We start from the raw sequence: 55,000 nt of genomic DNA on the forward strand, positions 1-55,000 counted from the left end.
CCCCAAACGAGGGGCGCCGTGTTCAGGTAGGAAATGGCGGAAATACGCAGGCGATTTGCCAAGCTCTCCTCGCATGCAAGCTCCCGTCCACCGAATGGCCGCCCGGGAAGATGCGAAGCTTCGAATATAGCACATCCGACGGCGCTCAAGAGTTCAGCGGTCTTGACAATGTTGCAAATCCCCGCGTAGGCTCAGCCGCGAATGATGGAGCCTGACCGCTACCTCGGCTGGCTGGCGCTGGCGCTCGCGCCCGGCCTGGGCGCGCGCAACGCTCAAAAGCTTGTCGAGCGCTTCAAAACGGCGGAGGCGATCTTTACCGCCTCGCTCACCGAGCTCGAAGCCTGCGGGGTGCCGGCCCGAGTGGCGCAGGCCATCCACTCGCGCCAGTCCATGGCCGACGCCGAAGCTGAGTGGAACAAAGCCAAGCAACTCGGCTGCCGGTTGCTGGCGTGGGAGGACGCCGAATATCCTTCCCGGCTCAAACAAATCTATGACCCGCCGCTTTTGCTTTACCTGCGCGGCGATGCGAGCGTGCTCGAAACCTACAGCATCGCCGTAGTCGGGACGCGGCATCCCACGCCTTACGGCAACGGCGTCGCCGAGCAACTGGCGAGCGACCTCGCCGTGCACGGCTTGACGATTGTCAGCGGGCTGGCTCGCGGGATAGATACGGCCGCTCATCGCGGCGCGCTCCGTTGCCCGACGGGCCGAACCATTGCCGTGCTTGGCTCCGGCATTGACGTCATCTATCCGCGCGAGAACCGAAGAATGTTTGAGACGATTGAAAAGCGCGGCGCCATCATCACTGAATTTCCGATCGGAACCGGACCTTTGCCGGAGAATTTTCCGGTAAGGAATCGGATCATCAGCGGGCTTTCGCTCGGCGCGGTGGTGGTGGAGGCGGCGCAATATTCCGGCTCGCTCATTACGGCGCGGCTGGCGATGGATCAAAATCGCGAAGTGTATGGCGTCCCCGGAAATATCACCAATAAGACGAGCTTTGGGCCCAATCATTTGATCAAGCAGGGGGCGAAGCTGGTGACGACGTGGGAAGACGTCGTGGACGAGCTGCCGACGGAAATCCGCGCCGAACTGGTGCCGGTGGAAACAACTCCTGTGTCGGAATCGGCATCCCTCTGGGCGCAATCTTTGACAATGGCGGAGAAAACGCTGTATGGTCTCCTTTCAACGGACGAGTCGAGGCACGTGGACGAGTTGCTGGAAGCTTCCGGTTTGAATTCCTCGGAAGTGCTGGCGACGCTGTTGGAGCTTGAAATGAAGGGACTGATCCGGCAGATGCCGGGAAAGTATTTTGTCCGGGTGTTTCACGGCTAGCCCGCCTTCGTACTGGCGGGCGAGTGCAGCATGGCGAAACGGGCAACCAAAAAGGAAGTTACCAAAACGGTGGCCAGGGCGGGGCGATCCCTGGTGGTGGTTGAGTCACCGGCCAAAGCGAAGACCATCAACAAGTATTTGGGCCGCGGCTATGTGGTAAAGGCTTCGCTCGGCCACGTCAAGGATCTGCCCAAAGGCAAGCTCGGCGTGGACATCGAGAAGAATTTCCGCACCACTTACCAGATCATTCCCGGAAAAACAAAAGTCATCACTGAGCTGAGGCGGGCCGCGGAACATGCCCCGGCCATCTACCTGGCGGCTGACCCTGACCGCGAGGGCGAGGCGATTTGCGCCCACCTAGCCGAGGTTCTCTCCGACGGGCGGACACGAAGCGGCCGGGCTGTTCATCGGGTGCTGTTCAATGAGATTACGCAGCGGGCGATTCTGGCGGCTTTTGAGAAGCCGGGGAAGATCAACAACAACCTCGTGGAAGCGCAGCAGGCGCGGCGGGTGTTGGACCGCCTGGTCGGGTATCAGATCAGCCCGCTCCTCTGGGACAAGGTGCGCCGCGGGCTTTCCGCCGGACGCGTGCAAACGGTGGCCCTGCGGCTCGTTGTCGAGCGCGAGCGCGCCATCCGCGCCTTTGTCCCGAAGGAATACTGGACCATCCACGCCCTCCTTGAGGCCGGTAAGCCGCCTATCTTTGAAGCCAAGCTGATCAAGTTCCGCGGTGAGGACCTGGAGATCCCGAACGGCGAAGAAGCCGGCCGGATTGTGGCGGCGCTGGAGGAGGCCGTCTTTGCCGTCACTTCGGTCACCCGCCGCGAAAAGCGCCGCTATGCTCCCCCACCGTTCACGACGAGCAAACTCCAGCAGGAAGCCTGGAACAAGTTGCGCTTCACCGCCAAGCGCACCATGGCGCTGGCGCAGCGGCTCTACGAAGGGCGCGAAATGGGCGAAGAGGGCTCGGTCGGGTTGATTACCTACATGCGCACCGATTCAACCCGCGTGTCCGAAGAGGCCCTGGCGAGCGTCCGCGAATTCATCGCCTCCCAGTTTGGCAGCGGTTTTGTGCCGGAGAAGCCGAACGTCTTCAAAAGCAAGAAGGCTCTTCAGGATGCGCATGAGGCGATTCGGCCGAGCGGCGTCGAGCGCGCACCGGAGTCGGTCAAGGCCTTCCTCGAACGCGATGAGTACCTGCTCTACCGGCTGATCTGGCAGCGCTTTGTGGCCTCGCAGATGGTGCCGGCTCTCTACGACCAGACTTCGGTGGACGTTACCGCCGGCGAATATCTCTTCCGCGCGACCGGCTCGGTGCTCAAGTTCCCCGGCTTCCTGGCGGTCTATCAGGAGGGTCACGACGAGAAGGAGATTGACGAAGACGAAGAGGAAATGAAGCACCGGTTGCCGGTGGTGAGCGAAGGGGAGCGGCTTCGGGTCGAGCAGCTCAAGCCCGAGCAGCACTTTACCGAGCCGCCGCCGCGCTATTCCGAGGGCACGCTCGTCAAGGAGCTCGAGGAAAAGGGTATCGGCCGGCCTTCCACCTACGCCATGATCCTTTCCACCATCCAGGAGCGCGAGTACGTCAGGAAGGACGAGGGGCGCTTTGCCCCCACTCAGCTCGGTGAAATCGTCAATGACCTGCTGGTGAAAAGCTTCGAGGACATTTTTGACGTGGGCTACACCGCCCGCATGGAAGCGGAACTCGACGAGATCGAAGAGGGCAAGGTGCGCTGGCGGGAGGTGATCGGGGAATTCTACGAGCGCTTTGAAAAAGACCTGGAGCGCGCCGGCGATGAAATGGCGAACTACAAGGCCGGCATCCCGACCGACCATAAATGCGAAAAATGCGGGAAGCCCATGCTCGAGCGCTTGGGCCGGCATGGTTTCTTCCTCGCCTGCTCGGGCTACCCGGAGTGCACCCATACCCGCGACCTCGGTTCCGACCTGGCCGAAGAGGAACTGGAAAGCGAGGTCGGCGAGGAATACTGCGAGAACTGCGGCCGGCCCATGACCATCAAGCGCGGCCGCTTTGGCGCCTTCCTGGCTTGCACCGGCTATCCCGAGTGCAAAACCACCCGGCGGCTCCAGCGCGGAAAGGGCGCGAGACGCGAGTCGGTCTTCCTGGATGAGAAGTGCCCCAGCGATGGCGGGCAACTGGTGATGAAATACGGCCGTTATGGCGAGTTCATCGCCTGCGCGAATTATCCGAAATGCAAATTCACCAAGCCAAAATCGCTCGGCATTGCCTGCCCCAAGTGCGGCCAGGGGCAGCTCTGCGAAAAACGCGCCCGTAAAGGCCGCCGGCGCATTTTCTACGGCTGCGATCGGTATCCGGATTGCGACTACACGGTTGGGGACCGGCCGATCCCGGAGAGCTGTCCGGACTGCAAAGCTCCGTTTCTGCTGGAACGGAAGGTCAAAGGGGAAATTGCCCACTTTTGCGCCAAGAAGGAATGTACTTACCGCATCCTGATCGCACCGCCGCCTGCTACCGAGGCTGCCGTTCCCACGCCCGCCAAACTTTAGGACTGCTTTCTCCTCTGCCTCCTCTGCTTCCTACCACCAACCGGGTGTGAAACAGCTTCCAAGCAGACTCGGCATCTCTTCGCGTTTCTACCGCAGGACGCCTTCCCGCCGCAGTCGCGCCAGAAGCCAAATGCCAAGACACAACAAAAACGGCGCGGTGAACGCGCCCGGCCAGTAGCCGCCGAAATAGACGGCTGCCGAAAGGTGAGCGATCCCGTTCAGCGTCTCAATGACCCCCAGCAATCCGGCAAACCATAGCGCCCATCGCGCTCCCGCCCAAACCAGCGGGCTGGTCCCAAGAATCAGCGCGATGAAGAACATGTTCAGTGTGACGAAGGTATCCACGTCCATACTGAACTGCGGAAACCATGCTGCGTATTGGTGAAAAATTCCGGTGACCGTCCAGAAGCCGACGTCATAGAGCCGGTTGCGCGTCTCCTCCATGCTATGAGCGGCTTGCGCCAGCCCGAGCAACCAGTAAGGGAAAAAGACCCGCGTCGTAGCCGGAATCATCGTGAGCCTCCTTCCGGAACGCGTCTGATAATTCCGTGAATTGGCCTATAATGCTATCACGGGTAAGCCCTGAACCATCCGGTTCAGGGCGAGAGATCGGACAGACCCATGAGGGATGGTTCGCGGATCACGGTTGTAGGTGGCGGCCTGGCCGGGAGTGAAGCCGCCTGGCAGTTGGCTCGGGCGGGCCGAGAGGTCACGCTCTATGAAATGCGTCCGGGGCGAACCACGCCGGCGCATCGCAGCCAGCATCTCGCTGAACTCGTCTGCTCGAACTCTTTGAAATCCAATGAGCCGGGCAGCGCTTCCTGGCTGCTCAAGGAAGAGTTGCGGCGGGCGGGCTCGCTTTTGATGCAAATCGCCGATGGCTCGGCCGTTCCGGCGGGCGCCGCCCTGGCGGTGGATCGAGAAATCTTTGCCGCCCGCGTGACGAGGGCGATTGAAGAAAACCCGCGTATTGAGCTTCGGCGCGAACCACTCGAGCGCATCCCCGAGGAAGGCATCGTGATTCTTTCGACCGGGCCGCTCACCTCGGAAGCGCTGGCCAGCGATCTCGCTCGCCTCGCCGGCACCAACCATCTCTATTTCTACGACGCCATCAGCCCCATCGTGGACGCGAGCACAATTGATATGTCCAAGGTGTTCCGCGGCTCGCGCTATGGAAAAAGCGGCCCGGCCACGACGGACGCCGACGGCGATTATCTCAACTGCCCGATGACCCGCGAAGAATATGACCGTTTCCTCGATGCGATCCTGGCCGCGGAGGAAGTCGAGCGCCACGCGTTTGAAGACGCCGCTTACTTTGAAGCGTGCCTGCCGCTTGAGGAACTGGCCCGGAGGGGCCGGGAGACGTTGCGCTTTGGTCCCATGAAACCGGTCGGGCTGGCTGACCCGCGGTCAGGGCGACGGGCCTGCGCGGTCGTGCAACTGCGTCAGGAAAATCTTCGCGCCGATAGCTATAACGTGGTCGGATTCCAGAACCATCTGAAGTTCAGCGAGCAGAAGCGCATCTTGCGTATGATTCCCGGGCTCGAACAGGCCGAGTTCTTGCGCTTTGGCCAGATCCACCGCAATACTTACGTCAACGCTCCGGCCTTGCTCGCGGAAACGCTCCAGTTGCGCCCCCGGCCGAATATCTTTTTGGCGGGACAGCTTTGCGGCACCGAGGGCTACGTGGAAGCTTTTGCCACCGGGTGGATGGCGGGCGTGCACGCTGCACGGCTGGCCCTGAACCGTACTGGTTCAAGGCTGGCGCGGGGGTTGCCGTTGATCCCTCCGCCGCGGGAAACCGCCATGGGCTCGCTGGTGCACTACATTTCTCATTCTGACCCGGCTCATTATCAGCCGGCGAACATTGCTTTTGATCTGCTGCCACCGCTCGACGGCGGGCCGGGGGGCGACCGCAAGCGGCGCCACCACCGCCAGTGCGAACGCGCCCTGGCGGCATTCGCGCCATGGCTCGAGCAAATCGGGCTCGAGCCAGTCGGGACGCCCCGACGAGATAGCCAACTTGTCCCCGGGTCGGCTGCGGTTCACCGCGAGGGTTCGCCGCGGGAGGACATGACGAAACGGACCTGACGAATGGAACTAGCTAGCGCCATTGCCAGATTTCTCGACTACCTTCGCAAGAAGAATGCCTCGCCGCATACGCTGCGGAATTATGAGAGCGATTTGGAGCAGTTTCTAGGCTACCTGAAGGTGCCGGGTGAGGCTGGGAAGGGTCGGTCTCGGGCCGCCCGCCCCGATCGATTCGGGGCAAGCGTACCGGCTCTCGAGCAGTTCGACCACCACCTCATCCGCGAATACCTGGGCCATCTTTACGACCAGCACCTTCAGAAAACCTCGATCACCAGGAAGCTGTCGGCGCTCCGTTCGCTTTTCGAACATTGCGTCCGCGAAGGAGTGCTCAAAGAAAGTCCGGCGCGCCTGATCCGCTCGCCCAGGTTGCCCAAGCACATTCCGACCGTGCGCACGGCGGAAGAGATCAATCGCTTTCTCGATAGCATCGGGCAAGCCCCGATAGGATCAGAGCAAGTACCCGCGGCTGCCCAACTTGGCGGTGCATCGGCCCCGACCCGATCGCGGCGAGCGACAGCGACTCCAGACGTGCCTCTCCTCAAGCGTGACCGCGCCATCCTGGAGTTGCTTTATGCCTCAGGGCTGCGAGTGAGCGAGCTCGTCGGGCTCGACCTCAAGGACATTGACGAGCGCGAGCAGATGCTGCGAGTGCGCGGGAAAGGCCGCAAGGAGCGGCTGGTGCCTTACGGGTCCAAGGCCAAGGCAGCGCTCGAAGCCTACTGGCCCGTGCGCCAAAAACTCCTTGCCGAATGCCAACACCCCGGCGCTGCCGGCCTCCCGCCGGGAAGCCGGCAGCCCCGATTGGGTCGGGGCGAGCGGTTTACCCCGAGCGTCCGCCGCGAGAGGCCTTTGCATTCGGTGAACGCGGAAGCTGTTTTTTTGAATTACGCCGGCCACCGCCTGACGGCGCGCTCCGTAGGCCGGCTCGTCAAGAAGTACTCGCTCCTGGCCAACGTGACCTGGGACTTACATCCGCACGCGCTGCGCCACGCTTTTGCGACTCATCTCCTGGCGGATGGGGCCGACCTACGCGCCATCCAGGAGCTCCTCGGCCATCGTTCGCTTTCCACAACGCAGAAATACACCCAGGTTTCCATCGAACAATTGATGCAGGTTTATGACAAGACCCATCCCCGGGCATGAGGGCTACCATGCCAGTGAGTACGCTACGTCGATAATTGTCTCAGTTGGCAGTGGCTGGGCATTGCAAGTCATCGGTCGGTACCGCCAGCCCCGAACGGCCTCGAGTGTGGCACGGTCGAAGTCGGGCCCCGCTGAACGGACCACGGTCAAGTGGGACAATGCTCCATCGGTGCCGATCACGGCATAGACCGAAACTGTTCCCATCATTCGGTTCCGCTTGGCATTTTCCGGGTAACCAGGGAGCGTCTGCTTCTCGACAACTGCGGGCTCGGGGTTTTCGCACCGTGGCCACTCCTCTGCGCCGGCTAGCGGGGCGAAAGTCGAGGGATCAGGATTCGGGGCGGGAGCAATCTCGTCCACCCGGACTTCCACAAGGATTTTGTTTGCTCCCCTGGCCCGCATCGTTCGAGGGAAAGTTTTGCCCGCCCAGGGCAGGAATTGTGAGTATTCTCGCGCTCTGATTTCACTCTGCCCGTCCATCTGTCCACGCGGGTGCTCTTCGCGAACTAAGGCGCCTGTGGCGGCGTCGAGGCAAAGTTGCCGTTCAGCCGAAGCCTTTGGCTTCACTTCAATGCAGGTCATCTGGCCTCCGTTCCACCTGCGTTGCCGAGCTTTTCCCAGAATGTCCTCCGGGCCGATGTGGAGCCGTGACACAAAGTCGAGCATTCGGGTTAATTGGTGGATTCGCACCGGCTCATAACTTACGCTACGTTTTTGCCAGAATTTGCCTTCTCCTCCGACGCGTAGCCGGTTGTAACCCGGTAGGGCGATTTCCTCTCGCCAACGAGTCGGCGAATTCCAGGTGAGAAAGTATGTTCCATCAACTGGTTTGTCGCCTGGCCCCAAGACTCGAAAACGAGCACGCAAGTGAAAAGGTGGTGCACTTTGCGATCGAATGTCCGAGATTTCAGCGGCGCGGGCGAGAAGCTTGGCACGTTGCTCTCTAGGCTTTTCCTCAGCGGCGGAAAGAACAGCCAGACCGAGCACTACCAGTGCTAGGAAAAAACATGAGGATATGTGTCCGGATTTCATAGAGGTTGCATGCGTGTCATCGGGATTTTTGCCACCCGCCGCCGTTGACGGGTTAGTGACGTAGCCTCTATAATAAATGGTTTGTCAATCGCAGAGGAGGCTCGATGTACGCCGTCATTCGGACTGGTGGAAAGCAATACCGGGTAGCGCCGGGGGAGATCGTCAAGGTCGAGACGCTCCCGGGCGATGTCGGCGCGAAGGTCACCTTCGACGACGTACTGGCCGTGCGGCAGGACGACAGACTGCTCGGCAAGGCGGCGGCTGCCAAGGCGAAAGTGACCGGCACGATTGTCGAGCAAGGGCGGCACAAAAAGATCGTGGTCCTCAAATACAAGAGGACCAACCAGTACAAGATCCAGCGCGGGCATCGGCAGAATTACACCGCGGTCCAGGTCAGCGAGATCAAGGTCTAGAGGTTCAAATGGCTCACAAAAAAGGCGGCGGCAGTTCAGTTAACGGGCGAAATTCACCCGGGCAGCGGCTCGGCGTAAAGCGTTTTGCCGGCCAGTTTGTCACCGGCGGGTCCATCCTGGTGCGCCAGCGGGGCACGCGCTTTTTCCCGGGGCGAAACGTCGGCCGGGGCAAGGACGACACCCTGTTTGCCAAAATTTCCGGCATTGTGCGCTTTGAGGACAAAGGCGGCAGCGGGCGCTACATCAGCGTGACGGCGGAAGAGGTTTCAAAGCCCGCCGAGGCCCGCCAGCCGCAAGAGCCGGCTACCGTCAGCGCTGATTAGGCTTTGCACCAACTTCCCGGCGTCCCGAAACCTATCGGGACGCCTTTGTATTTCCAGCCAGCCCTGTCGTATGCTTCTTTTCGAGACAAGCGCCAGTGTTCGTTGATGAAGCCAAAATCTACGTAAAGGCGGGCGATGGCGGCAACGGCTGCCTTGCCTTCCGGCGGGAGAAGTTCGTCCCGCGCGGCGGGCCTTCGGGCGGAGATGGAGGCAACGGCGGCAGCATCGTCATGGTGAGTTCGGAGCACGAGAGCACGCTGTTGCGCTATCGTTTCAACCGCGAGTTTCGCGCCCAGCGGGGGAGGCATGGGGAAGGCTCGAACCGGCACGGCGCCAACGGCGCCGACCTCGAATTGCTGGTGCCGGTGGGCACTCTCGTTTTCGATGACGAGTCGAGCGAACTCTTGTTTGACTTCGCTGCGGCTGCACATTCGTTTATCCTTGTACATGGCGGCCGGGGGGGGCGCGGTAACGCCCGTTTTGCCTCTTCGACGCATCGGGCACCGAGAGAGCATGAGGATGGGCATCCGGGCGAGGAGCGCCGGTTGCGCCTCGAACTGAAACTGATGGCTGACGTCGGCCTGGTCGGCTTTCCGAATGTCGGCAAATCCACCTTGATTTCGCGCCTTTCGGCGGCGCGGCCGAAAATTGCCGATTATCCCTTCACGACGCTCGAGCCGTGCCTCGGAGTGGTGAACGGGAATCCTTTTCCGAGCTTTGTGATCGCGGACATCCCCGGATTGATCGAGGGCGCGCACCTCGGCCACGGGCTGGGCACACGCTTTTTGCGTCATATCGAGCGCACCCGGCTCCTGGCGCATCTCGTGGACCTTGCCGATCTCTCGAGTCGCGACCCGGTGGCCGATTTCAGCGTGGTGATGGGCGAGCTGGCTTCTTTCAGCCCGGAACTGGCGCGGCGGGAACAGATTGTGGTGGGTTCGCGGGTGGACGCGATGAGCGACCGCTCGCGCCTTGAAAAGCTAAGAGCTTTCTGCGAGGAGCAGAGTCACGTTTTCTTCGCCATCTCTTCTCAGACGGGTGAAGGAGTGGATGGGTTGCGCCGGGCGATGGCGCAAACCGTCGAGCGCATCAAGCGCGAATCGCGGGCGGCCGAGCCGGTGGAGCAACCTCCGGCTTAGGGAGCGCCGGACTTAAGCCCGTCAGTCCCTATGAGCGAGCGAGCGATTGGACTGTTTGGCGGCACGTTTGATCCGATCCACAGCGGGCACCTGGCGGCCGCGCGGGCAGCATGCCGCGAGTTTGGCCTGAGTGAGGTTCATTTTGTGCCCTCGGCCCGGCCGCCCCACAAGGCGGCGCGGGAGATGGCGCCCTTGGCCGATCGTTATGCCATGGTCGTGCTCGCCTGTGCCGGCTACCCCACCCTGATGGCTTCGCGGCTGGAGGCCGATATCAAGCGGCGGCGGCCTTACTATACGCTCGAGACGGTCGAGCGGGCTCGCCACCGGTTTGGCCAGCGGGTGAAATTGTATTTCCTTTTGGGCGCCGATTCGTTTGAGGAGCTTCCGACGTGGAAGGATTGGGAGAAATTACTCGAGGCGTGCGATTTCATTGTGGTCAACCGTCCCGGGTACAGCCTCAAGCGGCTGCGGCGGGTGGTTCCCCGAGGGTTACTCGGCCGGCGGAGCGGCTCCGGGGGCGCGGCCCGGACAGGATCGGGTCGAGCGCGCGGCTGGATCGCTCTCCGGCGGACAGCGATCTATCTGCTGCGGGGCGTCGAGGTGCCGGTCTCTTCGACCACCATTCGCCAGCGCGCTGCCCGGGGCCTTTCTTTGCGCGGGATGGTGCCGCGAGTGGTTGAGGAGTATATTCGTCAGCGGAAGTTATACCGATAGTGAATCGAGCCCGTGATACTCTTCCGCCAGTGCTCGGCTGGGCCATTGCCGCGGCCCAGGAGAAAAAAGCGGAAAAGGTGACCGTGCTCGATCTCCACGGAGTTGCTTCCTTCACCGATTATTTCTTGATCTGCAGCGGCACCAGCAACCGCCAGGTGCAGGCCATCAGCGATGCCGTGGAGCAGCGACTTGGCCAGGGGGGATGGAATCCGGCGCAAATTGAGGGCCGGGCGCTGGCCGAGTGGGTTTTGATGGACTATCGCGACTTCATCGTGCACATCTTCACCGAGCGCGCCCGGCTCTTCTACGACCTTGAGCGGCTCTGGCGTGCCTCCAAGCGCACCGAGATCGCGGAGTAGGTCCGGGATGAAGATTCGGCTGCTCATGCTGGGGAAGACGCGGGCGCCGGAACTGCGCGCGCTGTTGGATTTTTATGTTCGTCGGATTCTGCCCCTCTGTCCGATTGAGGTGACCGAGGTCCGGCCAGCCGTGGCCGCCCGGAACGGCATCACGAAAGAGTCTCGGAGCCACATCGTCCTGCTCGATGCCGCCGGCCGCGAATGGGACAGCCAGGAGTTTGCCCGATGGCTCAAGGGACTGCGCGAGCGTGGCACCCAGGAAATTGTCTTCGCGTGCGGCGATGCCGCCGGCTTTCCGGAATCGTGGCGCCGGCAGAGCGACAGCAAGATTTCCCTTTCCCGCATGACGATGGCCCATGAGCTGGCGCGGGTCGTGCTGCTCGAACAGATCTACCGCGCCGTCACGAGCTTGCGCGGGCATCCCTATGCCAAGTGAGACGCGCCCATTACCCGCCGAGCCCCAGGCACCTGCCTGGGGGATACTGGGAATGTTAGATGGATGAAAAGAAAAAAGGATTGATCATCGTTTATACCGGCCCGGGGAAAGGCAAGACGACTGCCTCGCTCGGCGCGGCCTTTCGCGCCGTGGGACAGGGTCTGAAAGTGCTCATGGTGCAGTTCATCAAAGGCTCGTGGCATTATGGCGAGCTGGATTCCGCGAAGATGCTGGGCGAGGACAAGATCAAGCTTCTGCCGATGGGCCGGGGATTCGTCAAGGTCGGCGCGGGGAAGCCTGACCCGGAAGATGTGCGGCTGGTGGAACAGGCGTGGGAGTTTTCGAGCGAGAAAATGCGTTCTTCGGAGTATGATTTGGTGATTCTGGACGAGATCAACTACGCGATCAGCTACAAGATGCTGGATCCTGACCGCGTGGTGGAAGCGCTCCGGCAGAAGCCGGAGATGGTGCACGTGATTCTGACCGGCCGGAACGCGCATCCCAAAATCGTCGAGATGGCCGATCTGGTCACCGAGATGCGCGAGGTAAAGCACCCGTACCAGAAAGGCATCGAGGCGCAGCGCGGCATAGACTACTGAGATTCGTGGCCCGCGAACCGTGGCCCGTGTCCCGCAAAAACCAAACGGAACATGGGAGCGCACGGGTCGCGGATCACCGATCACGAACCATGGCTTGGTTCAAGCGAGAGAAAAAGGGCCTCGAGCAGCCGGCGGCGGCCGAAGACCGCCGGATTCGCACCGAGGGAATGTGGCAGAAGTGCGACGGCTGCAAGCAGATTGTCTGGAAAAAGGATCTCGAAGCCAACCTGAACGTCTGCCCGAAGTGCCACTATCATTTCCGGATCAATGCCACGCGACGGCTGGAAGTGCTCCTCGATGACGGCCAATGGACGGAGCACGACCGCGGGCTGGTCTCGACCGACCCGCTCCAATTTGTGGATACCCGCCGGTATGTTGAGCGGCTGGCTACGGCGGAGAAACAGACTGGACTCAAGGATGCCGTGATCATCGCCGAAGGGAAATTGGCCGGACGGCCCATTGTGCTCTGTTCGATGGAATACCAGTTTATTGGCGGCTCGATGGGCTGCGTGGTCGGCGAAAAGATCACCAGAGCCATCGAGCGTTCAACGGATCAAAAGCTGCCGCTCGTGATCGTCTCGTGTTCCGGCGGGGCGCGGATGATGGAGGGCGCGGTCAGCCTGATGCAAATGCTCAAGATCAGCGCCGCCCTGGCGCGGCTCGACCAGGCGCGCGTCCCTTATATCTCCGTGCTTGCCGACCCTACCACCGGCGGCGTCACCGCCAGCTATGCCATGCTGGGCGATCTGAACATCGCCGAGCCGGGCGCGCTGATCGGCTTTGCCGGGCCGCGCGTCATCGAGCAGACCATCCGCCAGAAATTGCCGGAAGGCTTCCAGCGCGCCGAGTTCCTGCTCCAGCACGGCTTTCTCGACGCCATCGTCCACCGCAAGGATCTGAAGGGCTACATCGCGAACGCGCTCAATTTCTTTTTGGAATAGATCACCGCATCGTGTTTTCGCGAGTCCCGGGTCCCGGTGGATCTCCTGAAATGTCGGCATGAACTACGAGGACGCTGTCCGCTATCTGCTCTCGCTTGGCCGCGAAATGCGCGGGGTCAAGTTCGACCTCGAGAATATTGCGGCGCTCGCCGAAGCGCTCGGCCGGCCGCATCGGGCTTATCCCTCGGCCCACATCGCCGGGACGAACGGCAAAGGTTCGGTGGCGGCCATGCTCGATTCCATCCTGCGCCAGGTGGGTTTGCGCGTCGGGCTTTACACTTCGCCCCATCTCGTTCGCATCAATGAGCGGATCCGTGTAGCGGGTGAGGAAATTCCGGATGAGGAGTTTGCTCTGGCTTTCGAACGCGTCCGCGAAACAATCGAGCGGCTCATGGCCACCGGCGCGCTCAGGGCACATCCCACCTACTTCGAATTCCTCACCGCGATGGCCTTTGACGTTTTCGCCCGCGAGCGCGTGGGCTTCGCCGTCTTCGAGGTCGGCATGGGCGGGCGGCTGGATGCGACGAACATTGTTTCCCCTGTCGTCTGCGTCATCACTCAAATTGATTTTGACCACGAAGCCTATCTGGGCCACTCGATTGAGCAGATTGCCGGTGAGAAAGCGGGCATTGTGAAGGCGGGCGTGCCGGTGGTTTGCGCGACCGGCCGCGAGGAAGCGACCCGGGTGATCGAGGCGCGGGCCGCTCGTGTGGGCGCCCCGGTGATCGATGTCGAGCGCGAATACCAGGTGAGCAAGGCTTCGGCGGAGCATGGGCGGTATCGCTTTGAGGTTCGTGCGCGAGATGGTTTCGCGGCACGTTGGTCGCTTGGTCTTGCCGGCCGCTTCCAGGTTCAGAATGCGCTTCTGGCGGCAGCGGCGGCGCGGCTACTTGCCCAACAAGGCGTGCCCGTCACGGATGCACACATCGCTCAGGGGCTGGCTTGCGTTCGCTGGCCCGGGCGGTTGGAGCGCCTGGAGTGGCCTCGAGCCGGCGAGCCCGAGTCGGGCGAGGGCGAGAAGGCCGATTCGTCCGCCGCGGCGGACTCAGGGCAGGCTCGGCCGCCGGTCTATTTGGACGGGGCGCACAATCCCGCCGGGGCGCGTGAGGTGGCGGCGTTCTGGCGCGAGCAACTGGGCCGAAAAAAGATTCATCTCGTCTATGGCGCCATGCAGGACAAGGCGGTGGAGGAGATCATGGAACTCCTTTTGCCGCTCGCCGCGACGGTTACGCTGACTGCGCCCAGCCAGCCCCGCGCCGCCAGCGCTGAGGCGCTGGCTGCCATGGCCCGCCATTTCAATGGCCGCGTCTTTGTCGAGCCTCAGCCGCTCAAGGCGCTCGACCGCGCCCGGGCGCTGGCGTCTCCGGAGGATGTCGTTTTTGTTACCGGTTCGTTGTATCTTGTCGGGGACATCCGCCGCCACTGGATGGAGGCTGGCGGGCTCGCCCAGACGGAAGCCCGCCGCGGTGGGGCGCGGCGGAGAACCGGGAACACATGAAGAAATTTCTGGACGGGTTGAGCTACCTCCGCTCGCTCGTCGTCACCATCCCCCTCATCTACCTCTATACGATCGTGATGGGGACGATCTCGCTCCTGGTGTCGCCGTTTGACCGCCGGGGAAACTTGCAGCATGCCTGCGCCCGCCTCTGGGCGCGGCTCATCATGACGACCAGCCTGGTGCGGGTTCGGGTGAGCGGGCTCGAGCACGTGGACACGCAGGCAACTTACGTCTATTGCGCCAACCATCAGAGCTACCTCGATACCACGCTGCTGTTCGGGTATCTACCGGTTAAATTCCGCATCATGGCCAAGGCATCGCTCTTCCGTATACCCTTTCTCGGTTGGCACCTGAAGCGCGCCGGGCATATGCCGATTGCGCGTGACAATGTCCGCCGCGCCGCCCGCAGTTTGCTCGAGGCGGCGGAGCATATCCGTGCCGGAACGCCAGTGGTGGTCTTCCCTGAGGGCGGCCGGAGCATCCCGGGGCCGCTCCAAGAGTTCCGAGCCGGTACGTTTCTCCTGGCCATCCGTGCCGGGGTGCCGGCGGTGCCGGTGGCCATCGTCGGCACGCGGGCAGCGCTCGCACCCCACTCCTGGCATATCCATCCGGCTCGCGTCGAGATGATCATCCACCCGCCCATCCCCACTGAGGGCATGAGGACGAAGGATAGTGAACGACTGGCACAGCAAGTGCGCGAGGTGATAGCCGCGACCCTGGCTGCGCGGCGAGGCCGCTCGAGCCACTGAATCAGCCAAGTTGGAGGCGCCATTGCGTGTGCCTTCGACGAACCCTCCTCCTGAATTTGCCAACGCCGCATCCGGTTTGGAGAGCGGCGGCGAGCTGCCACATCAAGAAAAAGCGGGAGAAAGCTCCCGCACTCGATGGCACGCGGGTTGCCGCACCTTGAAGGCGATGTTAGGATGGCAAACTCGATGTCTGGGAAAGCACAGCAAATACCGCGTATTGGCGTGCCGTATCGCAGCGTAAAGGAAGAGGCGGAGAACAGGCGCGACGCCTACGATAATTACCTACGCGCGCTAAGAGAGGCGGGCGGAGAACCTGTCGAAATCTCGCTCGTACTTTCAAGACCGCGCCTGGGGGAGCTGGCTCGCACGCTCGATGGTATCGTGCTGCCCGGCAGCCCTGCTGACGTTGATCCCAAGCGCTACGGCGCTCCGCGCCACCCGCGCTCAGGCGATCCCGACCCGCAGCGCGAGCAGACCGATTTCACGCTGCTCGACGCCGCCTTTGCCGCGAACAAGCCCGTGCTGGCGATCTGCTACGGCGTACAGCTTCTGAACGTCTATCTCGGCGGGAGCCTCGTGCAAGACATCCCGAGCGAGCTCGCCTCGGAGATCACGCACGACTGGCGTGGCCGCGCATCCGGCGCGCCGGAACCGTTTCATCCCGTCGGCATCGAAGCCGGGACGCGGTTGGTTCTGCTCGCCGGCGGAACCGAAGCGCGCGTAAACAGTTCGCACCATCAGTCGGTGCACCGGCCGGGAAGCGACTTGCGCGTCGTGGCGCGTGCGCCGGATGGCGTAGTGGAAGCGGTGGAATTCACAGGAAAAGACCAGTGGGTCATGGGCGTGCAATGGCACCCGGAACGCATGAAAGACGATGGGTTGTCCGAGGCGTTGTTCCGCGACCTGATCGCCGCTGCGCGCGCCGCGTTTGCGGGGGTCAGGGGCTAGGGCGCAGGTGGCAGGTGATAGGTGGTAGGTCTTAGGCGGTCGGTTTCTATTTTCTCTTTTCACTTTTCTGTTTTCGTCCGAGTTTCGATTTTCGAGTTTCGTTCTTTTCGGGGGCTGAATGATTTCTCTTCAAGGAAAGTCAGCAGTCATTACCGGCGGTTCGCGGGGTATCGGCGCGGCCACGGTGAAGATGTTTGCCGAGGCCGGCGCCGACGTCGTTTTCAACTACTATCGCAGCCGCGAGGCAGCTCGGGAGGTGGAGCGGGCGGCCCAGAAGCACGGCACGCAGGTCGCCGGCGTCAAGGCGGAAGTGAGCCGGATGCGCGACGCCAAATCCCTTGTCGAATCGGCGGTCAAACGCTTTGGCCGCGTTGATATCCTGGTGGCCAACGCCGGCATCTGGAACGCGGAAGATTTGCCGATCGAGCAGATGACGGAGAAGCAGTGGGATGAGATGCTGCGCATCAACGTGAAAGGCGTCTATAGCGTCATCCATTACGCTGTGCCGCCCATGATCGAGCAAAGAAGCGGCCGCATTATCGCCATCAGTTCCACCGCCGGGCAGCGCGGCGAGGCGCTTCACAGCCACTACGGCGCTTCCAAGGGGGCCATCATCAGCCTGGTGAGAGGGCTTTCGACCGAGCTCGCCCCGCATAATATTTTAGTCAACTGCGTCGCCCCGGGTTGGGTCGATACCGACATGGCGAGACCGGCCCTGGAGAAGGCATCCGAGCGCCGCAAGGTGCTGGCCACCATCCCGCTGGGACGCATCGCCAAGCCGGAAGAAATCGCCGGGGCCATCGCGTTTCTGGCTTCGGATCTGGCCTCTTTTGTTACCGGAGAGGTCCTCAACGTCAACGGGGGAGCGGTCCTGGCCGGTTGATGGGCTTTTCCAGGGTTTGTCCCGGCCTCTGTTATAATCGCGGTCGCGGGCGATCCAGGGTTATGGAAACTAGAAAATAGAAAAGAGAAAACAAAAGGCAGCAAGTAGTGCGTGGGCGCATGCTTGTTTCTATTTTCTCTTTTCTAATTTCTGTTTTCTGATTATGGAGGTGGAGGCGATGAAGCGCGCGGTGTGGGTTTGCGCGCTGATGCTTTCTTTCGTCGCGCCACTCTCCGCCCAGTCCACCTCCGGCGTGGCCAGCCAGAATGAGCTAAAGGCCAGGAAGGTGGTCGAGCAGATCATCGAAGCGTTGGGCGGGAAGGTTTATCAGACCTGGCGGGACCAGACCTGCACCGGCACCTTCTCCCAGTTTGGCCGTTCGGGCGAGGTGACCGGGTTTGTCAAGTTCGTGGACTACGTCAAACAGCCGGATAAAGAGCGCACCGAGTTCGGGAAAAAGCGCAATCTCATCCAGATGAATAACGGCCAGCAGGGCTGGGAACTCGATCGCGGCGGCGTCACCGAAATGTCTGCCGAGCGCGTCAAGCGCTTCCATGAAGAGCTCGCCAAGGACTTCAACACGATTCTCCGGGCCGGCCTCGGTCAAGAAGGCCTGCGGTTGCGCTACGAGGGCACCGACCTGGTGGATAACAAGCTCTGTGAGACGGTCGAGATCACGACTCCGACCCGTTTTGCGCTGCGCCTTACCGCCGAGCAAGCCACCCATTTGCCGGTGCGTGTCGCTTATTCCGACCGGGATGAAGAAACGCGGGAGCGAATCGAGCTCGTGCTCACCCTGGGCAACTATCAAAAGGTGGATGGCATCCAGACGCCTTACTTCGTCTCCCGCACGCGGAATGGGATCAAGCGGTACGAAGCTCGCTATACCTCTTCGGATGGCCCTGCCTGCAAGTACAACACCGGCCTCACCGACGACCTTTTCACTAAAGCCTCTCTCGAGCAACGATGGAAAGAAATCGGCAAAAAGTGACGGGCAGAGGGAAGGAAGCCGAGCGCGGCAGCCGACCTCGAAGCTGGAACCTGGAGGCTTGAGGCTAGAACTTCCAGCTTCCAGTTTCCAGATTCCAGCCTCTCGACTTTATGGCAACTCCCCGATTTGTGGTGCAAAAACATCGCGGGCGAAATCTGCACTATGACTTTCGCCTGGAGGTTGAGGGCACGCTCAAATCCTGGGCGGTGCCCAAAGGTCCTTCCTTGAACCCGGCCAACAAGCGACTGGCCATGCAGGTGGAGGATCACCCGCTCAAGTACGGCGATTTCGAGGGCGTCATCCCGGAAGGGCAGTATGGGGCCGGGCCGGTCATGGTCTGGGACCAGGGAACGTTCGAGTTCGTTCGGGAGCCAAAGCCCAACGCTCCGGCCGATCCTCCGTCGGCTCTCAAGGCCGGGGCGCTCAAGGTCATTCTTCACGGAAAAAAACTGCGCGGCCAGTTTGCGCTCATCTTGATGCGCGGCCGAGGGACAAAGAACTGGCTGCTGATCAAGGACCGCGACGCCTTTGCCGACCGCGGCTCGGAGATCACCGAGACGAAGCCCGATTCGGCCCTGTCCGGCCGCTCGCTCGAGCGCATTTTCGAAGAAGACCGCGACAAGGCCCCACCGGCGTGCTCCCTTTCCTGATCGAGTTCCCCTTCGCCTCGACTCCCCGGTGGCAGCAGGCGAACGCATCGCCGTGCTTCCTACCGCCAAGCGCGAAAATGCTCGCGGCAGGGATCCAGTTACGGACCTTCTCCTGGTACCTGCGGCGTTTCATTTCTGTTAGACTTCGCCGGATTGCCGCGCCCGGAGGCTACCCATGCTTCGTCGAAGAGAATTCCTCCAGCGAGCGGCCGTTGCCACGGCTCTGTTCGGTATTCCACTGGCGCGCGCTGAACAACTCTTCGGCCATGAAGTCCCACCCTTGCCGCCGCGCGAACTCTATGCGAGCGACCCCGAGGGCTACTGGGCCGAGTTGCGTCGGCAGTGGCTGCTCGCCGCCGACCGCATCAACCTGAACTGCGGCTCGGTAGGCTGCACGCCGCTGCCGGTGCTGCGCGCGATGATTGACCACATCCTCTACGCCGAATCGTTCCGCGAGCCCGCTCTGCCCTGGTTCGGGTACGAGGAGAACACGCGCCTGCGCGAACTGCGCGACGCCCTGGCCGCCTTCCTCCGCGTCAAACGCGACGAGCTGGCGCTGGTGCGCAATGCCACCGAAGCCAACAACGTCGTCTGCAACGGCCTGGATATGAAGCCTGGCGACGAAGCCCTGCTTACCGACCAGGAGCACCCCGGCGGGCGGTGCTGCTGGGAGCAAAAGGCGGCGCGCTACGGCATCAAGCTCAACTACGTGACGCTGCCCAAGCCGCCGGCCTCGAAGGAGCAAATTGTCGAGCTCTTTCGCCGCGCCATCACGCCGCGCACGCGGATCATCATGTTCAGCCACATCACCACCGTCACCGGCGTAATCCTGCCGGCGAAAGAGATCTGCCAGCTCGCGCGCGAGCGCGGCATCCTGACGCACGTGGACGGCGCGCACGCCATCGGGCAGATCCCGCTCGATTTGCACGACCTCGGCTGCGACTTCTATGCCTCGAGCCCGCACAAGTGGCTCATGGCACCCAAGGGCACCGGCGCGCTCTACATCCGCGAGGAGTTGCAAGAGCGCCTATGGGTGAATATCGCCTCCGGCGACTGGCGCAACTATGAGCTGAAGGCCTACCGCTTCTCCAACCTCGGCACGTCGAACCTTTCCGTGATGGTTGGTCTCAAAGCCGCGCTCGACTTCTTCCACACGATCGGCCCCGAACGCATCTACGCCCGCATCCACGAGAACGCAACTCGCGTGCGCGACCGCATCGCGAGCCGTCCTCAACTACGGTCGGCCAACGCCAGCAAGGAGGAGTTTTACGGCGGGTTGGTGAGCTTCGAGCCGGTTACGGGCGATCTGAAACGTGTTGCTGATGAATGTGCCGCGCGCAACATCCGCATCGCCGGCGGCGCGGAGCGCATCCGCATCGCCACGCACATCTTCACCCAGCCCACTGAACTTAACGCCTTCTTCGATGCTGTGGAAGCGGGATTACGCGCCTAGCAGACTAGGGCGAGCTGAAGCTCGCCCCTACATGCGTTGTTCGAGGCGGTGGACGCGGGACTGCGCGGCTGAGGCGCGATGGTTCTCCTTGGTCGGCCGCGGTATAATCTTGAGACGCCCATGACGCGGAAGAGTCAACTAATGTGCCATACTATGCGGAACGAGATGACCCACGGCACGACGGTTTTGTGCGTTCGTCGCGGCAATCAAGTAGTGGTTGCCAGCGACGGCCAGGTCACGATGGGACAGGCGGTGGTGAAGCACACGGCCAAAAAGATTCGCCGCCTTTACGACGACAAGGTTCTGGCTGGATTTGCCGGCGGCACGGCTGACGCTCTGAGCCTGTTCAGCCGTTTTGAAGCGAAGTTACAGGAATTCCACGGCAATCTCCCGCGGGCGGCGGTCGAACTGGCAAAAGAGTGGCGCACCGACCGGGTTCTGCGACATCTGGACGCGCTCCTCATTGTCGCCGACGATAAGAACACCTTTCTGCTCTCCGGCACGGGCGACATTATTGAGCCGGATGACGGCATCTGCGCCATCGGTTCAGGCGGGCCTTACGCGCTGGCGGCAGCGCGCGGATTGATCAAACACACCCAGCTCAGCGCCAAAGAGATCGCTCAGGAAGCCATGCGCCTTGCCAGTGAAATTTGCATCTATACCAACAGCCAGTTTACGGTGGAAGAATTATGACCAGCGGCGCTTCGAAAGATGATGCAGTTACCTACCTTCCCGGGCGGGTCGAACCCGAGCCGGCACCGCCGCCGCAGCCCTCCTTTGACGAGCTGACGCCGCGGGAGATTGTGGCGGAACTCGACAAGTACATCATCAGCCAGCACGATGCCAAGCGCGCCGTCGCCATCGCCTTGCGCAACCGCATCCGAAGGCAGAAGCTCCAGCCGGAAATGGCCGAGGAGATCATCCCGAAGAATATCTTGATGATCGGGCCGACGGGCGTGGGCAAGACCGAGATTGCCCGGCGGCTGGCGCGTTTGGCCGGATGCCCGTTTGTCAAAGTCGAGGCCAGTAAGTACACCGAGGTGGGCTACGTTGGCCGCGACGTCGAATCCATGATTCGCGACCTCGTCGAAGTGGCGATTGACATGATCCGCGAAGAAAAACTCGATGAGGTTGCCGACCGGGCCGAGGTCAACGCCGAAGAGCGCTTGCTCGATCTTCTCTTGCCGCCTTTGCCGCCACCGGTCAACAAGCAGGACCCGGAAGCAGTCCACCAGCAGGAACAGTTCCAGCGCACCCGGGAAAAACTGCGCGGGCAGCTCCGCGAAGGCAAACTCGACTCCAAGCTCGTCGAGGTGGAAGTGCGCGCACGTTCGATGCCCGCCTTCGAAATCATCTCCAATACCGGCATCGAGGAGATGGACATCAACATCAAGGATGCGCTCCCCGGGCTTTTTGGCCAGGTGAAGAAGAAACGGAAGATGTCCGTGGCCGAGGCGCTCGACTACTTGGTTCAGGAGGAAGAGAGCAAGCTCATTGACATGGACCAGGTGACCCGGACGGCCATTGACCGCGCCGAGCAGATGGGAATTATTTTTGTTGACGAGATGGACAAGATTGCCGGGCGCGAATCGGGCCACGGCCCCGACGTCAGCCGCGAAGGCGTGCAGCGCGACATCCTGCCCATTGTCGAGGGCACCACCGTCAACACCCGCTACGGCATCGTCCGCACGGACCATGTCCTCTTCATCGCCGCCGGCGCCTTCCACGTGACCAAACCCTCGGACATGATTCCGGAGTTGCAGGGCCGCTTCCCCATCCGCGTGGAATTGAAATCGCTGGGTGTCCAGGATTTCGTTCGCATCCTCCAGGAGCCCAAGAACGCGCTCATCAAGCAGTACACGGCGCTGCTCGAGACCGAAGGGCTGAAGATCACGTTTACCGATGACGCCATCGAAGCTCTGGCTCATTACGCGGCCACGGTAAACGAACAGACGGAGAACATCGGCGCCCGGCGACTGCACACGGTGATGGAAAAGATGCTGGACGAGATCTCTTTTGAAGCGCCGGAGCTCAAGAAGAAAACCATCGAGGTGGACGCCGCCTACGTCCATCGCCAGCTCGCTGAAATCGTAAAAAACCAGGACTTGAGCCGATATATTCTGTGAGCCTACCTCTGGCAGCGCCACTTCTGCCTGTGAACCAAAATGCGAACATCTTCGTTCCGATTTTCGAATTTCGAATTTCGAATTTCGTTCTAACCGGACTTGTCTCCTGTCTGCTTGCGCTCGTGGCCTGCGGCAGTCCCACGGCTCCGACACCGCCTTCGCGCCACATTCCCGAGGCAGCCGGCGATTTGAGCGCCAGACAAATGGGCGAGGCGGTCGTGCTTTCCTTCACGCTTCCCCGGCGCACCACCGATGGGAAAGCGGTCGGCAGGAATTTGCAAATTCTTCTCTATCGCCAATTTCGCAAGGAAGAGTTGCCGCCGCCACCCGCCATGTTGGCGCAAGCCCGCCGTGGCGGGGCGGCCGAGGCTGCCGGCGAAGACCTCGGACAAAGGTTGTTTGGCGATGCGAAACCCATCGTGGAATGGGCTGGCGGGGACCTGGAGAGACTGGCCGCCGGCCAGATGGCGCAATATTCCGACCGCATAGCGGTTGCGGATTTGAAAGCGCACTCGGGCGAGTGGGCAGTCTATGGGGTGCTGGCGAGAAATAAGAAAGGACGAAGCGCCGGCTTTTCCAACTTGATTGCCTTGCGCATATATCCGGCGCCGGCTCCACCGGGGAATTTCCTCGCCCGAAACGTGGAAGCGGGCGTCGAGCTGAGCTGGACTCCTCCCTCCGAGACCACGAGTGGCACGGCCATCGCTTCTGCCGGCCCCTTTCCTATCTACCGCAGTACCCCGGGCGAGAAGGAAGAGTGGGAACTTCTTGCTGAGGCGGCGAACTCTCCCTGGACGGATACGGCAACCGAGTACGGCAAAACCTATCGCTACACGATCCGTGCTGTCGCCCGGTACGGCCCGGACTTGGTTGAGAGCGATGCCTCGGCCCGGCTCACCATCACCCCCCAAGATATCTTTCCGCCAAAGGCCCCGGAGGGCCTGGTCGGCGTGCCCATTCTCGCCGCCTTCGGAGGGCCGGCCATTGAACTTTCCTGGCAGCCGAACACGGAAGCCGATCTCGCCGGGTACAATATCTATCGCAGCGAGCCCCCGAAGCCTCGGGACGGCGGCGGCTACCAGAGGCGGAACGCAAAGCTGATCCCTGGGCCGGCTTACCGCGATGACACGGTCGAGGCGGGCAAGACCTACTCTTATGCGGTCGCCGCCGTGGACCGGGCAGGCAATGAAAGCGAACCATCCGCGGAGGCTACGGCGAGCGTTCCCGCCGAGCAGCAGCCGTAGCGCGCCGCCAGGGCAGAGAGAACCGGACGGAGGCGTTGCTTTGAAGATCTGCCGATTTCGAGTGGAAGGGGAAGCCCGCTATGGCGTGCTCGAAGGCGGTCGGGTACGCGAGCCCCGATTCGATCGGGGCGAGCTGCCCGGATGCCAGTATGTGAATCGCCAGCCGGGCGAAAAGAGCTGGCCGGTGGACACGGTAGAGATCCTTCCGCCCACCGAGCCTTCCAAGATTGTCTGCGTCGGCAGAAACTACCGCGAGCACGCGGCCGAACTCCATAACCCGATACCGCAAGAGCCGCTGCTTTTTTTGAAGCCCCCTTCCGCCATCATCGCTTCCGGGGAACCGATCCTTCTGCCGGACGTTTCCCGGCAGGTGGATTACGAAGGCGAACTTGGCGTGGTGATCGGCAAGCGCTGCTCGCAACTCAGCGATGCGGCCGACGCGCTCGGTTGCGTGATGGGCTACACGTGCTTGAACGACGTCACGGCGCGCGACCTTCAGCAGGCTGACGTGCAGTTCACTCGCGCCAAAGGATTCGATACCTTTTGTCCCCTCGGTCCTTTCATCGAAACGGAATTGAAGTTGGAAGAGGTGACGGTGGAAACGCTCGTCAACGGCCAACGGAAGCAGTTTGGCCGCGTGTCCGACATGATTTTCCCGGTTGATGCTATAATCCGTTACATCTCGCGAGTGATGACGCTCGAACCAGGGGACGTCATTGCTACCGGAACCCCGGCCGGGGTGGGGCCGCTCCGGGCAGGCGACGAGGTGGAAATCGTCGTTTCCGGAGTTGGCCGCCTGAAGAATCCGGTGCGGGCGAAAGGCGAGAGCAAGTTCTAGGTCGGGCATGCGTGGTTGACCGATGGCCGGCCCGTCGGCCGGATGGGAAACGGCGGTCCGGAGAGGAAACCAGCCATGAAATTCTTCCTCGACACAGCCAGCCTTACAGAAATCCGCGAAGGGGCCAAGCTCGGCATCATTGACGGCATCACTACGAATCCGTCGCTTGCCGCCAAGGAAGGCCGGGCCTTCAAAGACATCATCCTGGAAATTTGTTCGCTCATTGATGGTCCGATCAGCGCCGAGGTGACGACCACCGAAGCGGAAGCGATGATCGAACAGGCGCGCGAGCTGCGTTCCTGGCACCGCAACATCGTCGTCAAGATTCCTCTGACCCGCGAAGGCATTCGCGCCATGGCCACGCTGCGCACGGAAAATACGCGCATCAACGTCACGCTGGTCTTTTCGCCCTCGCAGGCCATTCTGGCGGCCAAGGCCGGCGCCACGTACGTCAGCCCCTTTCTCGGCCGGCTGGACGATATTTCTCATGTCGGCATGGAGGTGGTGCGCGACATTGTGACCATCTATCGGCAGTACGGTTTCGAGACGCAGGTTCTGGCCGCCTCTTTGCGCCATCCGCTGCATGTGGTGGAAGCCGCCAAGGCCGGAGCGCACGTTGCCACCATGCCGTTCAAAGTGTTTGAAATGCTCTTCAAGCATCCCCTGACTGATCGCGGCCTCGAAGCGTTTTTGAAGGATTGGGAGAAGGCCCGGCAAACGCTGGGGGAGATTATTCCGGAGGCTGTCCCCAAGGGCAGCCCGCGTTGAGGGGAGGAACTCGGTCTGAACGAGATCGCTCTTCCGCTGCTCGTGACATTTCTGGCAGCGACGGCTGCCCTCCTTTATCTCTATCAGCGAAAGTTGCCGAGTGCCGACGAACTGGAACGGCTTCGTCGCCGGCATATTGCCAGCATCGGGCGCATCGCCGAAGGGCAGGTGCTCGAGTTTTTTGAGCCGGAGGGGGTTGGCCCGACGGAGGGTTGGAGCAGCCCTTCCCGCCAGCTTGTCATCTACAGCTACACCATCGCAGGCGTAACCTATGAGGCAGCCCAGGACATAACCACGCTCCTCGATCGGTTGCGGTTCGAGCGATGTCTCAGCGGGGTGCCGGCAAGCATCAAATACGATCCGGCGAATCCCTCCAACTCGGTCATTGTTTCGGAAGAGTGGTCCGGGCTGGAGTAGCGCGGCGGACGGAATATGCGGCGCCAATTTCTGGGGGCGGTCTGGCTAGCGCTTGCGGCCGGCATCATGTTGGCCGGCGTGGGCTTGGCCTACGGGGCGGCGAGCGCCGTTGCCCAAGCCTCGACGACATCGGGGCTCCATATGTGGCTGGTGATGGGAGCCGTCGCGCTGGACGTGGCGATTCTTCTCATCGCTTTGTTTGTGGTCACGCGCCTGGCGGATCTCTTGTTGTAGCACGGGTGACGCGCTGCTCCCAGTGCGGCACCGAAGCACCCAAAGCGAACCCCCCCGCCAAAGCGGGCACCGTTCACCTGAGCTGCCCATTTCCCCGCACGGTGTCCGGACAACCTCGGGATTTGCCTGACGGGTGGCGGTTCTTCTCTGGCCAAAGGCGAGCTCTTTGTGGCACTCTGTTTGGTGCGTGGATCAGGAACCGTTTTGAGGGAGTTTTTTATGGCAACCGAGCAGGAGCAAAAAGCGGCGCAATCCAAGTTGGAGGAACTACGCCGGCGGGATGCGGCTGCCCAAGCGGGGGGCGGCGCCGAGCGGCGCGAAAAGCAGCACAAAGAGGGCAAGCTCTCCGCCCGCGAACGGATCGAACTGCTGCTGGATGAGGGCAGCTTCCAGGAACTCGACCGCTTCGTGACCCATCGCTGCACCGATTTTGGCATGGCCGATCAGAAAATTCTTGGGGACGGCATCGTGTCCGGCTACGGCCGAATCGAAGGCCGGCTGGTCTATGTCTTCGCGCAGGACTTTACGGTTTTTGGCGGGTCGATGACGGAAGCCAACGCCGGCAAGGTGTGCAAGGTGATGGATCTGGCGATGAAAAATGGCGCGCCGATTATCGGGTTGAACGACTCGGGCGGGGCGCGCATCCAGGAAGGAGTGATGTCGCTCGCGGGCTATGCCGACATCTTCCTTCGCAACACCCTTGCCTCCGGGGTGGTGCCGCAGGTGAGCGCCATCATGGGCCCCTGCGCCGGCGGCACGGTCTATTCTCCGGCCATCACCGATTTCATTTTGATGACCCGTGAGACGAGCTACATGTTTGTGACCGGCCCGGACGTGATCAAGACCGTGACCCATGAGGATGTCAGCAAACACGAACTCGGCGGCGCCATGACCCATAACGCGACGAGCGGCGTAGCTCACTTTGTGGCGGAAGACGATGCTGAGTGCCTTGCCCTGATCCGCGAACTCGTCGGATTTCTCCCGGCCAACAACATGGAAGACCCGCCGCGCCGGGAATGCCAGGACCCGGTGGATCGCACCGAAGAAAAATTGAACCACGTTGTGCCGGTGGATTCCATGCAGCCCTATGACATGAAGGAAATCATCCGGCTGGTGGTGGACTATGGTGATTTCTTTGAGGTGCAGGAGCACTTTGCCAAAAATATCGTGGTGGGGTTTGGGCGGCTGGGCGGCTGGCCGGTGGGCATCGTCGCCAACCAGCCGGCGGTGCTGGCGGGCTGCCTCGACATCAACGCCTCGGTGAAAGGCGCGCGCTTTGTGCGTTTCTGCGATGCCTTCAACATCCCGCTCGTCACCTTCGAGGACGTGCCCGGCTTCCTCCCCGGCACGCAGCAGGAGTTCGGCGGGATCATCAAGCACGGCGCTAAGCTGCTCTACGCCTTCGCCGAGGCCACGGTGCCGAAGATCACCGTCATCACGCGCAAAGCTTACGGCGGCGCCTACTGCGTGATGGCCTCGAAGCATATTCGGACGGACATGAACTTCGCTTATCCCACCGCCGAGATTGCCGTGATGGGTCCGGAGGGAGCGGTGAATATTGTCTATCGCCGCGAACTCGGGGGCGCCTCTGATCCGGAGCGAGTGCGCAAAGAAAAGGTGGAAGAATTCCGCGAACGCTTCGCCAATCCCTACGTCGCCGCCGAGCGCGGCTACATTGACGCTGTCATCGAGCCGCGGCTGACCCGGCCCCAAGTGATCGCTGCCCTGCGCATGCTCGAAAACAAACGCGACACCAATCCGAAGAAGAAGCATGGGAATATACCGCTGTGAAGAGGCGACCAGTGGCCAGCGACCGGTGAGCGGATAAAAGAGCATTTCTACGTTGGAGCGGAACTTCGCGGCCGTGATCGAGAAGCCCGGGCGCTCGTATGTAGCTTACGTGGAAGAAATTCCCGGAGTAAACACTCAGGGGCGAACGCTGGCTGAGGTGCGGTGCAATTTGCGGGAGGCACTCTCACTCATCCTTAAGGCTCGCCGCGCCATCGACAACAGAAGCGGCACCAACCCCAAGAAGAAACACGGGAATGTACCGCTTTGAAGGTAATTTTGGAGTGCGGGAGCTTGCTCCCGCCTTGAAACAGCGGCGGCAAGCCGCCGCACTCCACAGAAGTTGTGCCATCGAAAACAAGCGAGGAACCAACCCCAAGAAGAAGCACGAAAACATATCGCCGTAACCTTTTGTCCTGGAGGTGAGCATGGCAACGCATCGTCTGATTCGCTTCGACGTGTGGAGCGTTGGCAAGTGCTTGGGGATATTCTACGCGGTGATCGCAGTAGTCGTCGGACTGGTTATGCTCCTCGCGGGGGCTTTTGGAGCGGGGAAAGACATGAGCGAGCGGATTATGTTGGTTGCTGCGCCGGTCTGGTTACCGCTGGTTTACGGGATATTGGGACTCTTGTTCGGCGCGCTTGCGGCGGTAATCTATAACTTTGTCGCCCGACGCGGCGCTCCCATCTCGTTTGTCATAGAAGAAGTTTCCACCCTGTCTCCCGGATAGCTATTTTTCCTTTCCGGGAGGCCCCATCGTGTGCACCGGGGCTGTCGTCTTCGCTGGCAACGATCGTTAGCGGCGCTGACGGGCGCGAAGGCATGGAGAAAGGCGAAGCTCGTCCGAGCTACAATGACCTATGGAGGGGAAGTATTGTCGCACCGTGAAGAAGAACTGAGCATCGGCGCGGTCCTCGAAAGGCTCGAACAGGCGCGCGAGCCCCTGCGGCTTCGTGATATCGCTCACGACCTCGAGCTCCATCATCGCGGCCGGCGCGAGCTGAAGAAATGGATGCTCAAGCTGGTGCGCGAAGGCTCCGTCGAAGAGACGCAACCCGGCTGGTACGTCCTCGCTGGCCGGAGCAAGGCGGCCAAGCCCTTCGGCGAGCTCCCTTCGATCCGCCGCGGCGGACTCAGGGCAGGCAGGGCAAGCCCCGCGGCGGGCATTGTCAACGAACCCGACGATCGGGGGGAGCAGGCCAGCCGTGGCGGGCAGCAGCCAGCATCGGCCGCCGTGGGGGACGTGGTCTCCGGCCGGCTGGTCTGCCACCGCGACGGCTACGGATTTGTCATCACCGACCGGCCCGTGACGGGCGTCGAAGGAGACGTTTACATTGGGGCGGCACAGATGGGCGACGCCATGCACGGCGACCGGGTGGAGATTCGGGTGGCGCGAAAGTCGCTGGGCCGCGCCGAAGGGCGCGTCCTGCGAGTGGTCCGTCGCGCCCACCCCACCGTGGTTGGCGAATTCCACGTGGGGGCAAGCGGCAACTACGTCATCCCCTACGACACCAAGATCCTTCAGCGCATCTTCATCCCGCCAGGAGAGGAATCTCCCGGCGAGCCCCGATTGCCTCGGGGCGAGCGCCACCGCCCCGCGGTTGCCAGGGAGGACCACCCGTCGAAAGCCAAGCAGGCACCGCTGCCATCCCGGCTGCGTGAGTTGGAAGGAAAAATGGTCAACGTCGAGCTGATGTCGTTCCCGCGTGGTGATTCGCCGCCGCGCGGGCGAGTGACCGAGGTACTCGGCAAGCCGGGCGATTTGGGATTGGACGTTGAGATCGTCATCCGCAAGCATCACCTGCCCCATGAATTCGCCGAGGATGTCATGGCGGAAGCGCAGCGGGTGCCCACCGAGGTCCGGCCGGGCGAGCGAGAAGGCCGCGCCAACTTTTGTCATCTTTCCGTGGTAACGATTGACGGCGAGACGGCCAAAGACTTTGACGATGCCGTCTATGTCGAGCCGCTGGCGAACGGGAATTTTCACCTGGCGGTGCACATCGCCGACGTGAGCCATTACGTCGCGCCGGGTACGGCGCTCGACCGCGAAGCTCGCCTGCGCGGCACGTCGGTCTATTTCCCCGACTGCGCCGTGCCCATGCTGCCGGCGGAGCTCTCGAGCGGCATCTGTTCGCTCAACCCGCGGGTGGAGCGGCTGGTGCTCTCCGCCTTGATGGAAGTGGATCGAAACGGGCAGGTCGTCCGCTCGACGTTCACACCGGGTGTCATCCGTTCCGCCGAGCGCATGACCTATACGGCGGTCCATGCCGTTTTGGAAGGCGACCCCGAGCAGCGGAAACGCTATGCGCCCCTGGCGCGGCACTTCGAGAATATGAAGGAGCTGGCGCTTATTTTGAACCGGAAACGCCGCGGGCGGGGCTCGATTGATTTTGATTTGCCCGAGCCGATTCTTCGATTCGACGAGCGGGGCCTGATCGTCGGGATTACCCGCAGCGAGAGGAACATCGCCCACCGCATCATCGAAGAGTTCATGCTGGCGGCCAACGAAGCGGTGGCGCGGTTTCTCGAAGCCCGCTCCGTCGGGACGCTCTATCGCATCCATGAGAAGCCGGACCCGAGGAAGGTCCTGGAGTTCGAGGAGATAGCCCAGCGCTTCGGCTACTCGCTTGGCGTGGCTGACTTGGCCGAGAGGAAACTGCGGGTCAAGCAAAGGCTTTCCGCTCGTTCGTCTCAAAGGGGGCGGGCCGGCCACCGGAGCCAGCGCGAATTTGCGCTGATGCTGCCGCCGGACTTTGACCTGGCCATCACGCCGCGGCACTACCAAAAGCTTGCCGACAAGATCGAAGGGAAACCCGAAGAGCGCATCCTCTCCTACCTGATGTTGCGCTCGCTCAAGCAAGCTCGCTACTCGGGGAGAAACCTGGGCCACTTTGCGCTGGCCGCGGCCACCTATTGCCATTTCACCTCGCCCATTCGTCGCTATCCCGACCTGATCGTTCACCGCACCTTGAAATGGCTGTTGGCGGCATCCACCCCTGCGGAGGATATCCCGGGCGGACCGCACCCGAGGGCCGGGAAAAAACGGCGCGCTCCCGGCGCCCCTGAGGATGCTTCTCACGCCGCTTTGCCTCAAGAAGTCGCGATCACGCGCCCCGATCGAATGGGGTCAAGCGGGCCAATCTCGCCTGCCGAACTCGAGAACATCGCCGCCGAATCCTCAGACGCCGAGCGACGCGCCGACGACGCCGAGCGGGAATTGACCGAGTGGAAGAAAGTGCAGTTCATGGGGCAGCACCTCGGCCAGGCCTTCGACGCGCTGATCATCCAGTGCGGGAAGTTTGGGTTTTTCGTGGAGCTGCTGGATTTCTTTGTGGAGGGGCTCGTCTCGATCGATTCGCTCGAAGATCTGTTCGAGGAGCGGTTCTTCTACCGCGAGGGCGACCGGGCGATCGTCGGCGAGCCCGCCGCGGCGGGTCGCAAGCGCTTTGCCATCGGCGACCGCGTCCGCGTCCAGGTGGATCGCGTGGACGCCGCCCGGCAGCGCGTGGACTTCTCCCTCGTGGAAGGGTAAGCCCTGGGAGTTCACAGCGAAGGGATTCCTGACAGTTGGGGATAGCCGAGAGAGTTCGTGAACTCGCTCGGGTGGTGTTTTCCCACACTGGAGGAGAGGGGGGACTTATTGTCCTCATACTCCCTGTGGGAAACTTGCTTCGCTCCGAGGCAGTGTTAGAATTCACTCAGCGCGCGAGAGCCGGTTTTACCCCTTTCCAAAACAGCTACCAACGCGCCATCGAGGCCATTCCCCGGCTCATCGCATTCTGCTTATCCGGGAGGTACGGTATGAACAAGGTCATTTGGCATCCTTCGACACACGAGGCGGCAGCGCAACTGGCCATCATTGGTTCGGCCGGGGAAATTGTTTGGCGGAGCGTGCTGGTGGTGTTTGCCACCGAGTTCGCGGTGATGCTCATGTTGCGCTCGTTGGGAATGGCGTTTGGGCTTTGGACGGCGCTGCTGGACAGTCTGCTTCTTTCGGTCATGGCCTTGCCTCTGCTGTACGCAGTGATCCTCAAGCCCGTAGCCGCACTATCTGCCAAACAGGCCGCCGCCTCGGCCGAGGTGCGCTTTGAAGCGATTGCCCGGTCAGTGCAGGACGGGGTCATTGTCTTCGCTTGGGACCGAGAAATTCAGTTCGCTAACCCGGCAGTCGAACAGATCTTCGGGTACGCACCAGGCACCTTGCGCGGTGCGGATATGGAAGTCTTGATGCCAGAGGACGTGGCGAAGGACTTCCGAGAGGGACTGAAGCGCTACCAGGCCACGGGTGAGGCCCCCGTCATAGGAAAGGGATCGGTCGAGGAGGAAGGGCGGCGCAAAAACGGCGAGCGGTTCCCCGTCGAGTTATCGGTGAACCCCGTGGTGGCCGGCGGCGATACGCATTTTGTCGTCGTCCTCCGCGACATTACCGAGCGCAGGCGGGCGGAGGAAGCGCTACGGCAAGCCGAGGAGAAGTATCGCGGCATCTTCGAAGAAGCCATCGTCGGCATTTTCCAAACCACCCCGGACGGGCGATACCTCAGCGTGAATCCAACGATGGCGCGCATCTATGGCTACGATTCTCCTGAGGAGCTGATGGCAAGCCGCACGGACATCGCGCGGCAGGCTTATGTGGACCCCGACCGCCGCGAGGAGTTCAAGCGGCTGATGGAAGAACACGGTGTCGTGCTGGATTTTGAGTACGAGGTCTATCGCAAAGACGGCAGCAAGATTTGGTTTCTGGAAAACGCCCGCGCCGTCCGGGATTCGAGCGGCGCCGTAATGTACTACATCGGTGCTGCAGAAGACGTTACTGAACGCAAGCGGGCGGAAGAAGCGCTGCGGGAGAGCGAGCGGAGGCTCCATGAGATACTCGATGCCCTTCCAGTGCCGGTGCGCATCATCCAGGCGGGCAAAGTGGTTTTTTCCAATCCTGCCGACGCACACTTGTACGGCTACGGAAGCCCGGCGGAGGAAGTGGGAGCTGATGCCTTTGCCCAGGTAGCCGAGGAGGACCGGGAGCGGCTGAGGAGATACGCGCAGCGGCGTGCGGCGGGAGAAGAAGCGCCCCGGTGCTATGAGGCGCACGCCAAGCGTCGCGACGGGAGCATCTTCCCGGTGGAGGTCACCGCCGAGCGCTACGTTCACGCCGGGGCGCCTGCGAGCCTGCTCGTGCTCCGCGACCTGACGGAACGGAAGCGGCTCCAAATGTACGAGCAGATCCTGCCGGTCTGCTGCGTATGCGGAAAAATCCGCGACGATACGGGCGCCGAACGCGGGAAGAGCACCTGGGGACCGCTTGACCAGTACGTGACGCGACACTCCGGCGCACAGCTTAGCCACGGGTTTTGTCCAGATTGTTACGAGGAGTATCGAAAGAGGGAAGGACTTTCCTAGACCTCGCGCCCGCCAGCGCCGCAGTCCCTTGCCCCGATAAATTGGGGAGAAGGCTTTGGGACTGGCTGAGCGGAAGGATAGTCTCTCCGCAGGTGAGCGACAAGCCGAAGCTCGCGTGATCCCGAATCCCAACTTCTCTGGGCAACCTATGGCTCTGGAAATCTCCCTCGCGCTGTTGCAGAATAGCCGCTCACAACTTGACTTCGCCAAGTGGAGGAAACGGCATGGGTTCTCGGGCTTGTCCTGGATGTCACACCAAGGTTCCGATCATTGCGCTGCTGCTTGCCGGCGGTGTGCTTGCCTGTCCGCACTGTCAGGCCGAGCTCGAATCTGATTCGGCCTCCAAGCAGGTCAGCGTCTGGGTGGGACTTACCGCAGGATTCGTGGCCTGGCTTGCGGTGGGCCATCCAGCGGGAACCTTCGGCTGGCTTCTTCCCGTCCTGATATCGTTTGCTGCCTTCTCGGTCGTCACCCCCCTGGCGCTGGCATTGGTGGGTGGCGTCTGTCCCGCTGGGTCCTCGCAATCGTCTGAAAAGAAACGGTATTAGAGAAGGAGGAGAGTTCCAGTATTTCTTGACACGACACACCCTTCGTGATAAGGTACTAGTATCCTCCCCTTTCGAATACCGGCTGCCAAGCGGAAAGAGGCCCGATGAGTCATGAGCTCGCCAACCAGCTCAAGAAGCTCCGCGACCATATTGACGCCTTCGAGTCGCAGCTTGCCCGTGGGAACGGCAAGTGGTGGCCTCGCAAAGAGCTTTCCGAGCTAAAGGAGCTGCTGGATCAGGCGCGTACGCTGGCCTGGGCGCTGTTGCAGAGCGAGGACGGCAAGCCCTTGCCACCATCTGCCAATGGCACGCCCGCTTCCGAACTGATCGCCAAGTTCCGCCTGCGGCGTGGCACGCGGCTGGTCAACGACATCCGCAACGACCTCGACGCCGGCGACATTGACATCAGCAATCCCGACCTGCAGCCCTTCTACGAGGCAGTTGAGGCCTCGATGCGCCGCATGGCCCGCATCTTCAAACGAGGAATGTGAGCAGGCGAGAGGTGTCGGGTGTCACGTGAGAATCCTCTAACTTAGCGGTCGACCCCAAAATCCCACACGTCAAGATTCATTCCCTGCTCGAGAAGTTCAATGACGGCATATTCGCCGGGCGGGAGCGGGGAGGGTAGCCTGAGGCGATAGACGCCGGGAGAGAGCATTTCCAGCTCGGCGGCGACGGCCTGGCGGGATTCTTCCGCCTTGCCGCCGAGAGGGCCACGGAGAAGCTGCTCAAAGACCCGCTTGGAACCTTCCACCTTGGCGCGGACGAGACCAAACTTCAGGTCAGTTTCTTCGGCAAAGCGAACATAGATGACCGGGGTAGCCGACTTGAGGCGAGTTTTGGATTTGGCGCCATGCAGCGTGACGTTCGTCCGGCTCTTCAAAATGGGCAGCGGCATCGCCATAGAGAGGAGCATCCGCTTCTTGTCAAGTCGCAGTTCGGTGGCGGACTGTGCCAGGACGACGATAATTTTCCCGTCGAAGGCATAGACCCCATCCTCTTCGGGCAAGGTTTTGCCCGCGGCGACGACAATGGCGCCGGTTTCCTCCGCCGAGGGATAGCGCACCTCTTCGAGCAATTCTTCGGCCTCGGTTTCGGCTTCCTCATTGGCCTTCTTGGTGGCTTCCCAATCCACCAGGCTGACGGGAAGCTCTTCCCAGGCAAAGCGCTCGGTCGAATAGTAACGGACGCGCTCGCCCTTCACTGCCCACTCGCGGACCACCTGAGAGCTGCCATCCTTCAGGACCAATTTCTTCTTGGCCGCCAAGAGCGGGAGCGCAGCCAGCAAGCAGGCGGTCACCGCCAGGAGCGTGTAGCGGAGCAGCTTGCGATGCATCGTTGTCCTCAAAGCTCGCCTCAAATGATTTAGATGCCGCTCTCGGGCGACAGGGAGTATCGGGATTTACCCGATATGTCCCGAAGCTTCGGGGCCGGGCCAAAGCCTGGCAGTCCTACGGCTTTGGTGGAGGCGCGGGCTGGGACGGCTGCGCCGGAGGCGTAGCCGGTGACGCGGCCGGCTTAAAGTAATCCTCGTCGAAGACCGGCTGGCCTCCCATGAGCGCCGTCACCACCCGGTTCACTTTCTCGGTTTTCACGCTGCTCGAAATTTCCGTTTTGACGTCAGCCAGCGGGGTAGTGGAATGGTCCTCGACTTCGATGAGGTGATAGCCAAAAGGCGATTTGACGGGTTCGCTCAATTCTTTTGGTTTCAGCGCAAAAGCAGCCTTCTCAAACTCGGGCGCCATCTGCCCGCGGCGGAAATATCCCAGATCCCCGCCCTTTTCGGCCGAGGCAGAGTCGTCTGAGTTTTCCTTGGCAAGTTTGGCAAAATCGGCTCCGGCGAGAATTTGTTTGCGGAGATCTTCGGCTTTTGCCTTTGCCTGCTCATCGGTCAATTCCAGCTTATCGGCTTTTGCCGCCGGCCCGCCCGCGAGCGCAACCAGAATATGCCGGGCACGGACGCGCTCGAAGTCACTCGTGTGGGCGTCATAGTAAGCCTGCGTTTCAGCATCGCTGACTTCGGTTTGCGACTGAATCTCTTGATACGCCGCGGCCGCCAGCATGTTGTTGACGCTGAACTCGATCCTTGTGCGGGTGGGCTCGCGTTGGTCCAGATGCCGCCGGCGAGCTTCGTCGGCGAGCGCCAGCATCTTGGCATACTCCTCGGCGATACGCCGTTTGGCCCCGCCTCGCGCCATCGTCTGGTATTGAGGGGGCAGAGAATTCACCATGCCTTCAAACTCGGCGGCGGTTAGTTTGTGGGCACCAAAGCGCACCACGACGCGGCTTGCGCCGGCCGCTTGGGCCGGAGCCGTCGCCGGCTTGGTTTGAGCTGTAGTTGCGGTGGCCCGGGGTGTTCGGGCAGAAGGCTTCGTAGCCGCGGGCTTGGGAGGATTTGCTTTCGGGGTTTCTTGTGCCTGCATCCCCGCGTTGACAACAGCCGAAAGCCCGAGCAAGAGCAGAATCCTCAAAATCGAAGACCTGCTTCTGGTGAGCTTGGCAAACCCATTGACGTAACGGTTCATGAAGATAACTCCCCCTGAGGCATCGAAAAGTGTGCTGTCCCGGCAGCAGGCCCGGCTATCCTGACGGCGGGCAAGGCCGGACAACCGCTCCAGTTGAGTGGAGCCGGAAAGCATAGCATCCCGGCTAAGGGTTTCGGACGAAAATTGAAAGGGGGAGTGAGATCGGGTTAGAGATGAGGATGCAGTCAGGCAGGAAGGTTAGGCTCGGTATGGCCCCAAACTTTCTTGATGGGCTGGGTGCAGCGCACCGCCCACTCGAGCACTTCGGCGTCGCGTTCGGGGAGGCTGAGCAGCTCGAGCACGGTGAGCTCGGCTTCGCGGTTGCTCAAAAGGTTCAGCACAAAAATGGCTTCCCCGACGATCACCCGCTGGGACAACCCGATGCGGGCAAGGCGCGGCCCGTCGAGCATCGCGTAAGTGTCCTCGCTGAAGTCTCGCCCCTCGGCGTTGACGCCGAAGACGCGCACCGGAATGACCAGCCGGGCGACCGGGCTCGTCGGAGCTTGCTCGAAGGTTGCGTCGCGTTTGGTCGTCGCCGCCATGGTCGTTGCCCTTCACTTACTAGGAACACGCCTTTCAGGCCCGAGTTGCTCAACTCGAAAAATTTCCCGGGATGGGGGCGGTGCATTTCCACCGGTACCGAAGGCAGGAAAGGACTACCGGCGGCCGTCAGGGGGAAAGGGGAGCGGATGGAAGTTACTTCGCTTCGTCCACAATCGCTACCACAATTTTCTCGACCTCGGCGGCGATGGGCTCGATGCCCGCATTCGGATAGAGCGCGCTCATCGAGGTGGGCAACAACGCGCTAAGGTAGGAGGCGCAGTTGCCGGGGGTGTCTCGTCAGACAGGGAACCATTCTGCGCCGACGTTTGTTGCGGCGGGCTGGGTGGCTCCCGGCGAGCTTCCCTTGATTCTGCTGGGTGCCTTGGCAGGACGCCACCTCGGCGAGTCCGGGGGGATTTTCCCCTCGGCTCACCGTCTGGGCCGCTCGGGAGAAGGGATAGCCTGGCAAGACCCTGGTGCCGGCGGTGGGACTCGAACCCACGACCTAGGGATTATGAGACCCTCGCTCTACCTCTGAGCTACGCCGGCACCTTGAGGCATAGTAGGGGAGGCCAAAAAGAGTGTCAAGGCAAGCAGGGAAGGAAGCCCTGCCCACCATGCATCTTTTTTGTTTTCTTGCTATTTGAGGTGAGCGCCAGGAAGATGGCCGCGGCTGCAAACCACCATTACCTTCTTACTGGTACTTGGGTTCCATTGACCTGCTTGGAGGGCAAAGATAAATTGGCTGGCGAAGCAAGCGCCGCACCCCGGTAGGTCGGGGTCAGGGCCCGGCCCAAACGTGGCGCCTGGACAGATCGGGGGAACTCAAGCACATGAGCCGTGAACTAGCAGCCGGACTTAACCAAGCGAACCTGATGGCCGCAATCGTCCTTGTGTTTTCCATCGGGATGGCGATGCAGTTCTTTGTCCACTACTGCCGGTCGCTGCTGGTGGTAGGGGGCAAGCTGCCGTTGTCTGTCCGGGTCCGCGAAGCGCTTCAAATCAGGGATGAGCAGCTCACCCCGGCCGATTGCAAGCGCGTCTGGAAATTGGCGGAACTATGTCCGGAGATGGAGCGTCGCTCGCGCCAGCTCAGCATGATTTGGGCCTATTCCTTCCTGCTGTGGCTCTTCCAGACCCTCTCCAGTTGGGCCGCGGCAAGCGTGAGCAAGTGGTTTGAGGCTGAACAGCAATCGTGCGCCCGCTTTGTAGCGGTGGTTCTTGACCGGCGCATGGCGCACACGCAGTCCTTGTTCAAGCAAAATTCCTACTGATTGGCCTCCGGCAGCAAGCGATGGCGCCGTGGCGACACCTGTTCTCAGCGGCCGAGCGGCTCGCCGCCCACCGCGCCACTGACAGCCCCCGGCGCCGGGCGGCTCAAACGCGCCAACACGACCTCAACGGTCATGCCGGCTTCGGCGAGGAGCTTGGCTGCCAGAGAAGCTCCGTCCCGCAGGGTAGCCAGGAGGAGGTGGAGCGGCTCCGAGGTGAGCGAGCCCGCCGACCGAGCTTCTTCGTCGGTGCGACGAAGCAGCCGCGCCGCCTCTTCGGAAAGGCGCATTTCCGTTTCGTCCGACGGCTCGGGCTGGAGCCGGCCGCTCCACTCTTCTTTCAGTCGCCGTCGCACCCCATGCGGCGTCAATTTCCCTTGAGAGAGCTCGCTCATTTTCTCGGTGTCTTCCTGCACGATGCCAAAAAGCAGGTGGCCGGCCTCAATCGTACCGGTCACCAGAAAGCGGGCCTCATAGTCGGCAATCACAAGCGCCCGCCGCAGGCGCTCGCTGAAGCGCTCAAACGCAATGGGCGCCCCGGCTGCGGGTTGATTCGCTCCGGCTGGAGAAGTTCCGCTCACGGTCGCATTGCTCCGTCAGAATTGGCTTGCTACCATTATCGTCGGGATGGGTGACCTGCGCAGCAAGATTCTCTCGACCATTCGCCGGTACGGAATGTTTCATCCCGGCGATCGCGTGGGGGTGGCTGTCTCCGGCGGCGCTGACTCGGTCAGCCTGCTGCGCCTCCTGGAGAGCCTGCGCCAGCCGCTTGGGATCAACCTGCTTGTCCTTCACCTGAACCACCAGCTTCGCGGTGAAGCTTCAGACGAGGACGAAGAGTTTGTCGCCCGCCTGGCCAAAGAGTTCGACCTTGAGATGGTTTGCCGTCGGGCTCAAGTTCGCGCGTACGCCGAAAAGGAACGGCTCAACTTGGAAGAGGCTGGCCGGCGGCTGCGGGCCAAGTTTTTTGAAAGCCTCACGGGCAGCGGTCGGGTGGATCGTATCGCGGTAGGCCACACTGCCGACGACCAAGCGGAGACGGTGCTGGCTCGCCTGCTGCGCGGCTCGGGAACAAAAGGGCTGGCGGGCATCCATCCGGTGGTGGGCCGAATTGTTCGGCCGCTCCTTGAGGTTCGCCGCGCGGAATTGCGAACTTATCTCGCCGCGCTCGGCCAGAAATGGCGCGAGGACCCGACGAACCTGGACACGCGCCGGCTGCGCAATCGCCTCCGGCTTGAGCTCTTGCCTCAACTCGAACGTAGCTACAACCGGCGGATTGTGTCCCTGCTCGGCAATCTCGCTGAGCGAGCTCGGGGGGAGGAGGCCTTTTGGTCGGCCTTGGCCAAGGGGGAACTCAACCGGATTCTGCGGCCCCATCAAGATGGCATCGAAGTGGAAGTGGCGGATCTGCTGAGCGGGGGAACGGTCGGGCTCGAATCCGGCGAGGCCCGACGGGCCCTCGCCCGACGGTTAATCCGCGGCCTGCTCGAAGCGGTGCGGGGCGATTTGCGCCGTATTACCGGCACGCATGTCGAGCAGGTGCTTCGCTTGGCGGAAAGTCGGGCGGGAGCGGGCCGGCTGGAGGTGCCCGGAGTGCGATGCGACCGTTCCCAGAGCCGCCTCTACTTGAGAAAAAGCGACCGGGCAGAAAGCACGCAAAGCCGGGAAAGCTTTTCCTATCCAGCGCCTCTGCCGGGTACTGTTACCTTAAAGGAAATCGGCCGGCGCCTAACGCTTAAATTCATTGACGTTAGAGACTTAGAGCGGGGTTATAATGCCGAATGGATGGTTTTGGACGCTGACCGGGTGGCAGATGAGCTGCTCATTCGGAATTGGCGGCCGGGGGATGCTTATCGGCCCTGCGGGGCGCGGCGAACCAAGAAGCTCAAGACGCTGTTCGCCGAGCGAGGCATCCCCAACCGCGAGCGGGCGGGTTGGCCGGTGCTGCTGGCGGGCAACGAGATCATCTGGGCCCGTGGTTTTCCTGTGGCGGAGGCGGTGGCCGTCACCGCCGCCACACGCCGGGCGTTGTTGATTGAGGAAGGAACTCTTTGAAACACAAACTGGAGGTGTTCTACAGCGAGAGCCAAATCGCGGCGCGGGTCAGCGAACTGGGGGAACAGGTTTCGCGCGACTATGGCGAGCAGCCGGTGGACGTGGTGGCCGTCCTCGACCAGGCATTCATTTTTGCCTCCGACCTGGTGCGTAGAATTCGCTGTCCGGTGCGGGTCCATTTCTTGCGCGCCGACACACGCAAGGTGGCGGCTGGCGGCCAAGCCGAGGTGAAAGAAATCTTCTTCTGGCCGGAAATTCGTGCGGCCGGAAAGAACATCCTGCTGGTGGAGGGCGTATTGCATACCGGCATCACACTGGACTTTGTGACGCGCCGGTTGCAACTGGGCCAGCCGCAAAGCTTGCGCACAGCGGTGCTGCTGCATCGCCCCGAAGCGCAGCGGGTGGAGATTAAGCCTGATTACTTTGGCTTTCTGGTGGCATCTAATGTGGTAGTGGGCTACGGGCTCGATTGGGAAGGCCAGTATGCCAATCTGTCGTATCTGGCCAAGTTCGATCGCCCCGCGCCCATGATGGGGGAAGGGTGAAGAGTGAACCTGGCCGGGAGTCAACGGAAGCGGGAAGGGAGATAGGGACGTGAATGCTACGGCAAGAACGGTTGTTCTCTGGCTGATTATGATCCTTCTGGCCGTCTTTCTTTGGAAGATGGCGTCCGGCGGTGGCCAGAGCGTCAAAGAGACGGAACCTTCCTACACCGAGTTCCTCGACCAGGTGGAACGCGGCAACGTGACCGAAGTCACGATCAATCTCTCCCAGGTCGGCGGCAACATCCAGGGCGAATACAAGGACCGCACCAAGTTCCACACCACCGTGCCGCCGGATTACGGCGACCTGCTGAAAAAACTGCGCGAAAAGAGCGTGGTGATCAAGGTGCGCGAATCGAGCCGGGCGGAGTGGCTGGTGATCCTGCTGAACGCCGCGCCCCTTCTCTTGCTGGTGGCGCTGTGGATTTTCATGATGCGGCAGATGCAGGCCGGCGGCAATAAGGCGCTCAGTTTCGGCAAGTCGCGCGCCCGGCTGCTCACCTCGCAGCAGAAGAAAGTCACCTTCAAGGACGTTGCCGGCGTGGATGAGGCCAAGGAAGAGCTTCAGGAAATCATCGAATTCCTGAGGGACCCGCAGAAGTTTCAGAAGTTGGGCGGGCGCATTCCGAAGGGGGTCCTCTTGGTGGGCCCGCCCGGCACCGGCAAGACGCTTTTGGCCCGGGCTATCGCCGGCGAAGCGAACGTGCCCTTCTTCTCCATCTCCGGTTCGGATTTTGTGGAGATGTTCGTCGGCGTCGGCGCCAGCCGCGTGCGCGACCTCTTTGAGCAGGGCAAGAAGAACGCCCCCTGCATCGTCTTCATCGACGAAATTGACGCCGTGGGTCGCCACCGCGGCGCCGGCCTCGGCGGTGGCCACGACGAGCGCGAGCAGACCCTCAACGCCTTGCTCGTGGAAATGGATGGTTTTGAATCGAATGAGGGCGTGATCCTCATCGCCGCCACCAATCGCCCCGATGTGCTCGATCCCGCCCTGCTGCGCCCCGGGCGCTTCGACCGGCGGGTGGTGGTGCCCAGACCGGACGTCAAGGGGCGCGAAGAAATTCTGCGCGTTCACACCCGCAAGATTCCTCTGGCTGAGGACGTGGAGCTGTCGGTGATCGCCCGCGGCACGCCGGGTTTTTCCGGCGCCGATTTGGCCAACCTGGTGAACGAAGCCGCCCTGTGGGCGGCGCGCAAGAACCGCAAGGTCGTCATCATGGACGACTTCGAGATGTCCAAGGACAAAGTCTTGATGGGCGTCGAGCGGAAGTCCATGATCATTTCCGAAGAAGAGAAGCGGAACACCGCTTATCACGAAGCCGGCCACGCGCTGGTCGCCGCCACCCTGCCGGACGCCGACCCTCTGCACAAGGTAACGATCATCCCGCGGGGCATGGCGCTTGGCGTCACGATGCAATTGCCGGTGGACGACAAGCACACCTACACCAAGAACTTCATTGAGAGCACCATCACGGTGATGCTGGGCGGCCGCGCGGCCGAAGAGATTTTCCTCGGCCACCTCACCACCGGCGCCGGCGACGATATCGAGCGCGCCACCGAGATGGCTCGCAAAATGGTCTGCGAGTTCGGCATGTCCGACCTCGGCCCGCTCACCTTCGGCAAGAAGGAAGAGACCATCTTCTTGGGCCGCGAGATCGCGCAGCACCGCGATTACTCCGAGGACACTGCCATCCGCATTGACCAGGAAGTGAAGAAGATTGTGATGCAGGCCTACAAGAGGGCGAGCGAGATTCTGGAAAGCAACCGCGAGACGCTCGAGCGCATTGCCCTGGCGCTGCTCGAACGCGAAGTGCTCGACGCTGCTGAGATCAAGCTGCTGATTGAAAACAAGCCGCTGCCCGAGAAAGCCAAGCTGCCGCCAGTGGCGGCGCCGCAGCCCGTGGCCGCGCCAGCGGCTCCGCGGCTAGAGCCCAAACCCGTGCCCGGCTTCACCAAAGGCGAAAAACCAGCACCGGCGTAGTGACTACAAAAACTCGCTCAGCCACCGCGGTGCCGATAGCAGACAAGTTCTTGCTCGTTCATTGAGCCAAGCTGTAGCGAGCTTGGCGTACAAAGGGGATCGAACCCCCGCCAAAGGTCCCCGATTCCGACATCCGGGATCGGGGGCCTTTTGTTTCTGCCGGTCTTTCGGACCTCAAGGACAGCTCCTCGCATCGTCGGGAAATCAGCATCCCTCGCCCGAGACGCTTGCCCCGCCTCAGCGGGAGCGATAGCATGGCGTTCTGATGGTTCAGCGGAAGCGGTTTCGGTTGAAGTTGCCTTCGCGCACGCTCGTGCTCGGCGAACGCACATTGATCATGGGTGCGGTCAACGTGACCCCGGATTCCTTCTCCGACGGCGGCATGTTCCTCTCACCGGAAGCAGCCGTGAATCACGCCCTTGAAATGGAGCAGGCCGGCGCCGACATCGTTGACATTGGTGGCGAATCCACTCGCCCGGGGTCCGAGTTTCTACCGGTGGAAGAAGAATGGCGGCGTCTGCGGCCGGTGCTCGAAGGCCTGAAAGGGAAGTTGCGGATCCCCATTTCGGTGGACACGTATAAATCCACGGTAGCGGCGGCGGCGCTCGAGGCCGGCGCGGAGATCATCAACGATGTAAGCGGGCTGCGGCTGGACGGGCAATTGGCCAGCGTTGCTGCTCGCTTTCGCGCCGGGCTCATCCTGATGCAGATGCGCGGCACGCCGAAGACGATGCAGAAAAAGCCCTTCGCCCGGAATGTGCTCGAAGACGTGCGGCAGGGCCTCAAACAATCGGTTGCGAGGGCGCTGGCCGCCGGCGTCCGGCGGTCCCGGATCATCCTTGACCCGGGGATCGGCTTTGGCAAGTCGGTTGAGCAAAATTGCGAGTTGATTCGGGAGCTCGAACAAATCGCCGCGCTTGGTTTCCCTGTGCTGATCGGCACTTCGCGGAAAAGCTTTATTGGCAAATTGCTGGACGATGCCCCTGCCGACCGGCGCCAGTGGGGCACCGCCGCCACCGTCGCCGCCTCAGTCCTTTCCGGCGCTCATATCGTCCGCGTCCACGACGTGCGCGAGATGCGCGATGTGGTTCGCCTCGCCGACGCCATTCTCGGAAGGTCGTGAAACCACGGATAAACACAGATGGACACAGATGAGAAGCCGGAAGAGCTGGGCTCGAAAGACTGCCCTTCCCTTCTGTCATTTTCCTCCTCCAGTGTTTATCTGTGTTCATCTGTGGTTCCGTGGTCTGACAAGACCGGTCTTGCCGTCGGGAGTTGGGTGGGGTAACTTTATCTGCTCGAGGTGAAGATGCCGGCTTTGGCCTTGCCCTGGGGGTCGTTCCCGCGGCTTACTGCGGCGGCGATCTTTGACATTCTGATCGTTGCCGTCATCATCTACTATTTTCTTCACCTGATCCAGGGCACCCGCGCCATCCAGATGCTGCTGGGCGTCGGGCTGGTGGTTGTCTTCTATTACGCCTCCCGGTGGGGCCGCCTGGAAACGGTTCAGTGGCTGCTCACCAACGTTTTGCCCTATTTTGTCTTTGCGCTCATCGTCGTGTTCCAGGCGGAGATTCGCCGCGCTCTTGCCCGCATGGGACAGAATCCTTTCTGGCGGCACTTCTCCGCGCAGCAACCCACCGAGAGTTACGACGACGTCATCCTGGCGGCCAGCTACCTCGCGCAGAATCGCACCGGGGCGCTGATGGTGATCGAGCGCGACATGGGCCTGAAAACTTACGTGGAATCGGGCGTTGGTCTCGACGCCTTGCTCAGCTACGATCTCCTCATCTCCATCTTTCGGCCAGAATCACCGCTGCACGACGGGGCAGCGATCATCCAGCGCGACCGGGTGGCCGCCGCGGCATGCTTCCTGCCGCTCTCGCTCAACCCGGTGCTTTCGACCCAGCTCGGAACCCGTCATCGCGCCGCGATCGGGGTGACCGAAGAAACCGATGCCGTCACTGTCGTCATTTCCGAACAGACCGGCCTGATCAGCCTTTGCTTAGGCGGCACAATCGAGATCGGCTTGAGCCCGGAGCGATTGGCCGACCGGCTGGCGGAACTTCTGCAAGGGCCTCGGCCGCGGGTGGGATGGCCTTCCCCTTCGGCGGTGGCGGGAGCCGCCACGGAAAGCTCGCCGCCAGCGAGTTCCGGGCCGTCCTCTGAGGACGGAGCACGATGAATTTTCTGCGTCGCTATCTCCTGCACAACTTGTGGCTGAAGCTCCTCGCCCTGGTGCTGGCCTTTTTGCTCTGGTCAGCGGTGACGGGCGAACCGCCGGCGGAGGTGGGTTACGCCGTGCCGCTCGAGCTGCGCAATGTGCCGGCGAACCTCGAAGTGAGCGGAGATGTTCCCGCGACCATCCGCGTCTGGTTGCGCGGCTCGGCGCCGCTGGTGCGGCGGCTCGTTCCGGCTGACATTGTGGTAGCGATCGATCTGCTCGGGCGCCGGGCCGGCGAACATGTCTTTCCGTTGAAACCAGGCGACATTGAAGTGCCCTACGGCACGCGGGTCGTCCGACTGTCTCCCTCCGAGGTTCGCCTTCGTCTCATTCGCCGGCCGGACCCTTAGCCGGTGGCGGGATTCATCCCGGCATGCATGTTGTGAGGAGTGACGCGCCTTAACGTGTCATCCATATCGTCCTGAAGGCGAACATTCCCAACAAAAACCCGACAGTCCGACGTCCGGGTGGGCGTCGGCATCTCTGCCGGGCTCGCCTGAGGAAAGCCGTGCGCTATTTTTAATTGCGTTGTTCGGAGCCTTCGGGACCAGGCGGGCAAGCCTGCGCAAGCGGTGATAGAACGAATTTTTTCCGACGGCGAAAGTTAGAAAGGTAATAAAATGGCCGGTTCGAATGAAGGCGCCGTGCGCAGCTCGGCTGGGGCACGGGGCAGCTTGTTCCTTGGGCGACGGGCCGCGGACGTTTGAGCGGCGGACTCTTCTCATGCGCACACTGTTTGGCACGGATGGCATCCGTGGGATTCCGGGAGAATTTCCTTTAGATCACCGCACGCTGCACTGGATTGGCCGCACGCTCGGAGAATACCTGGCCAGCGAGGAGACCACGCCGCGCGTGCTGATAGGCATGGACACGCGCGAGTCGTCGCCGGCGATTGCCCAACGCATCGCCGAAGGTCTGGCCAGCGGCGGCGCCGAGCCTGTTTCAGCGGGTGTGATCACTACCCCGGGGGTGGCCTGGCTGACCAAGAACGAGGGCTTCTCCGCGGGCGTTGTGATTTCCGCCTCCCACAATCCTTACCACGATAACGGGGTGAAGGTCATTGCCCGCACCGGGATGAAACTCGCCGATGAAATCGAGGAGCAACTCGAGCCTGATATTTTGAGTCGCGCCGGGCTCGATGTGAGCCCCGATCTTATCGGGGCGAGCGCCGTCGAGGTGGAACGGCCCTTCGAGCCGCGCTACGCCGAAGACTACTTGAACTTTCTCCGCAGCCGGCTGCCGGGGGGAGTTTTTCTCCGGGGCCTCAAGATCGTCCTCGACTGCGCTCATGGCGCCGCCTCGGCGCTTGCCCCGCGACTATTTTCCTCGCTGGGAGCGGAGGTCATTGCCATCGCCCACGAGCCCAACGGCCGAAACATCAACGATGGTTGCGGGGCGCTCCACCCGGAGAAGCTCGCCGCCAAGGTCGTGGAAGCGGGCGCGCAACTGGGGGTGGCGTTTGACGGCGATGCCGACCGGGCCATCTTCGCCGATCGCCGCGGCAACATCGTCAACGGCGACGGCACGCTGCTCGTAGCCGCCCGCCGCATGAAAGCCCGGGGCGAGCTCAAAGGGAGGGTTGTGGTCGGCACGGTGATGGCCAATCTCGGGCTCGAGCGCGCGCTCGAACGCGAGGGACTGAAGCTCAAGCGCACGCCGGTCGGCGACAAGTACGTGCTGGAAGAGATGCTGCGCTGCGGCGCCAATCTGGGGGGCGAGCAGGCCGGCCACATCATTTTCCTCGATGATTCGACGGCGGGCGACGGCATGCTGACCGCCCTCAAAATCGTCGGCATGATGCTTGGGGCGAACCGGGCTCTCGATGAGATGGCCGGCGATCTCAAGATTTTTCCCCAAAAGCTGGTGAACGTCCGGGTGAGAGAAAAAAAACCATTCGAACAGTTGCCCGCAGTCTCCCGCGTGCTGAAGGAAGCGGAAGCGGCGCTCGAACAATCTGGCCGCGTCGTCTTGCGCTATTCGGGAACAGAAGGGCTCGCCCGGGTGATGGTGGAAGCCGAGACGCAAGAGCTGGTGGACCGTTGGACAGCGGCCCTCACCGCAGCCATCGAATCCGCCCTGGGCGCGTAGTGCCGTTCCAACTAACTGCGCCCAGTGCAATGTTATGAGATAGTTCCCACGGGCCGAACGTCAGCGAAGTGTTGTTCCCTCTGTTCAAGCCAGCGGCTTCCGCCGCTGGGCTAGCACAATAAGTTGGAACGGCACGAGCGGCCGTCGCGGAAGTCCATCCCGAAATGATCCAAGCCTTCATCTTCGACATGGACGGGGTGCTGGTGGACAACTCGCGGTATCACCTGCTCGCCTGGCGCGAGTACGTCACCCGAAACAAGATTGACGTTCCGCCGGAAATTGATCTGGAGACCATGATGGGCAAGCGGAACCCGGAAATTTTTCGGGAGCTTCTGGGCGACAAGATCACCCCGGAAGAGGCCAGGCAGCAGGGCGACGAACTCGAGACGCTCTACCGTGAACTGTATCGTCCGCACATTCGCCCGGTTGAAGGACTGACCGATTTGCTCAAGGAAATTCGCCGGCGTGGCCACCGCATCGGCCTGGCCAGTTCCGCGCCGCAAGTCAATGTGGATTTTGTCCTGGATGAATTAAAGCTCCGGTCATGGTTTGAGGTGATCCTCAGCGAAAAGGACGCGGTCAAAGGCAAGCCCCACCCGGCCATTTTTCTTGCCATGAGCGAGCGGCTCGGCGTTCCGCCGGGGTGCTGCCTGGTTTTTGAAGATTCTCTGGCCGGTATCGAGGCCGCTATCCGCGCCGGTTGCCGGTGTGTGGCCCTCGCCACAACGCATGCCCTCGCAAGCTTCGAGCGCAATGGTTTCTTGGAACATCTGACCGGCGTCATTTCCAACTTTCGCGAATTTGATTGGAATTGGGCTTCGTAGCAGCGGCTGCCCGACGAGCGGCCCGGACAAACAAAAAAGCCGAGGCGTTAACCTCGGCTTTCTTGGTACCCGCCGGACCCCTCCGACGGGTTGCTGCCTTCCCCCTGTTTTTTTTCTAGCTGCCAAGCCCAGCCCAACTGGCTAGCTGGCATTTAGCCCGTCCTAGTACTATGCATATTGATTGCCAAAATGTGTCAGCAACATATCGAATTTATACATTGTATTATCAACAGCTTAGAAGCAATATGAGACAGTCCTGTAACGAACTGCCAAAAATTGCCCAGTAGAAGTTGCCTGCGCCATGTAACTCTTGCTGCCGGGAGACCCCACCAGCGAAGGATAGAAACTAGAAAATAGAAATCTGAAAAGCGGGAATGTAACTCTCGCTGCTGGGAGGTCCCACCAACCGCATCCCACGTGGCTTTTCAAGCTGGGCCATGCGGGCGGGAGCGAGCTCGTTTCAACGGGATCGGCATCAGGTGCTGGACAGGCGAAGTCCCAGAAGGAGAACGACCAAGGCGAGCGCAAGATTGATGCGGGCGATCCAACTGGCACGAACGCGCGCCGCCTGGGCTTCGTTCGCTCTGGCCGGGTCTGCCGCCAGCGCTGCCGAGCGCGGCCCAAGGACAAAATCGTGGAAAGCGGCGAGCAGAACCATAATGCCGATCAAAAGCAGCTTCACGCCCAGCGCCCGGGCAAAAGCAGGCGACCATTCCAACCCCCGCTCGATCAGGTTGCCGATGCCGGTCACCAGCAACACGGCGATGCATCCCCAACCGATGGTAGAAAAGCGCCGGCCAAGCTGTTCAAAGATATCGCGCCGCTGCTCGGCAGGGAGCTTGCGAGCATAAGGGGCAACCACCGTCACCAGGAAAACCATCCCCCCTACCCAGACGACGGCGGCCAGCACGTGAACCCAAACGATGAGCAGGCGCATGTTTGCCTCACGCAGTAGAAAATCAAGAAGGGGATTCTACCTGAAGTTGAAGCAGGCCGGATGGGGAAGTGATCCCGCAGCCTCGGGACGGGACTCGGGGCCAGGGATCCCGACGCTTCGGGAGCAAGCTTCCCTAGGGCCGATAGTTCGAGAAGACGTAGTCGTGTTTTGCCTGGGCCATGTGACAGGCGAAACACTGAGTCTTGGCCCCGCCTTTGGCGGGGTCCACCAGGCGCTTGTCGGGCGCACCTTCGCCGAAACCTTCAAAGCCCCAGCCGCCGGTGGCCGAGTATTGCTTGCTGTTTTTCACGATTACGCCGAGCAGCTTCCGTTTGCCTTCGGTCAATGCACCGCCCTCCTGCTTGGCTTCCAGCAGGTCAAAGACGATGACGCTGCCGTCAGGAAACTTGCGGTCCGCTCCGGCCTTCATCGCTGCCAGTCCCGTTCGGTTGACGTAGATGTGGTGGATTCCGCCGAAAGCGCCAAACAGCGGGTGCTTGAAGCCCAACGAAGGATGCTCTTCTACAGCAGCTTTTGGGCGACAGCCCAGGCGATGAGGTCCTTGCGGGCAAGCTTGTTCAGGGGCGGGCGGCGGGGCAACTCGCGGCTGATGACGAAGCGGCGGGGAATTTGGAAGGCGGCCAGCCGCTCGCGACACGCGGCGCGGAGTTGCGCTTCAGCGAGGCTGGCTTCCGGCCGCGGCAGGACGAACGCCACCGGCACCTGCCCGGCTTCCTCATCGCTCCAACCCACCACCACCGCTTGCTCAACCCCGTCCACCGTTTCGAGAATCGGCTCGATCTCGGACGGGTAAACCTTCTCGCCGTGGTGTTTGATGAGGTCGTCCTTGCGGCCGGCGAGGGATAAGAAGTTGTCGCCATCGAGCGTGCCGAGATCGCCAGTGCGATACCAGTCTTCGCGCAGCCTCTCAGCCGTCTCCTCCGGCCGATTGTGATAACCGAGCATGACGTTCGGCCCCTTGACCCAAAGCTCGCCGATCTCGCCGGGGGCAAGTTTCCGGCCAGCCTCATCGCGGATTTCGCATTGCACGCTGGGCAGCGGCTGGCCCACCGTGCCCGGCTTCCAGGCGAGTTCGCGGTTCATGGAAATCACGGGCGCCGTCTCGGTGGCGCCATAACCGGGAAGAATTTTTCTGCCAAAGCGCCGCTCGAATTCAGCCGCGACGGTGGCGGAAAGGGCTTCGCCGCCGGAGATACAAAGCCGGAGCGAGTCGGTATTCACCGGCTTGCCCGCCGCGGCGGCCGCGCGCGCCATCAGCAGCGCCCCGTAAAGGCTGGGAGTGAGCACGAGGACGGAAACCCTGAGCTTCTCGATCAGCTCGAGCCACTTGGCCGGGTTCAACGTTTCGCAGGTGACGCAGGTGCCGCCATAGACGAGCGGGAGCAGCATCGTTACGGTCAGCCCGTAGGCGTGATAGAAGGGCAGCACGGCCAGCAAGCGCTCTTCCGGCTGCATCCGGCCAGCCACGCGGGCGTCTTCGGCGTTCGCGAGCAGATTGCGGTCGGAAAGCAAGACCCCTTTGGGGATTCCGGTGGTGCCTGAGGTGTAAAGCAGCGTGGCCACTTTGCCCTTGGGCTGCGGCTCGGCCAGCGATTTTGCGGATGCGGCGGTCTCCACATAGTGCACATTCTTGAGAGGCGGCTTGACGGGCGTAGGCAAGGCTCGCAGAGCATCGAGCGCCGGCGCCAGCCGCTGGGTGCTGACAATCGTCTCGACGCCCGCGTCCACCAGGAGGGGAGCGAGCCCGGCCGGCGGGACGGTGGTGGGCAGGGGCAGCGCGGCGTGACCGGACCAGAGCACGGCAAAAAACCAGGTGACGAAATCCGGGTTATTCGGGAGGAGCAGCCCGATGCGCGGTTCGGGATGGTCAGCCAGGATGGCAGCCTTGCTCCGGACCTGCTCGAGAAGCTCGCGGTAGGTAACGGCGCGGTCGCCGTCGTGCACCGCGATTCGTTCGGGGTGTTCCTGCGCGCGAGCGCGGAGGAGCGCTACCATTTCCCCGCTGATTGCGGATCTTTGCGCGGCAGCCGTTTCATCGCTCAAGGGGAACCTCCCGGCCGAGACGAAACCCGAACGAGCAAGGCAGTAGATGAGATGAAAGCGTAGTAGCGGACTCCATCTTGCCGGAAGCAGCCGGTTCGTGTCAATGTTGGCGCGGCTCACTTCAGGGCAAGCTTTTGCCGATTGGATCGGGGCGAGCACGACGGGGCCCGGGAACGATGATGAGGAAACACGCCGGAAGCGCAGTCGGGTTGCTTCTCCTGCTGGCATTGCCTCTGCGGGCCGCTGCCGGAGGGGTCACCCTTCGAGCCGACCCCCGACAGAGCGACTTTTCCATCTATCTCTACAAGGGCGGCGTGCTCGGGGCCTTTGCCGAAGACCATTGGCTCCAGGCGGTTCGGTACTTGATCGAGGTCGAATGGGATGAGGAAGCTCCGACGCAGTCGAGGGTGCGGGTGTCGATCCCGACCGAGGCTGTCCTGGTCATTGACCCGAAGACGACCGACCTCAAGCGCCGCGATCTTCAGGACCGGCTGGAAAGCTCCCGGATGCTCGACGTCAATCGCTACAACGAGATTCGCTTCCAATCCGAAAAGGTGGAAAGAAGAGCCGGCAATCAGTTTCGCGTGAGCGGTGGCTTGACCATCCGCGATCAGAGGAAAACACTCGAACTCGACGTGGTCGTGGAGCGCCAGGGCGAAATCTGGCGCGCGCGAGGCGAGGCTTCCTTTCGCCAATCCGATTTTGGCATCCAGCCTTTCACCGGCTTCAGGGGCGGCGTTAAGACCAAAGACGATGCCCGGGTGGTGTTCAACATCGTGCTGAGGCCGGTATCCCGCCCGTAGTCGAGGGCGGTACTCGCTCAGAAAGAAGAGCCCGACCCGCTCCAGGCAGCAGCGACACCGTCCGGTTCAACCCCGAATCAGCTTGCGAGCGACAAGGAGTTCGGCGTTGAGGAGGGCGGCGCCGGCGGCCCCGCGGATCAGGTTGTGGCCCAAGGCGGAAAATTGCACCAGGTCCGGCGCAGGCATGCGCAGGCGCCCCACGGTGACTTGCATCCCGCCGCCGGCGGAAGCATCCCAGCGGGGTTGCGGCCGGTCGGGTTCATCCCGGAGGACCACCACCGGACGGACCGCACTCGGCAAATCGAGCGGGGACTCCTCATAGAAATGTTCGAACGTTTCGCGCACTTCCCTCAGAGTTGCTTCCTTCTTGAGTCTGGCGGTTACGCTGACCAGATGTCCCCAGCGGACCGCAACCCGGTGAACGTGGACGTACAGAAGGAGATCAGCCGGTTGGAAGCCGCCGGGACTTGAGCCCCCGAGAATTTTTCTGGGCTCGGTTTCGATCTTGGCTTCTTCGGCGGGGATGAAGGGTACGACGTTATCAATCAGATCGATGGCCGGATTTCCCGGATAGCCGGCGCCGGAGACCGATTGCAACGTGGCCGCAAAAACCTGCTGCAGGCCGAAGCGGCGCTCGATCGGCGCCAGAGCCAGCGTCAGGATAATGGCGGTGCAGTTGGGATTGGTGACGATCGCTCCGCTCCAACCCCGGCCCGAGCGCTGCCGGCGCACCGCTTCGACGTGGCTGGCGTTGACTTCCGGAATCAGCAGCGGAACATCAGCCTCCATGCGGTGAGCGCTCGCGTTGCTCACGACGTTGGCGCCGCAGCCGGCAAACCGCGGTTCCACCTCGGCAGCCGCCTGAGCATCGAGAGCCGAGAAAATAACCTGGGCGTCGCCGCAACGATCCGTGGCCCGAAGGGTCAGCCGGCCAACCTCTTCCGGGAAGGGACCGTCAACCCGCCAAGGGGTTGCGTCGCGGTAGGATTTTCCGGCGGATCGTTCCGAGGCATAGAGTTCGGTAATGTGGAACCAGGGATGTTCGCCCGGGCCGCCCTGCTGCTCTCGGGTGAGCATGGCAATCAGTTGCTGGCCCACCAGGCCGGTGGCGCCGAGGATGCCGACAGGAATTTTCGCAGCCATCGTTCCGATCCTTCAGGAGGAATCCATAGATTAGAAAATAGAAAATAGAAATTAGAAAAGATTCCCGGAGCGGCACCGCCAAAGCGGGACTACTTTCTATTTTCCGCTTTCAGTTTTCTGCTCCTTTTGATCCGCCTCAGGCAGTTTGCTCCACTAACCGGCGATGAAGCGCGCGGCAGGCGGCTGGGCCATCTCCCGGCGAAACCAGCCAGCGCGCGGCGCGCTCGGAACGCGCCAAGCCAATGATGTCCACTGCCCCGCCCGGCGCCGCCAGGATTTCTTCCCCGCGCCGGATGAGGTCGTCCTCAATCGCCCCCACGAGGGTCACCGTAGCCACTTCCTCCGACTGCACGTAATCCGGCAACGGAAACCCTCTCCGGTCCGTCGCCAGGAGCCACCCCGGCTCACGCCCTGATCCGGCGACCGCGAAGCTCCGGGGTTCCGCGAGCACCAGGCGATCAGCGGCACTCTCTCGGAGCCAGTCGCTGAAGCGGGCGCGATGCTCTTGGGCAACGCGAGCCAGCAGACAATCCTGTTTGAGTGTCAACGCGAGAAAAATCGCTGGGGGCGATTCCTCTTGCCCGTCCACGGTGGTGCTGATGTCGGGGCGATGGAGAGTCTTGAGTTCGAGCAGAATGTGGCGTTGCTCGGCCAGGCGAACCGCACTGGGATGAAGGACCTTGGCGCCCGAGCGAGCCAGTTCGAGCATGTCCGGGTAGGCAAGGCGGGCGAGCCGGCGGGCGCCGGGCACCAGTCCGGGATCGGCCGTGTAAACCCCATCCACTTCCTTGAACAATTCGCAGCGCGGGACGTTCAGGGCCGATGCCAGCAAAACGGCCGTCAGATCGGAGGCCTCACGGCCGAGCGTCGTTACCGACCCGTCTTCGGTGACACCCACAAAGCCCGGCACCACAACCAGCGGCGACTCCTCCAGCCAGCCTCGCAGACGATCGGCGGAAACTCGCAAGACTTCGGCGGACCCATACCGATTGTCGGTGACGATGCCGAGCTCAAAGACGTGCACCACCCGCGCGGGAATGCCTCGCGCCTTGAGGGCGATTCCGAGCAAGGCGATGGATTGCTGCTCGCCGGTGCTTAGCAGAAGATCCAGTTCGCGCGCCGACGGCTTGGCCGAAACTTTTTCCGCTAGGTCGAGCAGGCTTTGCGTGGTCTTGCCCATGGCGGAGACGACCGCGACGACTCGTTCTCCCCGCGAGCAGATATTCTCCAGGTAGCTGGCGACGTGCAGATACTGCTCGGCGGAATAGAGGCAGCTTCCGCCGAATTTTTGGACGCGAAGGCTTGCCCTGAGAGTTTGGCTCGAAGGGTTCATGAGCATGAATCGCGCGATCCCGCCCATCGGGACTCAAAGCAGATTATTCACTGGCGGCGGCTTCGGCAAGTACTCTTAGGCTACAAGCAGCGCGTCGCTGCTTGTTCTCTGAGTCCCGTAACAGCGGATGCACGGTTAGGCGAAAGACCGCGAGGTTTTCTTTGCCGAGTTGACTTGCATGGCAGAAGGGCTTAGGCTGGCAGCCAACTGGGTGACAGGTCACTTTCTCGCAAAGAAGAAATAAGGAGGTGTGCGATGGGGCGTTTTGTCGCCCTGCTCTACGGGGTTCTCTGCTACCTCATTTTCTTCGGGACCTTCCTCTATGCCATCTGGTTCGTATGGACTCTGGATCAGCCCCAGCCGACTGCCGACCGGGGCCTCGCCCTAGTGATCAACACGGTGCTGCTGGGCTTGTTTGCCGTCCAGCACAGTGTAATGGCGCGGCAGTGGTTCAAGCGGGCCTGGACCAAAATCGTTCCCCCGCCCGTCGAACGCAGCACGTACGTTCTGCTCGCCAGCCTTGTTCTCCTGGCACTCTGCACCTACTGGCAGCCGATGACGACGGTAATCTGGGAAGTCGAAGCGCGTGCCGGGAAGCTCGTGCTGCAGGGCTTGTTCTGGCTCGGATGGTTACAGGTACTGGTGGGAACCTTCCTGATCGACCATTTCGACCTGTTCGGGCTCAAGCAGGTATGGAGGTATTGGCGGCAGCAGCCCTATGAACCGCCGGCCTTCAGGACGCCCGGCCCCTACCGGTTCGTGCGCCATCCCATCTACCTTGGGTTTCTTATCGCTTTCTGGAGCACTCCGCGAATGACCCTGGGCCACCTGTATTTCGCCGTTATGACCACCGCTTACATCCTGCTGGCGATCCAATTCGAAGAGCGCGACATGATTCGGGTGCACGGCGAGGACTACAAGGTGTATCGCAGCGGCGTCTCCATGATCGTTCCCTGGCCCGGGAGCCGCAAGAAACCTTGACAAACCATTTCGAGCGGCCCGACAACCGAAGCGGGATTTTCAACTCCACCACGTCCTGACGAGGTTCGCAGTTGGTGGCCGCGGGCGAAAGTCGGCCAGCTT

At 61.9% G+C, this 55,000-nt stretch carries 54 protein-coding genes and 1 tRNA gene; 43 read left to right on the forward strand and 12 right to left on the reverse strand.

Annotated elements, in window-relative coordinates:
• Positions 1 to 201 precede the first annotated feature (201 nt).
• Both dprA and topA read left to right on the forward strand, forming a co-directional pair.
• Entirely contained in the window at positions 202 to 1,335 is a 1,134-nt protein-coding gene (gene dprA, locus VIH17_00880) for a DNA-processing protein DprA (protein ID HEY4681787.1), read from the forward strand.
• 30 nt (positions 1,336 to 1,365) lie between these two features.
• On the forward strand, positions 1,366 to 3,864 hold the full coding sequence (gene topA, locus VIH17_00885; protein ID HEY4681788.1) for a type I DNA topoisomerase: 2,499 nt from the start codon (positions 1,366 to 1,368) through the stop codon (positions 3,862 to 3,864).
• An 87-nt stretch (positions 3,865 to 3,951) separates the two neighbouring features.
• Here topA and VIH17_00890 read toward each other — a convergent pair whose 3' ends face one another.
• The gene (locus tag VIH17_00890; GenBank protein ID HEY4681789.1) at positions 3,952 to 4,377 is read right to left on the reverse strand and encodes an HXXEE domain-containing protein; all 426 of its coding nucleotides are present in this window, start codon (positions 4,375 to 4,377) and stop codon (positions 3,952 to 3,954) included.
• A 108-nt stretch (positions 4,378 to 4,485) separates the two neighbouring features.
• Here VIH17_00890 and trmFO point away from each other — a divergent pair, with 108 nt between their 5' ends.
• Both trmFO and VIH17_00900 read left to right on the forward strand, forming a co-directional pair.
• Complete coding sequence (gene trmFO, locus VIH17_00895) at positions 4,486 to 5,955, forward strand: methylenetetrahydrofolate--tRNA-(uracil(54)-C(5))-methyltransferase (FADH(2)-oxidizing) TrmFO (GenBank protein HEY4681790.1); 1,470 nt, start codon at positions 4,486 to 4,488, stop codon at positions 5,953 to 5,955.
• Between the two features lie 3 nt (positions 5,956 to 5,958).
• Complete coding sequence (locus VIH17_00900; GenBank protein HEY4681791.1) at positions 5,959 to 7,098, forward strand: tyrosine-type recombinase/integrase; 1,140 nt, start codon at positions 5,959 to 5,961, stop codon at positions 7,096 to 7,098.
• 3 nt (positions 7,099 to 7,101) lie between these two features.
• On the opposite strand, the gene VIH17_00905 is transcribed toward VIH17_00900, so the two are convergent.
• Positions 7,102 to 7,680: an energy transducer TonB gene (locus tag VIH17_00905; GenBank protein HEY4681792.1), complete on the reverse strand. Its 579-nt coding sequence runs from the start codon at positions 7,678 to 7,680 to the stop codon at positions 7,102 to 7,104.
• A 554-nt stretch (positions 7,681 to 8,234) separates the two neighbouring features.
• Between VIH17_00905 and rplU the strand changes: the two genes are divergently transcribed.
• From rplU to VIH17_01045, 28 genes are all read left to right on the forward strand, one after another.
• On the forward strand, positions 8,235 to 8,543 hold the full coding sequence (gene rplU / locus VIH17_00910) for a 50S ribosomal protein L21 (protein ID HEY4681793.1): 309 nt from the start codon (positions 8,235 to 8,237) through the stop codon (positions 8,541 to 8,543).
• Between the two features lie 8 nt (positions 8,544 to 8,551).
• The gene (gene rpmA, locus VIH17_00915) at positions 8,552 to 8,866 is read left to right on the forward strand and encodes a 50S ribosomal protein L27 (protein ID HEY4681794.1); all 315 of its coding nucleotides are present in this window, start codon (positions 8,552 to 8,554) and stop codon (positions 8,864 to 8,866) included.
• Between the two features lie 95 nt (positions 8,867 to 8,961).
• Entirely contained in the window at positions 8,962 to 10,005 is a 1,044-nt protein-coding gene (gene obgE / locus VIH17_00920) for a GTPase ObgE (GenBank protein ID HEY4681795.1), read from the forward strand.
• Positions 10,006 to 10,035: 30 nt separating this feature from the next.
• On the forward strand, positions 10,036 to 10,719 hold the full coding sequence (nadD, locus tag VIH17_00925) for a nicotinate-nucleotide adenylyltransferase (GenBank protein ID HEY4681796.1): 684 nt from the start codon (positions 10,036 to 10,038) through the stop codon (positions 10,717 to 10,719).
• Positions 10,719 to 11,078, forward strand: coding sequence for a ribosome silencing factor (rsfS, locus tag VIH17_00930; GenBank protein ID HEY4681797.1), 360 nt, complete (start codon positions 10,719 to 10,721; stop codon positions 11,076 to 11,078). The genes nadD and rsfS overlap by 1 nt, the downstream gene beginning before the upstream one ends.
• Positions 11,079 to 11,085: 7 nt before the next feature.
• Entirely contained in the window at positions 11,086 to 11,514 is a 429-nt protein-coding gene (locus VIH17_00935) for a 23S rRNA (pseudouridine(1915)-N(3))-methyltransferase RlmH (protein HEY4681798.1), read from the forward strand.
• Positions 11,515 to 11,573: 59 nt separating this feature from the next.
• Complete coding sequence (gene cobO / locus VIH17_00940; protein HEY4681799.1) at positions 11,574 to 12,113, forward strand: cob(I)yrinic acid a,c-diamide adenosyltransferase; 540 nt, start codon at positions 11,574 to 11,576, stop codon at positions 12,111 to 12,113.
• Between the two features lie 89 nt (positions 12,114 to 12,202).
• Entirely contained in the window at positions 12,203 to 13,054 is an 852-nt protein-coding gene (accD, locus tag VIH17_00945) for an acetyl-CoA carboxylase, carboxyltransferase subunit beta (protein ID HEY4681800.1), read from the forward strand.
• 58 nt (positions 13,055 to 13,112) lie between these two features.
• On the forward strand, positions 13,113 to 14,552 hold the full coding sequence (locus tag VIH17_00950; protein ID HEY4681801.1) for a folylpolyglutamate synthase/dihydrofolate synthase family protein: 1,440 nt from the start codon (positions 13,113 to 13,115) through the stop codon (positions 14,550 to 14,552).
• Positions 14,549 to 15,301, forward strand: a complete 753-nt coding sequence (locus tag VIH17_00955; protein HEY4681802.1) for a lysophospholipid acyltransferase family protein — start codon at positions 14,549 to 14,551, stop codon at positions 15,299 to 15,301. The genes VIH17_00950 and VIH17_00955 overlap by 4 nt, the downstream gene beginning before the upstream one ends.
• Positions 15,302 to 15,487: 186 nt before the next feature.
• The gene (locus VIH17_00960) at positions 15,488 to 16,249 is read left to right on the forward strand and encodes a gamma-glutamyl-gamma-aminobutyrate hydrolase family protein (GenBank protein HEY4681803.1); all 762 of its coding nucleotides are present in this window, start codon (positions 15,488 to 15,490) and stop codon (positions 16,247 to 16,249) included.
• Between the two features lie 118 nt (positions 16,250 to 16,367).
• Entirely contained in the window at positions 16,368 to 17,132 is a 765-nt protein-coding gene (locus tag VIH17_00965; GenBank protein HEY4681804.1) for an SDR family NAD(P)-dependent oxidoreductase, read from the forward strand.
• A 178-nt stretch (positions 17,133 to 17,310) separates the two neighbouring features.
• Complete coding sequence (locus VIH17_00970; protein HEY4681805.1) at positions 17,311 to 18,123, forward strand: sigma-E factor regulatory protein RseB domain-containing protein; 813 nt, start codon at positions 17,311 to 17,313, stop codon at positions 18,121 to 18,123.
• Positions 18,124 to 18,233: 110 nt separating this feature from the next.
• Positions 18,234 to 18,773 carry a DNA polymerase ligase N-terminal domain-containing protein gene (locus VIH17_00975; protein ID HEY4681806.1) on the forward strand — a complete coding sequence of 180 codons (540 nt, stop codon included), beginning with the start codon at positions 18,234 to 18,236 and terminating at the stop codon, positions 18,771 to 18,773.
• Positions 18,774 to 18,948: 175 nt separating this feature from the next.
• Positions 18,949 to 20,226: an aminotransferase class V-fold PLP-dependent enzyme gene (locus VIH17_00980; protein HEY4681807.1), complete on the forward strand. Its 1,278-nt coding sequence runs from the start codon at positions 18,949 to 18,951 to the stop codon at positions 20,224 to 20,226.
• 153 nt (positions 20,227 to 20,379) lie between these two features.
• Positions 20,380 to 20,919: an ATP-dependent protease subunit HslV gene (gene hslV / locus VIH17_00985; GenBank protein HEY4681808.1), complete on the forward strand. Its 540-nt coding sequence runs from the start codon at positions 20,380 to 20,382 to the stop codon at positions 20,917 to 20,919.
• Positions 20,916 to 22,352 carry an ATP-dependent protease ATPase subunit HslU gene (hslU, locus tag VIH17_00990; GenBank protein HEY4681809.1) on the forward strand — a complete coding sequence of 479 codons (1,437 nt, stop codon included), beginning with the start codon at positions 20,916 to 20,918 and terminating at the stop codon, positions 22,350 to 22,352. The genes hslV and hslU overlap by 4 nt, the downstream gene beginning before the upstream one ends.
• A gap of 188 nt (positions 22,353 to 22,540) precedes the next feature.
• The gene (locus VIH17_00995; GenBank protein ID HEY4681810.1) at positions 22,541 to 23,596 is read left to right on the forward strand and encodes a hypothetical protein; all 1,056 of its coding nucleotides are present in this window, start codon (positions 22,541 to 22,543) and stop codon (positions 23,594 to 23,596) included.
• Positions 23,597 to 23,636: 40 nt separating this feature from the next.
• A complete protein-coding gene (locus VIH17_01000) occupies positions 23,637 to 24,434 on the forward strand; it encodes a fumarylacetoacetate hydrolase family protein (GenBank protein HEY4681811.1) in 798 nt (265 codons plus the stop codon).
• Positions 24,435 to 24,509: 75 nt separating this feature from the next.
• On the forward strand, positions 24,510 to 25,202 hold the full coding sequence (gene fsa / locus VIH17_01005; GenBank protein ID HEY4681812.1) for a fructose-6-phosphate aldolase: 693 nt from the start codon (positions 24,510 to 24,512) through the stop codon (positions 25,200 to 25,202).
• A gap of 42 nt (positions 25,203 to 25,244) precedes the next feature.
• The gene (locus tag VIH17_01010; GenBank protein HEY4681813.1) at positions 25,245 to 25,619 is read left to right on the forward strand and encodes a hypothetical protein; all 375 of its coding nucleotides are present in this window, start codon (positions 25,245 to 25,247) and stop codon (positions 25,617 to 25,619) included.
• A 15-nt stretch (positions 25,620 to 25,634) separates the two neighbouring features.
• Complete coding sequence (locus VIH17_01015; GenBank protein HEY4681814.1) at positions 25,635 to 25,853, forward strand: hypothetical protein; 219 nt, start codon at positions 25,635 to 25,637, stop codon at positions 25,851 to 25,853.
• Positions 25,854 to 26,072: 219 nt separating this feature from the next.
• On the forward strand, positions 26,073 to 27,644 hold the full coding sequence (locus VIH17_01020; protein HEY4681815.1) for an acyl-CoA carboxylase subunit beta: 1,572 nt from the start codon (positions 26,073 to 26,075) through the stop codon (positions 27,642 to 27,644).
• Between the two features lie 425 nt (positions 27,645 to 28,069).
• Positions 28,070 to 28,372: a hypothetical protein gene (locus tag VIH17_01025; GenBank protein HEY4681816.1), complete on the forward strand. Its 303-nt coding sequence runs from the start codon at positions 28,070 to 28,072 to the stop codon at positions 28,370 to 28,372.
• 144 nt (positions 28,373 to 28,516) lie between these two features.
• Entirely contained in the window at positions 28,517 to 31,174 is a 2,658-nt protein-coding gene (locus VIH17_01030; GenBank protein ID HEY4681817.1) for an RNB domain-containing ribonuclease, read from the forward strand.
• Positions 31,175 to 31,443: 269 nt separating this feature from the next.
• The gene (locus VIH17_01035; GenBank protein ID HEY4681818.1) at positions 31,444 to 33,036 is read left to right on the forward strand and encodes a PAS domain-containing protein; all 1,593 of its coding nucleotides are present in this window, start codon (positions 31,444 to 31,446) and stop codon (positions 33,034 to 33,036) included.
• Positions 33,037 to 33,260: 224 nt separating this feature from the next.
• Entirely contained in the window at positions 33,261 to 33,584 is a 324-nt protein-coding gene (locus VIH17_01040; protein HEY4681819.1) for a hypothetical protein, read from the forward strand.
• 104 nt (positions 33,585 to 33,688) lie between these two features.
• Positions 33,689 to 34,075: a hypothetical protein gene (locus VIH17_01045; protein ID HEY4681820.1), complete on the forward strand. Its 387-nt coding sequence runs from the start codon at positions 33,689 to 33,691 to the stop codon at positions 34,073 to 34,075.
• Between the two features lie 41 nt (positions 34,076 to 34,116).
• Here VIH17_01045 and VIH17_01050 read toward each other — a convergent pair whose 3' ends face one another.
• From VIH17_01050 to VIH17_01065, 4 genes are all read right to left on the reverse strand, one after another.
• Complete coding sequence (locus VIH17_01050) at positions 34,117 to 34,920, reverse strand: hypothetical protein (protein HEY4681821.1); 804 nt, start codon at positions 34,918 to 34,920, stop codon at positions 34,117 to 34,119.
• Between the two features lie 115 nt (positions 34,921 to 35,035).
• On the reverse strand, positions 35,036 to 36,109 hold the full coding sequence (locus VIH17_01055; protein ID HEY4681822.1) for a peptidylprolyl isomerase: 1,074 nt from the start codon (positions 36,107 to 36,109) through the stop codon (positions 35,036 to 35,038).
• 185 nt (positions 36,110 to 36,294) lie between these two features.
• Positions 36,295 to 36,651: a hypothetical protein gene (locus VIH17_01060; protein HEY4681823.1), complete on the reverse strand. Its 357-nt coding sequence runs from the start codon at positions 36,649 to 36,651 to the stop codon at positions 36,295 to 36,297.
• A 475-nt stretch (positions 36,652 to 37,126) separates the two neighbouring features.
• Positions 37,127 to 37,201 (reverse strand) — tRNA-Met (locus tag VIH17_01065).
• A gap of 284 nt (positions 37,202 to 37,485) precedes the next feature.
• On the opposite strand from VIH17_01065, the gene VIH17_01070 reads away from it, so the two are divergent.
• Positions 37,486 to 37,926, forward strand: a complete 441-nt coding sequence (locus VIH17_01070) for a hypothetical protein (protein HEY4681824.1) — start codon at positions 37,486 to 37,488, stop codon at positions 37,924 to 37,926.
• 44 nt (positions 37,927 to 37,970) lie between these two features.
• On the opposite strand, the gene VIH17_01075 is transcribed toward VIH17_01070, so the two are convergent.
• A complete protein-coding gene (locus tag VIH17_01075; GenBank protein ID HEY4681825.1) occupies positions 37,971 to 38,504 on the reverse strand; it encodes a Clp protease N-terminal domain-containing protein in 534 nt (177 codons plus the stop codon).
• Positions 38,505 to 38,511: 7 nt separating this feature from the next.
• Here VIH17_01075 and tilS point away from each other — a divergent pair, with 7 nt between their 5' ends.
• The 8 genes from tilS to VIH17_01115 all read left to right on the forward strand — a co-directional run bounded on the left by tilS (position 38,512) and on the right by VIH17_01115 (position 47,637).
• A complete protein-coding gene (gene tilS, locus VIH17_01080; protein ID HEY4681826.1) occupies positions 38,512 to 39,978 on the forward strand; it encodes a tRNA lysidine(34) synthetase TilS in 1,467 nt (488 codons plus the stop codon).
• On the forward strand, positions 39,975 to 40,523 hold the full coding sequence (locus tag VIH17_01085; protein HEY4681827.1) for a phosphoribosyltransferase family protein: 549 nt from the start codon (positions 39,975 to 39,977) through the stop codon (positions 40,521 to 40,523). Before tilS ends, VIH17_01085 begins: the two co-directional genes overlap by 4 nt.
• A gap of 49 nt (positions 40,524 to 40,572) precedes the next feature.
• Positions 40,573 to 42,501: an ATP-dependent zinc metalloprotease FtsH gene (gene ftsH, locus VIH17_01090; protein HEY4681828.1), complete on the forward strand. Its 1,929-nt coding sequence runs from the start codon at positions 40,573 to 40,575 to the stop codon at positions 42,499 to 42,501.
• Between the two features lie 265 nt (positions 42,502 to 42,766).
• Complete coding sequence (gene folP, locus VIH17_01095) at positions 42,767 to 43,624, forward strand: dihydropteroate synthase (protein HEY4681829.1); 858 nt, start codon at positions 42,767 to 42,769, stop codon at positions 43,622 to 43,624.
• A gap of 186 nt (positions 43,625 to 43,810) precedes the next feature.
• Entirely contained in the window at positions 43,811 to 44,686 is an 876-nt protein-coding gene (cdaA, locus tag VIH17_01100) for a diadenylate cyclase CdaA (protein HEY4681830.1), read from the forward strand.
• Positions 44,683 to 45,075 (forward strand): hypothetical protein, encoded by a 393-nt coding sequence (locus VIH17_01105; GenBank protein HEY4681831.1) that lies wholly within the window; start codon positions 44,683 to 44,685, stop codon positions 45,073 to 45,075. The genes cdaA and VIH17_01105 overlap by 4 nt, the downstream gene beginning before the upstream one ends.
• A 373-nt stretch (positions 45,076 to 45,448) precedes the next feature.
• Entirely contained in the window at positions 45,449 to 46,813 is a 1,365-nt protein-coding gene (gene glmM, locus VIH17_01110; GenBank protein HEY4681832.1) for a phosphoglucosamine mutase, read from the forward strand.
• A gap of 164 nt (positions 46,814 to 46,977) precedes the next feature.
• Positions 46,978 to 47,637 carry an HAD family phosphatase gene (locus VIH17_01115; protein ID HEY4681833.1) on the forward strand — a complete coding sequence of 220 codons (660 nt, stop codon included), beginning with the start codon at positions 46,978 to 46,980 and terminating at the stop codon, positions 47,635 to 47,637.
• Between the two features lie 475 nt (positions 47,638 to 48,112).
• On the opposite strand, the gene VIH17_01120 is transcribed toward VIH17_01115, so the two are convergent.
• The 3 genes from VIH17_01120 to VIH17_01130 form a co-directional block, all read right to left on the reverse strand.
• Positions 48,113 to 48,574 carry a DUF4149 domain-containing protein gene (locus VIH17_01120; protein HEY4681834.1) on the reverse strand — a complete coding sequence of 154 codons (462 nt, stop codon included), beginning with the start codon at positions 48,572 to 48,574 and terminating at the stop codon, positions 48,113 to 48,115.
• 133 nt (positions 48,575 to 48,707) lie between these two features.
• A complete protein-coding gene (locus tag VIH17_01125) occupies positions 48,708 to 49,082 on the reverse strand; it encodes a cytochrome P460 family protein (GenBank protein HEY4681835.1) in 375 nt (124 codons plus the stop codon).
• 14 nt (positions 49,083 to 49,096) lie between these two features.
• Positions 49,097 to 50,638 carry an AMP-binding protein gene (locus VIH17_01130; protein HEY4681836.1) on the reverse strand — a complete coding sequence of 514 codons (1,542 nt, stop codon included), beginning with the start codon at positions 50,636 to 50,638 and terminating at the stop codon, positions 49,097 to 49,099.
• 176 nt (positions 50,639 to 50,814) lie between these two features.
• Here VIH17_01130 and VIH17_01135 point away from each other — a divergent pair, with 176 nt between their 5' ends.
• Positions 50,815 to 51,441, forward strand: coding sequence for a YceI family protein (locus VIH17_01135; GenBank protein ID HEY4681837.1), 627 nt, complete (start codon positions 50,815 to 50,817; stop codon positions 51,439 to 51,441).
• Positions 51,442 to 51,507: 66 nt separating this feature from the next.
• On the opposite strand, the gene asd is transcribed toward VIH17_01135, so the two are convergent.
• Both asd and VIH17_01145 read right to left on the reverse strand, forming a co-directional pair.
• Positions 51,508 to 52,584 (reverse strand): aspartate-semialdehyde dehydrogenase, encoded by a 1,077-nt coding sequence (gene asd, locus VIH17_01140; GenBank protein ID HEY4681838.1) that lies wholly within the window; start codon positions 52,582 to 52,584, stop codon positions 51,508 to 51,510.
• Between the two features lie 136 nt (positions 52,585 to 52,720).
• Positions 52,721 to 53,944, reverse strand: coding sequence for a hypothetical protein (locus VIH17_01145; protein HEY4681839.1), 1,224 nt, complete (start codon positions 53,942 to 53,944; stop codon positions 52,721 to 52,723).
• 228 nt (positions 53,945 to 54,172) lie between these two features.
• On the opposite strand from VIH17_01145, the gene VIH17_01150 reads away from it, so the two are divergent.
• Entirely contained in the window at positions 54,173 to 54,898 is a 726-nt protein-coding gene (locus VIH17_01150; GenBank protein HEY4681840.1) for an isoprenylcysteine carboxylmethyltransferase family protein, read from the forward strand.
• Positions 54,899 to 55,000 lie beyond the last annotated feature (102 nt).

Source organism: Candidatus Acidiferrales bacterium, assembly GCA_036514995.1.
GTDB lineage: Bacteria > Acidobacteriota > Terriglobia > Acidiferrales > DATBWB01 > DATBWB01.

What these genes read in the sequence shown, in the direction of transcription:
- cdaA (HEY4681830.1), top strand. Translation starts at nt 43,811, where the DNA reads ATGCCGGCTTTGGCCTTGCCCTGGGGGTCGTTCCCGCGGCTTACTGCG.
- VIH17_00950 (HEY4681801.1), top strand. Translation starts at nt 13,113, where the DNA reads ATGAACTACGAGGACGCTGTCCGCTATCTGCTCTCGCTTGGCCGCGAA.
- topA (HEY4681788.1), top strand. Translation starts at nt 1,366, where the DNA reads ATGGCGAAACGGGCAACCAAAAAGGAAGTTACCAAAACGGTGGCCAGG.
- VIH17_00965 (HEY4681804.1), top strand. Translation starts at nt 16,368, where the DNA reads ATGATTTCTCTTCAAGGAAAGTCAGCAGTCATTACCGGCGGTTCGCGG.
- VIH17_00905 (HEY4681792.1), bottom strand. Translation starts at nt 7,680, where the DNA reads ATGACCTGCATTGAAGTGAAGCCAAAGGCTTCGGCTGAACGGCAACTT.
- VIH17_01145 (HEY4681839.1), bottom strand. Translation starts at nt 53,944, where the DNA reads ATGGGCGGGATCGCGCGATTCATGCTCATGAACCCTTCGAGCCAAACT.
- VIH17_01150 (HEY4681840.1), top strand. Translation starts at nt 54,173, where the DNA reads ATGGGGCGTTTTGTCGCCCTGCTCTACGGGGTTCTCTGCTACCTCATT.
- VIH17_01045 (HEY4681820.1), top strand. Translation starts at nt 33,689, where the DNA reads ATGAGTCATGAGCTCGCCAACCAGCTCAAGAAGCTCCGCGACCATATT.
- glmM (HEY4681832.1), top strand. Translation starts at nt 45,449, where the DNA reads ATGCGCACACTGTTTGGCACGGATGGCATCCGTGGGATTCCGGGAGAA.
- VIH17_00955 (HEY4681802.1), top strand. Translation starts at nt 14,549, where the DNA reads ATGAAGAAATTTCTGGACGGGTTGAGCTACCTCCGCTCGCTCGTCGTC.
- VIH17_01070 (HEY4681824.1), top strand. Translation starts at nt 37,486, where the DNA reads ATGAGCCGTGAACTAGCAGCCGGACTTAACCAAGCGAACCTGATGGCC.
- accD (HEY4681800.1), top strand. Translation starts at nt 12,203, where the DNA reads ATGGCTTGGTTCAAGCGAGAGAAAAAGGGCCTCGAGCAGCCGGCGGCG.
- VIH17_01135 (HEY4681837.1), top strand. Translation starts at nt 50,815, where the DNA reads ATGATGAGGAAACACGCCGGAAGCGCAGTCGGGTTGCTTCTCCTGCTG.
- VIH17_01015 (HEY4681814.1), top strand. Translation starts at nt 25,635, where the DNA reads ATGCGGCGCCAATTTCTGGGGGCGGTCTGGCTAGCGCTTGCGGCCGGC.
- trmFO (HEY4681790.1), top strand. Translation starts at nt 4,486, where the DNA reads ATGAGGGATGGTTCGCGGATCACGGTTGTAGGTGGCGGCCTGGCCGGG.
- VIH17_01055 (HEY4681822.1), bottom strand. Translation starts at nt 36,109, where the DNA reads ATGAACCGTTACGTCAATGGGTTTGCCAAGCTCACCAGAAGCAGGTCT.
- VIH17_00960 (HEY4681803.1), top strand. Translation starts at nt 15,488, where the DNA reads ATGTCTGGGAAAGCACAGCAAATACCGCGTATTGGCGTGCCGTATCGC.
- hslV (HEY4681808.1), top strand. Translation starts at nt 20,380, where the DNA reads ATGCGGAACGAGATGACCCACGGCACGACGGTTTTGTGCGTTCGTCGC.
- VIH17_01115 (HEY4681833.1), top strand. Translation starts at nt 46,978, where the DNA reads ATGATCCAAGCCTTCATCTTCGACATGGACGGGGTGCTGGTGGACAAC.
- VIH17_00970 (HEY4681805.1), top strand. Translation starts at nt 17,311, where the DNA reads ATGAAGCGCGCGGTGTGGGTTTGCGCGCTGATGCTTTCTTTCGTCGCG.
- nadD (HEY4681796.1), top strand. Translation starts at nt 10,036, where the DNA reads ATGAGCGAGCGAGCGATTGGACTGTTTGGCGGCACGTTTGATCCGATC.
- hslU (HEY4681809.1), top strand. Translation starts at nt 20,916, where the DNA reads ATGACCAGCGGCGCTTCGAAAGATGATGCAGTTACCTACCTTCCCGGG.
- fsa (HEY4681812.1), top strand. Translation starts at nt 24,510, where the DNA reads ATGAAATTCTTCCTCGACACAGCCAGCCTTACAGAAATCCGCGAAGGG.
- cobO (HEY4681799.1), top strand. Translation starts at nt 11,574, where the DNA reads ATGGATGAAAAGAAAAAAGGATTGATCATCGTTTATACCGGCCCGGGG.
- dprA (HEY4681787.1), top strand. Translation starts at nt 202, where the DNA reads ATGATGGAGCCTGACCGCTACCTCGGCTGGCTGGCGCTGGCGCTCGCG.
- VIH17_00935 (HEY4681798.1), top strand. Translation starts at nt 11,086, where the DNA reads ATGAAGATTCGGCTGCTCATGCTGGGGAAGACGCGGGCGCCGGAACTG.
- VIH17_01020 (HEY4681815.1), top strand. Translation starts at nt 26,073, where the DNA reads ATGGCAACCGAGCAGGAGCAAAAAGCGGCGCAATCCAAGTTGGAGGAA.
- VIH17_01060 (HEY4681823.1), bottom strand. Translation starts at nt 36,651, where the DNA reads ATGGCGGCGACGACCAAACGCGACGCAACCTTCGAGCAAGCTCCGACG.
- rpmA (HEY4681794.1), top strand. Translation starts at nt 8,552, where the DNA reads ATGGCTCACAAAAAAGGCGGCGGCAGTTCAGTTAACGGGCGAAATTCA.
- VIH17_01120 (HEY4681834.1), bottom strand. Translation starts at nt 48,574, where the DNA reads ATGCGCCTGCTCATCGTTTGGGTTCACGTGCTGGCCGCCGTCGTCTGG.
- VIH17_00980 (HEY4681807.1), top strand. Translation starts at nt 18,949, where the DNA reads ATGCTTCGTCGAAGAGAATTCCTCCAGCGAGCGGCCGTTGCCACGGCT.
- VIH17_01035 (HEY4681818.1), top strand. Translation starts at nt 31,444, where the DNA reads ATGAACAAGGTCATTTGGCATCCTTCGACACACGAGGCGGCAGCGCAA.
- rplU (HEY4681793.1), top strand. Translation starts at nt 8,235, where the DNA reads ATGTACGCCGTCATTCGGACTGGTGGAAAGCAATACCGGGTAGCGCCG.
- VIH17_00890 (HEY4681789.1), bottom strand. Translation starts at nt 4,377, where the DNA reads ATGATTCCGGCTACGACGCGGGTCTTTTTCCCTTACTGGTTGCTCGGG.
- VIH17_01040 (HEY4681819.1), top strand. Translation starts at nt 33,261, where the DNA reads ATGGGTTCTCGGGCTTGTCCTGGATGTCACACCAAGGTTCCGATCATT.
- asd (HEY4681838.1), bottom strand. Translation starts at nt 52,584, where the DNA reads ATGGCTGCGAAAATTCCTGTCGGCATCCTCGGCGCCACCGGCCTGGTG.
- VIH17_00900 (HEY4681791.1), top strand. Translation starts at nt 5,959, where the DNA reads ATGGAACTAGCTAGCGCCATTGCCAGATTTCTCGACTACCTTCGCAAG.
- VIH17_01050 (HEY4681821.1), bottom strand. Translation starts at nt 34,920, where the DNA reads ATGCATCGCAAGCTGCTCCGCTACACGCTCCTGGCGGTGACCGCCTGC.
- VIH17_00975 (HEY4681806.1), top strand. Translation starts at nt 18,234, where the DNA reads ATGGCAACTCCCCGATTTGTGGTGCAAAAACATCGCGGGCGAAATCTG.
- VIH17_01105 (HEY4681831.1), top strand. Translation starts at nt 44,683, where the DNA reads ATGAATTTTCTGCGTCGCTATCTCCTGCACAACTTGTGGCTGAAGCTC.
- folP (HEY4681829.1), top strand. Translation starts at nt 42,767, where the DNA reads ATGGTTCAGCGGAAGCGGTTTCGGTTGAAGTTGCCTTCGCGCACGCTC.
- VIH17_01025 (HEY4681816.1), top strand. Translation starts at nt 28,070, where the DNA reads ATGGCAACGCATCGTCTGATTCGCTTCGACGTGTGGAGCGTTGGCAAG.